This window comes from Shewanella sp. 10N.286.51.B2 (genome assembly GCF_041469265.1).
In the GTDB taxonomy this organism is placed as follows: domain Bacteria; phylum Pseudomonadota; class Gammaproteobacteria; order Enterobacterales; family Shewanellaceae; genus Shewanella.
The window spans coordinates 1-57,671 of record NZ_JBFRKH010000054.1; the positions used below are offsets into that span (position 1 = coordinate 1).

Below are 57,671 nucleotides of genomic sequence, written 5' to 3' on the forward strand. Positions count from 1 at the left end.
AGAATCTGTTACACCCTCTATCTAATACCTTAACAATCAAATTAGCGACCATTATGCTTCCAAAAGTGTTTTGATGCGTTGACCATAATCGCTATCAGCTTTTAAGAAATGCTCAACCATTCTCAATTGCACATCTTCACTTGCTTGGCTCAATGTACCAGCAATGGTTTCAACTAAACGCTGCTTTTCTTCTTCACTAAAGATGCGGTACAAATTACCCGCCTGAGTATAGTCATCTTGGTCATAACGGCTATATCTTGCAGCCTCGCCATCAAGTCTTAGTGGCGGCTCAATAAATTGAGACGGCTCTTGAAGTGCTGCCGGAGCAGTGCTTGGGCCGTAATTGGCACTTGAATCTGCACCTGTTTGACTGCCGTTATATGGGCATTGTGTCCCTGCCATAGCCCCTGCACGTTGATGATGGTTAGCTTTAGCGGCATGAGGACAATTTACCGGTAATTGGTTGTAATTAGTTCCAATACGATAACGCTGAGCATCTGCATAAGAGAACAAGCGTGCTTGCAACATTTTATCAGGTGAAGCGCCGACACCAGGAACCAAGTTACTTGGTGCTAATGCAACTTGCTCAACTTCAGCGAAGTAGTTTTCTGGCATACGATTTAACTCAAGTTCACCAATTTCAATTAATGGGTAATCTGCATGTGGCCATACTTTGGTTAAATCAAACGGGTTAATAGCATAATTATTGGCGTCTGCTTCTGGCATGATCTGTACTTTTACAGCCCACTTAGGGAAGTTACCATCGGCGATAGCTGCAACCATGTCACGTTGCGATGAGTCAGGATCAATACCTTTTAAAATATCCGCTTGCTCTGCAGTTAAGTTCACTACACCTTGCTGTGATTTAAAGTGGAACTTGACCCAGTAACGCTCACCTTTGGCATTCCATAATGAGAAAGTATGTGAACCATAGCCGTGCATTTGACGGTAATTAGCTGGGATACCGCGATCTGACATTAAAATAGTCACTTGATGCATGGCTTCTGGGTTTAATGACCAGAAATCCCACATTGCTTGCGGATCTTTCAAATTAGTCTGCGGGTTACGCTTTTGGGTATGAATAAAGTCAGGGAATTTAATGCCGTCACGTAAGAAGAATGTCGGAGTGTTATTCCCCACAATGTCATGATTACCGCGGGCAGTATAAAAACGTAAACCAAAACCACGAGGATCACGCTCTGCATCGGCGCTACCCATCTCGCCGCCAACAGTTGAGAAGCGAATGAAGGTCTCAGTTTGCTTGCCCACACCATTAAAGTGATCAGCCAAGGTGAAATCACTTAGGTCTTTAGTTAAGGTAAAAGTACCATAAACACCGGTACCTTTTGCATGTACTACTCGCTCAGGAATACGCTCACGGTTAAAGTGGGCTAATTTTTCAATTAAGTGCCAATCTTGTAATAATAATGGACCACGCTCACCTGCTGATAATGAATTTTGGTCATCAGCTATTGGGGCACCATTTTGGCTAGTTAAGTAATTGTTATTATCCATTTGTTACTCCTGATTTGTGACATCTAGCCACTGCTCAATTAAATCAAATACTGTCGCCACGATATTTCTCCTGGCTGCGTTTCATTGAAATCATAATAACCGCAGCGAAAATAAAGTTAAAACGATTAAGATGAATTGCTACAATCTATTTTTACGATTCACTAGCAAAAAAAATGGCGAAGCATTCGCCTCACCATTTAATGATATTTAAATACAATTGAGTCATTACTGATCTCACACCAAATTAAGTGTAAATATTGCATCAATAGTTTACAAGCTGATTACCTGTGCAACTAGAAGGCAACTATATACGTAGATAAAACGACAAATACTCTCCACCAAAGAAAAAGTAAAGGGTTTATTCTGCGCTAGCTTCAGGTTCTTTATACAGTTTTACTAAATAATAAATATCAATCAATACAATAAAAAAATTCACTAATGCCACTGGGATGGCATCTATCGCCAAACCATAGGCGACAAAAAGCGCGGCACCAATAAGGTTCCACCAGCGTAATTTTTTTATATTAGCCATCATTAATGAAATAGCCACCACGGCAGAGGCTAAATAACCCACCCATTCCCATACTGTTGCAGCATCCATTGACGATTCCTTTTAAGGGCTTTTATTCAGTGTAGTTAATAATTCACTGTTAAGTGCTGGCTTTTCTTGCCACAACCGCTGCAGTCATTCGAGAAATACAACACAACTCACCAGCAGAATTATTGATTAGCACTTCCCATACTGAGCTACGTTTACCAATATGCACCGCTCTTGCCGTCGCAATTAACTCACCATTACGTGACGCCTTTACGTGATTGGCATTAATCTCTTGGCCAACACAATAAAAATGCTTAAAGTCGACCACAAAGTTCGCCGCATAACTGGCAACGGTTTCGGCCAGTGCCACATTAGCGCCGCCATGAACTATGCCTAAAGGGTTATGTACTGAAGGGTTAGCTGGCATAGTCGCCACCATATAATCTGCGCCAATTTCAGTGATTTTAATACCAAGGGTTTTCATTAATGTGCCCTTCCCATGGAGCCCACTATCCATTTTAGCGCAATCTTCAAGGGTGACTTCTCTAAACCAAATACTCATTTATCAACTTCCAGTAATACGTAATTAATTCAGTCTACTGCCAAGCTATTTAACTTTAAAGGATTTCCATAAAAAAGGGATGGCAGCTGCCATCCCTTTTTAAACTTCGTTTTAATTTTTTAGGTTAACACTACTAAAAAATAGCTACGATTGGGTCTGAACATAATGTTGTGTCTGTTTCACAGATTTTATAAGTCACCTCTGCTGGTGCATTAGTGAAACGATCTCGGTAACGGCCATCATTCGACGTTGTTGATACCATTACATCATCACGGTAAATATTAACACTTTCACCGTTTGCACCGCTCCATGATAAGTCCACCGCCGCACTACCACGACGTGAAACCATAGTACGTGTAACTGCAGCGTCTATGCTGTAATCAAATACTTCGATATCCATAGCAGTTGTATCAGTTAAACCTTCACTGTCTGTTACCACCAATGTCACAGAGTAAATTCCACCTGCCGCATAAGCGTATGTAGGATTCATATCTGAAGAGGTAGAACCGTCACCAAAGCTCCATTCATAGCTAACAATGTCATCATTAACGTCTGAACTTAAGTCGGTAAAATCAACCGTTAAGCCATCAATAGCATATTCAAAGCCTGCCACTGGTGCTGTAGGACTCGCATCCCCCAGAGCCGATAAAAGTAAGCCCCAATGATTTAATGAGCCACTATCTCCACCCGCTAAATCACTAACCGTTAATGTCCAAGTACCCAATGCTATTTCACCATTGAATTGCTCAGTTGCCCATGTCTGTACAATATCATCAGCACTGCCACCAGTTTGATTGTGCAACATAGCTTCTGTGCCATTTGGTGATGTTAGTGTTACGACTAAATCTCCTATCCATGTATGGGTAATATCAACATTCACATCAAGGCCAAAGATTTGTAATTCATCCCCGATTTCAATGGTGCTGGTGATAGTAGTATTATCCGAAATATCCACAGGAGTATCATTGCTATAACCAAAATCATTCAATCCCGCAGGATAGACTTCTAGGCTAACAGCTTTACTTTTCGAAGTGATGCCGTCATCAGCATGAACGGTAATGACATAATCTCCCCAAATAGCAGACTCAAGCGTCGCAACATCAAGCGTAAAACTGTCACCGACTACTGCAGTGTTAGCAGAAAGACTAATGCCTTCTAATGCTGGTGATACATCAAATGACAGCGCGACTTGATCATCCCAACCAGCAATACTGCCCAGACTAAAGTCATAACTAACGGCACTGCCAGCTTCAACTGATTGTGAAGATGGCGTGACACTTAACGCAAATGATGGATCTGGATCTGCATCTGCCAGTGCGTTTGCGACATTTAAACGTGTTCCAGCCACTGTTAGGCCAGTCAATGCTGCATTAGCATCACCAGAATCCATTAGTAACTGCTTCATAGTGACAGGGTCAATATCAGGTGCTATTGACCACACAAGTGCTGCAGCGCCGGTGATATGTGGTGTAGCCATTGAAGTACCTGAATAGGTACCATAACTATTTCCAGGAAGGGTTGATAAAATCGCAGAACCAGGCGCGCCCATATCGACACTTGTTAATCCCCATTGAGAAAAACTAGACATATCGTCATTGTGATCGGTACTGGCAATCGACAAAACAACATCAGAGTCATAACTTGATGGATAGTGTGGATTTGCATCATTATCAACAGCGCTATTACCTGCTGCTGCAACAAATAAAATTCCTTCATCACCAGCCGATTCAATAGAATCTTTTAATGCTTGGCTAAATCCGCCGCCGCCCCAAGAATTATTGGTCGCTTTAACATCAACACCATGGTTCACTTTTAAATTAGTGAAATAATCAATACAAGCTATCGCAGCTTCTGTAGAGCCTGTTCCACTATCACTTAAAAATTTACAACCAATGATAGTGACATCCCAGTTAACCCCAACAACACCTACGCCATCATTACCTTGTGCGCCAATAGTTCCTGAGACATGGGTACCATGACCATTGCCATCCATTGGATCACCAGTTCCGGTAATAGCGTTAAAGCCGTTAACATCATCAATGACACCATTGTTATCATCATCAATACCATTTCCGGGTATTTCATTAGGGTTAACCCAAAGGTTTGCAACTAGATCTGGATGATTATAATCAACACCAGTATCAATTACGCCAATAACCACATTTTCACTACCTGTAGTAGTGTCCCAAGCGGTAACGGCATCGATATCAGCACCAGAAACACCACCAGTTTGACCGGTATTATTTAAGCCCCATAACTCCACGAAATTTGGATCGTCTGGCATACCAATTGCCGTATAAGTATAATTAGGTTCGGCATATTTTACTGCTGGATGCTTACTAATTAACTTAATTGCACTTTCAACATTACTACCGCTTTTAAGTGATAACTTAGCCAATCGTCCAGATAATAGGTATTTAAACTTATCATCTATACCATCAGCATTTTTATCTGTGACTGTTCCTGCGACTAGATTTTGCGCTGACAACCGTTCAAAGATTGACACATTTTCTTTATAAACAACGAGAATTTCATCTTTTTTATACTTTACACTTTCTTGAGCAATAACAGGGCTTGCGTTTAACGCAAATAGAGATGTTACTGCTAATGCAATTGGGGACATTTTGTTAATCATGATGTGGCTTCCTATCTTCCATTAATAATTCCCGGAACCGGTAATGCAGCACCTGTAGCTTTTCCATTAGCTATTTTTAAAAGCGAGTTGATTTTCCACGAAGTGAAACCCGGAATTTGTTGTTGCCATCAAATTGTTGCCACAAGCTGTATAACAATAAAAGCACTGAAACTTTAATTAGTAAGTAACTACTAGGCTTATTCGACTAGTCAATATTAGTGGTAAGCGAAAATAGCCAAATATAAGCATGATATTCAGTAACTTAAACCTTTGTAGCACTAAAGGTTTAATCTTAATCCCCTAAAAAAACTAACCTTTTATACGATTGAGAAAAATCAATGGGCACCGTAAGTTAATCTTGTAACGCGCTGCATCAGCAGAATCATTTGAAATTCTACCAACCTAAAACCAAACAGTTTTAGGGTTAATAATCATAAACTTAAAAGCAAACCCTGCTCTTAAGTTATTGGTGTTTATTGAGGGTTTATAGTGCTTCAAATACTGTTAGATCTTTAAAAGTTCACGCTGAAGTTACTTCTTGATCGCATATTAGTACTCAGTTACCTAAAGCTAAATTATGCACTTTGGCGACACAATGAGTTAACTAGGAAGCGAAATACTTTATCAAACGATTATTTTCTAATAATCAGATAAATCTATATTTAAACAGGGAGCGTAGAATGAAATCGCAAAAGAAATTATCGTTAGTATCACTTGCTATTGCAGCAAGCTTAGCATTACCCGTTTCAGCAGCAGGACTTTCATTACCAGAGGTGACAGCTGCAGAGAAATCGGCATTCGCTTCGAATACTAACGCAACAGTAACTCAAACGGGCATGGAGCAGGATGCCACAGTAAGCCAAACTGGCACGCGTCATATTTCAACCGTGACACAAATTGGTGATTTACAGTTTGCCGAGGTAACCCAGCAAGGGGACTGGCAAGAATCTTATATTAGCTCTGAAGGTAATGGAAACTCTGTCATTACTAACCAGGTTGATGATTGGCATATTTCAAACGTTGGCATCATAGGTGACCAAAACCAAGTTACTATTCAGCAGGCTGACTTTTATAACACTAGTGACGTATCGCTAACGGGTAATAGTAACACTGCTGATGTTATTCAAGATGGAGCTCAAAACGAAAGTATCATCGAAGTTATTGGTAATGAAAACGCTGCAGAAGTAACCCAGTACGGTGCGATTAACTTAGCGGTATTCGCTGTTGAAGGTAATAGTAATAGTGCAACCATAATGCAAGATGGTGTAAATAACCAAGCAGGTATCGTTTCCGATTCAGGCAGCCTAAATGCTGGCGATGGTAATGAACTATTTGTAAACCAACTTGGTGATAACAACTTTGGTGCTGCTTTAGGTGTATTTGGTGATAATAATACATTCGATTTTAGCCAAACAGGCGATGATAACACTGCTGTAGTAGCAAGCTTATCAGGCTCTTTAAATGATATTACTATCGACCAAACTGGCATTAATAACGGCGCAACAATAGAGTTTTCTTTTGGAGACGATAATGACGTTACTATTAGTCAAGATGGTTTTGGTAACCAAGTGGGCGGCGCTAATATTGCTATTTTAAATGGCTCGCTTAACGATATTGAAGTCGTACAAACTGGTGATGCCAATTTAACTGAGTTTATTGTTTATGGTGATGAGAATGTTATATCTGTAGATCAAAGTGGTGCAGATAACTACACTGCTTTTGTAGCTGATGGCTTCTATAATGAGGTCACTATCACTTCCTCAGGTGAACTTAACTTTGCATATTCAGAAACCGTTGGAGATAACAATACAGTTGATATGAGCCAAACAGGCAATGATAACGAAGCCGTTATTTCAAATGTCGGTTCAAATCAGACTGTTGATATCAGCCAAGAAGGTGATTTTAACTTAACTGATATAGTCGCCTTTGGTGATGACCACTCAATTACCGTTTCTCAGCTAGGCGACGGTAACTGGGTTGGTGGAGATGATGGTTACTTTGCAATTGATGGTACTATGAATACATTAAATGTAACCCAAATTGGTAATGATAATACGGTTACAGGCATGCAAATTGGCACTAATGATATTGCCACTGTAGTCCAAACCGGAAACTTTAATTCTGCAGCAATTTACCAGAATTAATTTATAGAAAATTTTCTTACTGAATATAGGGAGCACATTGCTCCCTATATATTTACTTTAATATCTCCTCCACTGGCAAAGCTTATTGTTTTCATTACGTTAAGCGAATTCTGTGCAATTTTATGACATAAGCTCATAAATTAATTTTACACGATGAAATAATTGCCGAAACAAACAAAAAAACCAGTTACAACTAGCAACTGGCTTAATAACATCTCTAAATTATTTTAAAGCGGGTAAATAACCTAAGTTAAGCGAACTCAAAATGGGCTTGATAAGTTTGTGCCCAACGCAGTAACTCGACCCGATTGCGAGATTGGGTTTTCCTAAAGATGGAAGAGATATGTGCCTTTACCGTGTGCTCACTAATGCAAAGCCTGTGGGCTATTTCTTTATTCCTTGCACCGCTTGAAACTAGCTGAATAATGGTTCTTTCACGATTAGTGAGCATTTGCAGCATTGCGATAGTATCTGGGGGGATTTCTGTATTAGCATCAAGTTTTTGTACTAGTCGGCGGAAAATTTTGCTAATTAGCGGTCGATCATACCAAAGCTCATCAGCTACCATTTTACGTAACCCGGTCAACATTAAATCCATACGTTGGTCGGCATAAAGTAAGCCTCTTACACCTAACAATAGTGCAGACTCCTGATCTAACGAGCCCCGTTCAACTTGATATAAAGCGACAGGGACATGATTAACTAGCCGTGATACCAACAGCGGAATGCCTTTGCTATCCAGCGCGGCCCCCTTTTGGGCGATCAAATAGAAACAATTAGTATTATGTTCTACTTCAAGTTCACTAGGGTGTTTCACTACCCTGGTTTTTAACCCTATCGACTCAGCTAAAATAGCCAAGTTGCAAGGCGCTGCAACCTGGTGTAAGAAGACTAATTCATCAATATTCGAATTCATCACTTTTCTCCCTGAAAAGTATTCTGTATCTCTCGGCTATACGAGTTTCTTCCTGAAACATTGATAACATAATAACAACATAATGCAATAATAGTACATTTTAACTAGCCCATAAGGCATTTTAACTAGTCTATAAAGTATTTCTGCAATACTTAAGTACTCATTAATAGATTAAGTGCTCGCAAACCAAGCCGTTACCAAAAATAAAACAAGTAAAAATAAACTTAACAGTCACAAGATCTATAAATGTAGCTGATTAAAGTGATGCTAACTGCTTATTATGTACCTTTGTGAGCAAGACTAATGCACTAATACCACCTATAAGTGCCATAAACATATCTGACTGTGTATCCCACACATAGCCTTGAGTGCCTAAAAACGCCTCCGCATTCTCACCTGTTGCAGCTGCAACCCACCACTCAATAAGTTCGTAAAAAGCAGAAAATGCCAATACAAAACAAACTGATAGAAACTGACACCAATAGCCCGGTTGTAAGACGTGATTTCTTAGCATCACCTCTCTTGCCAGTATGACCGGAATAAACCCCTGAGCAAGATGGCCGATTTTGTCATAATTATTACGTTCGCTACCCATCACATCAGCCAACCAATCAAACAGTGGTACTTCGGCATAGGTATATTTAGCTCCGACCATGAGCACGCAGCAATGTAACAAAATCAATAAGTAAGCTAAGGGTGTTAGGGGGAATTTATTACGGGTAAAAAATAAGATGGGTAAGGCGATTAATGCTGGCAGTGCTTCTAACCACCAAGTAAACATATCTTTAGGTGAACTCACCGACCAAACGAGCACGACAGCAAAAATAACCACCCATATAACTTTCTTATTCACTATACATTCCCTTTAGATGATATTGTTCTAAACCAAGATCACAGTCTTTAGCCATCTAGCCCTCTACAATGGCAATAAATAATGCTATTTTGGTTGCGCATTAATGTCAGCATAACATAAGCATAACTATTGATAAGAGGGTACCCACACCATGGCAAAACACTCGCTTGACAAGGATAAGATTAAAATCCTGCTGTTGGAGGGCGTCCACCAAACTGCAGTCGATGTACTTAAGCGTGCAGGTTATACCAATATTGAATATCACAAAGCTTCCCTTCCTGAAGACCAGTTGCTGCGCTCAATTAAAGATGCTCACTTTGTCGGCCTGCGCTCGCGCACCCAATTAACCGCTGAAGTGTTGAACCATGCTGAAAAACTAGTCGCGATTGGCTGTTTCTGTATTGGTACTAACCAAGTTGATATTGCCGCTGCTGAGAAGTTAGGCGTACCCGTTTTTAATGCGCCATTCTCAAACACTCGCAGTGTTGCTGAGCTAGTGTTAGGTGAGATCATCATGCTGATGCGCGGTATTCCTCAGCGTAACGCCCTTGCCCACCGTGGCGGTTGGTTAAAAAGTGCCAATGGTAGCTATGAAGTGCGCGGTAAAACCTTAGGGGTCATTGGTTACGGCCATATAGGTACTCAGCTGGGTATTTTGGCTGAAACCCTCGGTATGCGGGTGGTATTTTTCGATATTGAAGACAAGTTGCCACTGGGTAATGCCAGCCAAATCCATTCAATGGAAACACTATTGAATGAAGCAGACGTTATCAGCTTGCATGTACCAGAAACTGCGCAAACTAAAAATATGATTGGTGCGACAGAGTTTGAACAAATGCGTTCAAAAAGCTTTTTTATCAATGCATCACGGGGCACTGTGGTTGATATTGATGCGCTTTCTGATGCCCTAAAGTCAGGCCATATTGCAGGCGCTGCAATTGATGTATTCCCAGTTGAGCCTAAGTCAAATGATGACGAATTTATTAGCCCACTACGTGGACAAGATAACGTCATTATTACCCCGCATATTGGTGGTAGTACTGCTGAAGCTCAAGAAAATATCGGTATTGAAGTCGCGGGTAAGCTGGCTAAATATTCTGATAATGGCTCAACTGTGTCTGCGGTTAACTTCCCTGAAGTGTCATTGCCACAACATAAAGGCACCTCGCGCTTATTGCATGTTCACCACAACCGTCCAGGTGTGTTGATTAAAATTAACCAAGCGTTTTCAGAAAAAGGCATTAACATTGCTGCGCAATATCTACAAACGACTGCAGATATTGGTTACGTGGTCATGGAAGTCAATTCAAACCAAGCCGAACAAGCGCTGGGCGAGTTAAAAGCAATTGAAGGTACTATTCGTACCCGCGTATTGTTTTAATTCAAGCTAAGTCGGTGAACGATTTAACCTTAGGCTTATCTCGCAGTTAAATTGTGAATTAAAGCTATCTTCAATTAATTGAAGATAGCTTTTTCTTTTGAGCCTCACTGAATTCCGTTACACTCAAAGCTTATCTTTGTTGCTCACCTTAGGGATCATTTTATGACACTCGCAACCACACAGCCAAACTGGGATTACTTAACTTCAACGCCCGACTTACTGGTTTCAAACTTAAGCCACTTAGGTTTAATTGAAGTGACCGGTGAGCAAGGTAAAACCTTTATTCACGGCCAAGTCACTACCGATATCGTATCGCTGACAGAAACTCAGTGGCGCTGGGGCGCCCATTGCGATCCTAAGGGTAAGATGATTGCTAGCTTTAGAACCTACACAATTGCTGAAAGCCTTTTTATTTTAATGCCAGCATCAGTATTACCGCTAAGTTTGGCCTCATGGCAGAAATATGCGGTGTTCAGTAAAGCGGAATTAACTGATGTCACTGCTAAGCAAGTTATTTTAGGCTTTGCTGGTACGAAGGCTGCAGAGTTTATTGAGCAGCAATTTGGACGGATTGAACATGAAGTTACTCACGCTGAAGGCGCTATTATTTTAAAAGATGCTGAGCGCTTCATAGTGATTACATCAGCTGAAAAAGCGCAGCAATTAGTCACAGCTTCAAATCAACCACTATCTAGCCACCAAGCTTGGCAAGCATTAGAAATTCAAGCCGGTTACGCCAATATTGACGACAACCACAGCAGTGAGTTTGTACCACAAATGTGTAATATACAGGCGGTAAACGGTATTAGTTTTGAAAAAGGCTGCTACATGGGCCAAGAAACCATTGCCAGAATGAAGTACCGCGGTGGTAATAAACGCGCCCTGTATATTCTATCCGGTAGTGCCTCTGAAACTGTCAGCAGTGAAACTCAAATTGAAATTGCCTCAGAAGATGGCTTTCTTCGAGCGGGTAAAGTTATCGAAGCGGTTGAATTTAATGGCCAAGTGCTATTAACCGCAGTATTGGCTAACGATACGCCAAATGATGCAAAACTAAGAGTAAAAAATGACAACCAAAGTGAGCTAGTGGTGAAGCCGCTACCTTATTCGTTAGAAGATTAACTTAAACGGTTATATGGGTTAAAGCCAACAAAGGCTACTAACCGTAACATTAAATAAAGGCTGATGGATGAGGTTACTTCTCATTCTTCAGCCTTTTTTATTATTTCAAAATCAACATATAAACGGGTTATTTCAATGAAAAGTCGATCTAAGTAATTTTATTTGTCGTATGATGATGTAATTACAAGTAATACCAGAGACGCTAATGACAGCAGTGATCACCCAACTATCGCAAGTATCCAAAGGCTTTAACGATGGCGATAGACTCCATCAGGTGCTTAACTGTGTCGATTTATCCCTGCATCGTGGTGATACCATTGCGCTAACCGGCCCCAGCGGCACGGGCAAAAGCACCCTACTTAATATCATTTCCGGTTTTGAGAAAATTGATTCTGGTCAGTTACAACTCATGAACCAACAAGCAGCGCAGTGGCAAGATAGTCAATGGAGCCAGTTTAGGCGCGCCCAACTTGGTATTGTCTTCCAACAATTCAACTTACTCACCCCGCTTAATGTTATCAATAATATCCGTTTTGTATTACAGCTTAATAATCAAAAGTGGAGTGATTGGGGCGATGAGCTTATTACGCAGCTTGGGATTAGTGACATTTTAACAAGACCTGTTGAAACCTTATCGGGTGGTCAGCAGCAACGCGTTGCCATTGCCAGAGCGTTAATCCACAAACCGGCATTATTACTAGCAGACGAGCCAACCGGTAATTTAGATGAAGCTGCAGGTCAGCAAGTAATGGAGCTAATGTGCCAGCTTACCATGGCTGCAAATACCACGGTGTTGATGGTAACCCACAGTGAAACCTGTGCGGGCTATATGAAACGCAGGTGGCATTTAGAAAAAGGCCATATTCATGAGTAATCAGGCTCAAGACATCACTGTCAAACAATGGCTGTTGTCACTAAAAATCTTCTTTGCCCACTACCGCCATTCGCCATTACAAGCTGGTGCCATTCTTCTCGGTATCCTCCTCGCAGTCACCTTGCTAATAGGCGTCAAGTCTACCAATGAAAATGCAGTAAGAAGTTACAGCGAAGCCACCGAACTATTAAGTCAACGGGCAAGCTTGCTGATCACCCCAGCCGCAGGGCAACAACTCATTAATGAGCAGGTCTATTTCCGATTGCGTCAAAGCGGGATCAGTAATGCTTTAGCTGTGATTAATGGCCTTGCAGTCGACGATAAGGGGCGGCGCTGGCAAATTCAAGGCAGCGATTTATTTGCTGCAGTTAACTTACAAAACCATTCATCTGAAGCTCAAACGAATACCAACAGCAAAACGCCCATTAATATTCCACTGGATAAGCTATTAGCAGGCAGCAATGTGTTGTTAATGAGCCAATCCCTAGCGGATAACATAGCAAAAGACGGGTGGTTTTATTTACAAAACCCACAAGATAAAGCCGCTAACACTATCAAGCTCGAAGTGATCAGTGTCGATGATGATTATGGCTTAGGTAATGCCATTGTCGCTGATATCTCTTTAGCGCAAATCCTATTAGACCAACCCAATAAGCTGTCTTATATTGCTTTGTTTGATCCTGCTGAGCCACTGATTGAGCAAATCAATAGTCAAAATCTATTACAGCAACAGGCGAGTATTACAGAACAAGATCAAGGCCAGGCGCTACAAGAGCTTACCCGTAGTTTTCACTTAAACCTTAACGCCATGAGTATGCTGGCTTTTGTGGTAGGGCTATTTATCGCTTATAACGGCGTGCGCTACAGTTTGATGAAGCGGCAAAAATTATTAGTACAATTACTGCAATTAGGGATTAATAAGCATAATGTGATGCTAGCACTGGTCGCTGAGCTCATTGTGCTGGTGATCATTGGTGCAAGCTTAGGCTTTATTCTGGGGCTGCAACTCAGCGTCTGGCTACAACCTATGGTCGCCATGACACTAGAGCAGCTTTATGGCGCTCGGCTAATGCCCGGCAACTGGCAATGGCAGTGGTTTGCCCAAGCCATAGTGTTAACCTTGTTTGCCGGTTTACTCGCCTGCCTGCCACTGTATCGACAATTAACGCAACAACCCCTCGCCCGAGCTGGCACCAAACATAATCAAGCAAGCAGTTTGCTGGTCACCCAACGCTGGTTGTTTGCCATCGCGATAGTGGCATTAACCATTTGCGCTGCACTGTTTCCGTTTACTGAGCAATATCAATTTAGCCTCGCACTGATGGGGATTGTTATTGTCGCTATCCCACTATTGCTGCCATTAACACTGCATTATGTCAGTAGTAGTTTGGCTAAGTATTTTCCGGCAGGATTATGGCAATACATGATGGCAGAAACCAAAGAGTTAATCGGGCCGTTATCGTTAGCCATGATGGCGATGCTATTGGCGCTAACCGCGAACATTTCGATGAATACCCTAGTGGGCAGTTTTGAAGTTACCTTAAAAACCTGGCTTGAAAGCCGCCTTCATGCAGATTTATACATGCGCCCGTCAAGCGAAAACATCACTGATATTGCGTCTTTCTTAGAGAAGCAGCCTAAGGTCACTGGTATATATTCACAGTGGACAGTAAATAGCAGTTATCAAAATATGCCCGTTGAACTTGTGAGTCGCGATTTGTATTCAACTAAGATTGTCAGTTCGCTAAAACAGCAATCAGATGACTTCTGGGCTGAATTTACTCAGGGTAATCAGTTGATGATAAGTGAGCCCATTGCGATTAAATACAAGTTACAAATTGGCGATAGCTTTACATTGCCAATCATGTCAGCAAAAACGAATCAACACCCCGTGACCATTGGCGCTATCTTCTTTGATTATGGTAACCCTAAGGGTCAGGTCGTAATTGGTAATACACTATGGCAACAATTACAATTGCCTAAACAAGCTAAAAGTATCGCTGCCAGCTATGATGGCGATATAAACGAGCTTGAACAATCACTCGTTAATAGCAAGCTAATTTCAACAGCGCAAATGTATAACCAAGCCAAAATTAAGCAGCAAGCCATAGCCATGTTTAAGCAAACCTTTTCTATCACCATGGTGCTCAATAGCCTCACCTTAATGGTGGCTGCCATTGGATTATTCAGTGCATGCTTAATGCTAACCCAAGCCAGACAAGCACCACTAGCCAAACTATATGCCCTTGGGGTGAGCAAAGCACGCTTGCGATTTATGATGTTCATTCAAATGCAGTTTATTGTATTACTCACCTGTTTAGTGGCGCTGCCAACAGGTGCTGTACTGGGTTACTTACTTATCAACAAAGTCACTTTACAAGCCTTTGGTTGGAGTATTGCCATGCTATGGGATTGGCAAGCTTATGCCCGAGTGGTGTTAATTGCGCTGTCTACCAGCGCCGTTGCCATCGCGATCCCACTTTACTGGCAAACCCGTAAATCACTTATTCATAACCTTCAGCAAGAGGCTTTATAATGTATAACGCCCCGATAACCAGCGCCAACATAAAGCGACAGATTGACCCAGTGCTAAAGCTACGACAGTCAGCTTTTATCGCAATATGGTTACTGTTAGCTTGTCTGAGCCAAATGGGTTGTCAGCCTAATTCAACAGCAGAGTCAGATAACAAAGCCAGTATGGGCAGCCTATTAACGCAAGACGCTGACAGCCTTGAGCAATACGCCAAAGTACTGCCAGATCATCAACTCAATTTCCCGCGAGATCATTTAAGCCATGATAAATTTAGGCAAGAGTGGTGGTATTTAACGGCCAATATGACCACTGAGGCGGGTGAAGAGCTAGGGCTTCAATGGACTCAATTCAGAATTGCGCTGTCTGCTGCTGATACTGCCGCGCCAAACAACTGGGCTACTAATCAAATGTTTATGTCACACGCTGCATTAACCTCAGCATCCAAGCATCAAGCCAAAGAGAAATGGTCTCGCGCCCATCCACAACTGGCCCATGTTAGTCCTAACCCTCTCACCATCGCGTTAGATGATTGGCAGTGGCGCAGTGAAACAAATGCGTTATTTTCGGCAAATTTAACGGTTAACACTGAAAAATTTGGCTACCAATTATCATTAACCAGTAACGCGCCAATGAACCTACAAGGCGATAACGGCTACAGTATTAAAAGCCCTAACGGCGAAGTTGCTTCTTACTATTACAGCCAGCCTTTTATTGATTTAACAGGTTCTATTAACCGTGATGGTAAAACTGAAATAGTCACAGGAAAGGCTTGGCTTGATAGGGAGTGGAGCTCGCAATTCCTTACTAAAAGCCAGCAAGGCTGGGACTGGTTTTCTATTCGCCTAGATGATGGCTCTGCGCTAATGCTTTTTCAACTAAGAAACAGTAATAGTGAGGCCTTTTTTAGTGCCCGCAGAATGTTTTTCGACGGTAACGGCAGAAATATTAATAGTAAGTCACACCCAAACGACATAAAAGTTACCCCGCTTAGCTGGCAACAAACTGACAGTGGTCGCTATCCAATTAGTTGGCAGGTTAGCATTACTAGCGAAGATATTGATGTCACCGTTAAAGCACTTAACCCCAACAGTGATATGCCACTGACAATCTCTTATTGGGAAGGCCCGATCAGCGTATCAGGCAGTCATTCTGGTAATGGATATATGGAGCTAACGGGCTATTAGCACCATTGATGTTCAAAGTCAATTTTGCCTCTTCCTCGCTTTTTAAAGCCTATAGAAGCTGCTACTTCTATAGGACGGATTTTTCTATATCTGTCCTATACTTTTACCATTAACTATCAATAATCCGTAAGAATTAAATTTACATTTGCTAATTAAGTAATTGAGCAAATTGAAAAACGTGCTTTAGATCACACTTACTAGTGTGATCTACAGCAATAAACAGCCCGTATACTCAGTCTGGGGTATACCCATGAAAAATGCGCGGTTTAGACTCAATGATAGTTAAGTTTTTTGTTAATAAAAACCTTGGTAAATAAAAACAAAGATAGTTTTAAAAATACTGTCTACATACATTTAAGAGTGAGGAAACACCATGAGCATAAGCCGTCGCGAGTTTCTAAAAGCCAATGCAGCTACCGCAGCCGCTTCGGCAGTTGGACTTGCTTTACCAATAAAAATGGTTCAAGCAGAAGAGCAGTCTGCAGAAATAAAATGGGACAAAGCCCCTTGTCGTTTCTGTGGTGTGGGTTGTAGTGTTTTAGTGGGTACCAAAGGTGGCAAAGTTGTTGCGACTCAGGGCGACCCAGAAAGCCCTGTCAACAAAGGTCTTAACTGTGTTAAGGGCTACTTCCTCTCTAAAATTATGTACGGCAAAGACCGCCTTACGTCGCCATTATTAAGAATGAAAGATGGCAAGTATGACAAAGAAGGTGAATTTACCCCAGTAAGCTGGGATGTTGCCCTTGATACCATGGCTGACAAGTGGAAAGCCAGTATTGCCAAAAAAGGCCCTACATCGGTAGGTATGTTTGGCTCGGGCCAATGGACTATCTGGGAAGGCTACGCGGCATCTAAATTACACAAAGCGGGCTTCCTTACCAACAACATCGATCCTAATGCCCGTCACTGTATGGCATCTGCGGTAGGTGGATTCATGCGTACCTTTGGTATTGATGAGCCAATGGGTAGCTATGATGACTTCGAAGCTGCAGATCACTTCGTGCTTTGGGGCGCCAATATGGCAGAAATGCACCCTATTCTATGGTCACGCTTAACTGACCGTCGTTTAAGCCATGAAGGCAGTAAAGTCCATGTGTTATCGACATTTGAAAACCGCAGCTTCGAACTTGCCGACAACCCTATGGTATTTAAGCCGCAATCTGACTTAGTTATCTTGAACTTCATTGCCAATTATATCATCCAAAACGATGCGGTTAATAAAGACTTCGTCAGCAAGCATACTAACTTTGCAGAAGGTGTGACTGATATCGGTTACGGTCTTCGCCCTGAGCATCCTCTAGAGCAGAAAGCGAAAAACCCAGGTAACGGCAAATCTAAGCCTATCTCTTTTGAAGAATACGCAAAATTTGTCAGTACTTATACTGCTGAATACGCATCTGAAATGAGTGGCGTACCAGTTGAAAACCTTATCGAAATGGCAAAAGCGTATGCTGATCCTAACATCAAGATCATGAGCTTATGGACTATGGGTATTAACCAACATACTCGTGGTGTGTGGGCAAACAACATGCTTTATAACATTCACTTGTTAACAGGTAAAATTGCCACGCCAGGTAACAGCCCGTTCTCATTAACAGGTCAACCTTCAGCTTGTGGTACAGCACGTGAAGTGGGTACTTTCTCGCATCGTTTGCCTGCAGACATGGTTGTAGCAAACCCTAAACATCGCGCAATCACTGAAAAGTTATGGCAGCTACCTGAAGGCACGATTCCGCCAAAACCTGGCTACCATGCTGTACTTCAAAGCCGTATGCTGAAAGATGGCAAACTAAACTGTTACTGGACTATGTGCACCAATAACATGCAAGCAGGTCCAAACATTAACGATGAAATTTACCCAGGTTTCCGCAACCCAGAAAACTTCATTGTGGTATCAGACCCATACCCAACAGTGACAGCAACAGCTGCTGACTTGATTCTTCCTACTGCGATGTGGGTAGAAAAAGAAGGTGCTTACGGTAACGCTGAGCGCCGTACTCATATGTGGCATCAACAAGTTAAAGCCCCTGAAGGCGCTAAGTCTGACTTATGGCAGCTTGTTGAGTTCTCTAAGCGCTTCAAAGTTTCTGAAGTTTGGCCTGCAGAGTTAATTGCTAAAAAGCCTGAGTATGCAGAAAAAACCTTATATGACATCTTATTTGCTAACGGTGTCGTTGATAAATTCCCGTCATCAGAGTGTAAAGGTGACTACAACGATGAAAACGATGCATTCGGCTTCTACCTGCAAAAAGGGTTATTTGAAGAGTATGCTCAATTTGGTCGTGGACACGGTCATGATTTAGATGCATTTGACAACTATCATGAAAACCGCGGTAAACGTTGGCCTGTAGTCAATGGTACCGAGACGGTTCGTCGTTTCGTTGAAGGAAGCGACCCTTACGTTAAAGCTGGTGAAGGTTATAACTTCTACGGTAAACCTGATGGACGCGCGGTTATTTTTGCACTGCCATTTGAGCCCGCTGCTGAAGAGCCAAATGAAGAGTTTGACCTATGGATGTCTACAGGTCGCGTACTTGAGCATTGGCATACAGCAAGTATGACAGCTCGTGTACCAGAGCTGCATAAGTCTTACCCTGATGCACAGGTATTCATGCACCCTAAAGACGCGAGTAGTCGTGGCCTGAAAAATGGTGATGAAGTGAAAGTGATTTCTCCACGTGGTGAAGTGAAAACGCGTGTTGAAACTAAAGGCCGTAACAAGCCACCTGTCGGCGTGGTGTTTATGCCATTCTTTGATGCTAGACAGCTGGTCAACAAATTATTACTTGATGCTACTGATCCGTTATCGAAAGAAACAGATTTCAAGAAGTGTCCAGTGAAGATTGTTAAAGCCTAATTTGACTTACAGTGATGCTGAAAACAAATTTAGCATCACTGAATCACTATTTATCTCTATCCATTTAATCAAAAAATAATGGATATGAAGGAGTGTAAACCATGAAGAAATTACTTAGCCTTGCTGCGATAGTGCTCAGTCTTAGCGCATGCTCAGGTCAACAAGCAGCAGAAACTGCTGCACCAGTAAATGTAAAATCACTAGCTGGTGATGTACAGATTACTGACACCATTCCTGCAGATGCAAAAGCGACTTACCCAAGCCGCGGAACTGCGATTGAAAGAACATTTGTGCATCAACCACCTATGATCCCCCATAGAGATAGTTATCCTATCACTATGAAAAAGAATGGTTGTTTAACGTGTCACAGTACTGAAAAGGCAGCGCGCATGAAAGCCACGCCAATCGACAAGTCACACGTAAAAGCCGATGGAAAATTTGACGATAAATATTATTTTTGTGTTCAGTGCCATGTTGCACAAGCAGATAATAAAGAAGCATTAGTTGAGAATTACCACACAAACTAAGCTTCTACATCCAGCTTGATATCGATGTAAAATAAAAATGCCACTGGATCTCAGTGGCATTTTAGTTTGTCGCTAACATGACAACATTAGCTAAGGCTCAAAGTCTAAAGCCTTTACGGCGTCACAATATTAAACCAGAAGTTATATTCATCAAGCATGCCTAAAAACGCAGTGAATAAGCTTTCATCGCCACTAATTTTTACATCGCCTTTTTTAATGGCCTCATCAAAGGTTATCTCTTTTAGCTGGATGCTATTCATGGTTTCCATGCTCATAACTAAGCCGACATCCGGGTCTTCAACTTGATTTGAGCTGTGGTGTAATACCGCATTCTCAACTGTTAAGCTGTAACCCTTTTTAAGATCAGTGAAATCAATATTGATATCAAACTGTTTACCCGCCGCTTTGGCAGAATCCAATCTTACCGCTAAATAATCAAACAGCAATTCAGGTGTCATCGCGCGAATAGTATCAGGTGTTGCGGTTTGAGTTCCCCCTGCCGACGGAATACCATTTCGCAGCTCATAAGCACCTTGTAAATATACTGAACGCCAAGGCCCTGACTCAGCTTGATAACCTAATTGCTCAAAGGCATCGGCCAATAACTCTTTAGCCTCAGTAGATTGAGGGTTAGCAAAAACAGCATGTTTCATCACCTCAGCAACCCAACGATATTCACCATCAGCGAAAGAGTTTTTGGCTTTTTTAACCACTTCAGCTTCACCACCCATGTACTGCATATACTTTTTAGCGACCATTTCTGGCGGTAAGTTATCAAGGTTAGATGGATTACCGTTATACCAACCCATATAACGTTGATAAACAGCGCGACTATTGTGTTTCAGCGTGCCGTAATAGCCTCTGGTAGCCCAGTTCTGCTCTAATTCAGGTGGCAGTGTGATCATTTCAGAAATTTCTTCACCTGTGTAACCTTGGTTCATCAGTCTAACTGATTGGTCATGGGTGAATTTGTAGATATCACGCTGCTTTTTGAAATAAGGAATAATGTTGTCACTGTCCCATAGAGGCCAATGATGGCTTTGGAACTTAACTTTTGCTTCTTGGCCCCACAGGCTAATAGTCTCGTCAAGGAAACTGGCCCAAATCAGCGCATCTCGCACTTGCGCCCCACGAAGGGTTAAGATGTTATGCATGGTATTAGTCGTGTTTTCCGCCATCCACAAGGCTTTATATTGTGGAAACCAAGTGTTCATCTCAGCTGGTGCTTCAGTGCCGGGGGTTAACTGAAACTCCATTTCAACACCATCAATAGTTAATTTAGTCCCCGTCTGTTTGATTTCCTTATTAGGCACTAATAAACCCGCAAGCCCGGTCGATACTGTCATACCTAGACCGCCATTTACACCGCCCTGGGCATTTCTAGGCAGTAATGCGCCGTACATAAATACCGCACGGCGACCCATGGCATTACCGGCAATGACATTTTCTGACACCGCATGCTCAGTGAAATGCTCCGGCGCTATCACCTGCACTTTACCGCTGGCGACATCTTCAGCTGTGGCTAAGCCGGTTGCACCGCCATAATGGTCAATATGGCTATGACTATAAACAATCGCCACCACTGGACGCTCTCCAATATGCTTATTAATTAAGTCTAATGAGGCTTTAGCTGTTTCAGGGGAGATTAATGGGTCAAATACAATCCAGCCCTTGTCGCCTTTAATGAAAGTGATGTTACTTAAGTCAAATCCACGTACTTGGTAAATATTATCAGTCACTTCAAATAAACCATGATGAAGTACCAATTGGCTATTACGCCATAAACTGGGGTTGACCGTATCTGGGGAGGCTTTGTCATCACTAATATAAGTTTTGTATTGCTCTAAATCCCATACCACATTGCCATTGGCATCTTTAATGGTCACCACATCAGGCTTAGCAATAAAACCCCGTTTAGCATTGTCAAAATCTTGCTTGTCGTTAAAGGGAAGCGCCTTTAGCACTGCGGCATTGGCTTTTTGAGTATGTTCAGTAGCAGGTTTAGATTGAGTAGCGGCGACACTATTAAAACACACCGCGACAGAAAAAGCCGCGGCAAGCAGATAAAGCGGTTTCATATAAGCTCCTTTTAAACACGATTAAATACTTAATTCGTTATCCTAGGAGTAAAGTTAGCTGCTTATTTAACCAAGCGCTAGCGCTATTAGTTTTATATTTATTAATAATTTTTATTTTTTATCCTCAAATTTAAAGCATAAAAAAACCGCTGTAAGCATTAGCTTGCAGCGGTTTTTATTAAAGCTTAAACGCTAGAATTACTTCTTAGCAGCAGCTTCACGTTCTTTAACGTCAGCAATTACTTTTTCAGCAACACTGTTAGGACATGGGTTGTAGTGAGCGAATTCCATAGAGAATTGGCCACGACCTGATGTCATAGTACGTAGTGAACCGATGTAACCGAACATTTCTGATAACGGTACGTCAGCTTTAATACGAACGCCAGTAACACCAGCCATTTGGTCTTTAATCATGCCACGACGACGGTTAAGGTCACCAATAACATCACCAACGTTGTCATCTGGGCTGAATACGTCAACGTTCATGATAGGCTCAAGAAGTTGTGCGCCAGCTTTAGGCATAGATTGACGGAATGCGCCTTTAGCAGCGATTTCGAACGCGATAGCTGACGAATCAACTGCGTGGAAAGCACCATCTGTAAGTTCTAGTTCAACGTCTAACACCGGGAAACCAGCAACAGTACCGGTATTCATCATGCTAGCAAAGCCCTTCTCAACTGCAGGCCAGAATTCCTTAGGAACGTTACCACCAACAACTGAAGACTTGAAAGTAAAGCCAGTATTTTGCTCGCCAGGACGGATAACATAGTCAATTTTACCAAACTGACCAGAACCACCAGACTGTTTCTTATGCGTGTAGCTATCTTCTGTAACCTTAGTGATAGTTTCACGGTAAGCAACTTGAGGTTCACCAACGATTAAGTCAACACCGTAAGTACGCTTAAGGATGTCTACTTTAATGTCTAAGTGAAGCTCACCCATACCTTTAAGGATGGTTTCGCCTGAGTCTTCGTCAGTTTCTACGCGGAAAGATGGATCTTCTGCAATCATTTTACCGATAGCGATACCCATTTTCTCACTGCCGCCTTTATCTTTTGGCGCTACAGCGATAGAGATAACTGGCTCTGGGAATACCATTGCTTCAAGAGTACAAGGATGTTTAACATCACATAAAGTGTGACCAGTTTGAACATTCTTCATACCAACGATAGCGATAATGTCACCAGCTTGCGCTGAATCTAATTCGTTACGCTCATCAGCTTGCATTTCAACCATACGACCAACACGCTCAGTTTTACCTGTAAACGAGTTAAGGATGGTGTCACCTTTGTTGATCTTACCAGAGTAGATACGTACGAAGGTTAGTGCACCAAAACGGTCATCCATGATTTTGAATGCTAACGCTTTGAATGGCTCGTCAACTGAAACTAAAGCGTGTTCGCCAGTTTCGTTACCTTCTTCATCAGTAAGAGGTTGTGGGTCAACTTCAACTGGGTTAGGTAGGTAGTCAACAACAGCATCAAGAAGAAGCTGCATACCTTTGTTCTTGAACGCAGAACCACAGTATGTAGGGAAGAATGACATATCACGGGTACCCTGACGGATACAACGCTTGATTTCTTCCATAGATGGCTCTTCGCCTTCCATGTAAGCTTCCATTAGGTCATCGTCTTGCTCTACAGCAGTTTCGATTAGCATTTCACGGTATTCTTCTACCATGTCTACCATGTCAGCTGGAACGTCTTCGATTTTGTAGTTCTCAGCTTCGCCAGTTTCGTCCCATACCCAAGCTTTACGAGTTAGTAGGTCAACAACACCACTAAACTCATCTTCGATACCAATAGGAAGAACCATAACTAGTGGGTTAGCAGCTAGAACATCTTTAGTTTGCTTAACAACACGTAAGAAATCAGCACCCATACGGTCTAATTTGTTTACGAAGATGATACGAGCAACTTCTGATTCGTTAGCATAACGCCAGTTAGTTTCTGACTGAGGCTCAACACCACCAGATCCACAGAATACACCAACACCGCCATCAAGCACTTTTAGTGAACGATAAACTTCAACAGTGAAGTCAACGTGACCAGGAGTGTCAATAACGTTAAAACGGTGGTCATTCCAGAAACAGCTTACTGCTGCTGACTGAATAGTAATACCGCGCTCAGCTTCCTGTTCCATGAAGTCAGTAGTAGATTCACCATCATGAACTTCACCGATCTTATGGATCTTACCGGTTAGCTTTAGGATACGCTCGGTGGTCGTGGTTTTACCCGCGTCAACGTGAGCGAAGATACCAATGTTTCTGTATTTGGATAATTCGGTCATGATTCAACTTTAATGATTAGTTAAGAGGTAGACGGAGCGTGTAAAAACTTAGACACACCGCACATCAGGTTATTTAAGGCGCATATTGTAAGTTGGAACCTGCAATAGCGCAAATAGGACTTGCAATTTTTATCGCATTTTACATAAATAAATTCGATAAAAATACACATTTCTTATATAAAACAGAGAAATAAAACTTATCGTTTATTTTTCGAACAATAGTGTTTTTTTACTTCTAAGCTGTTTAAATTGACCTTAGGTTACTACAACAAGGTTAATATTGACTTAATAGCCTTCATTTAGGTGAATTTAAGTTGTTCTTCGTCGACTGATGCAAAAGTATTTAATTCGCTGTCGGACATAAAAAAATCCCTAAAAAAGCTTTAGGGATTTTTGTGTCATCAAGCAATCAAGCGTTAAGCTTATTCGCTATCAAGGGGCAAAATCACAAACAGTAAGTCACCTTGAGAAACTTGCTGACCATTACCGTTTAGAATGCGCTCAATGCGATACTTTTTATCTTCAGGGTACAGCACTGCATTTTGACGGTTAAAGCCGGCTAAGCTTACTTGAGAGAACATCTTCATCGCTTCAGTTAGCGCTAATGTTTGCTCTACTGTGACTATGTCACCTTCTTTAACAAAGTCAGGCTCACCCGGTGCTGGTGAGGTATAGAAAATACCAGCTCCTTGGGCTAACACTTTAAGCTCGTTACTTTCAGCAACCCGTAAAGACTCGGTATCTAAACCAACAGTTTCGGCCGCCGCTTCCATTTCAGCAATCAAGGCAGGTACATCTAACTCAGCCATCAAGCGTGGTAGATAGTTAGTATCGTAAACACCTTGATTGAAGGTCGCATCCTTAAGGATAAGCTTCAATAATGGAATGTTAGTGGCAATACCTTTGATGTAAGCTTCATCTAAGTAAGCAGACATCTTAGTGATCACATCTTCACGAGACTCACCGCGAATAATAATTTGCGCGATTAAGCTGTCGTAATATGGCGATACTTCTTTACCCGTTTCAGCAATTGAGATGATTTCAACATCGTCTCTTTCAGGCATGAAGCACTCACTGATCTTGCCAGGGTTTGGCAACAACTGCAGTACACCATCACTATCAAGGGCTGCTTTTTCAGCAGTAATACGCACTTCCATGGCGTAACCTTGTTCAACTGGCTCTAGATCTTCAATTGAGCGACCCGCAGCAATATCAAACTGGGCACTAACAATATCGATTCCTGAGGTTGCTTCAGTCACTGGATGCTCAACTTGCAGACGGGTATTCATTTCCATGAAGTACACTTCGTTAGCATCAAGGTTGTAGATAAACTCAACCGTACCCGCACCCATGTAATCAGTGGCGTCACCTAATGCACGAGTGTATTCAAGTACCCGTTGCTTAAGCTCTTCAGGCAACATGGTTGAACCCGATTCTTCAATCACTTTTTGGTTATTACGTTGCACTGAACAGTCACGAATACCCAACACTTTGGTGTTACCAAACTTATCACGCAGTAACTGCACTTCGATATGACGCAATGAGGTGACGTATTTCTCAAGGTAAAGGTCACCGTTACCAAATGCTGCAGCCGCTTCAGTTGAAGTCTTTTGGAACAAACCAATCATGTCCTCAGCTTTAGTTACCACTTGGATGCCTTTACCACCACCACCTTGTACCGCTTTAAGCAATACAGGGTAACCAATTTCAAGCGCTACGTTTACCGCTTGCTCGGCGTTGGTCAAAATACCGTGGCTACCCGGCACAACAGGCACGTTTTGGCCTTGTGAGGTTTTAATCGCGTTTGATTTGTTACCCATAGTCGTCATCGAATGCACGCTTGGGCCAACAAAGTTTACGCCATTGTTAACACATAAAGCAGCAAATTGCGGGCTTTCTGACAAGAAGCCAATACCAGGGTGAAGCGCATCAACGTTTTCGTAATCTGCCACTTTCAGGACAGAGTAGGCATTTAAGTAACTCTCATCAGAGGTGTTACCACCAATACAAACCAGCTTATCGTTCACTTTAAGCATGTCTGCAGGCACTGAGGTCATATCAGGATCTGATGCCACCAAAACAACATTAATTTTGTTGTCATGGGCTTTACGGATCAACTTAACCGCAGTACAACCACGTGCATGGATAAGCACTTTATCAATCGGCTTCATTAACGCACGAGGATCGTCTTGAACAATCTTCTCTTCAATGGCTTTAACTTCAGGCACTAAGGTTGATACCGCTTTAGCAATGATCTCTTGGGCATGCAATGTTGGCAGTGGCATTAACGGATCAATACTTGATAATTGGCTATCAAGAGTATCGGTGAATGGGTTATGCACTAAGCCCGTCATCGCACCCGGTACTTTAGATAAGTAGTTAGATAGCGTTGCTGTTGATGGCAAGTATGCAGGCACCACCATTTGACCAGCAAATGGCATATTAGTGCCTGATAGGTAATAAGTTTGCACTAACGGATGGGTCACAAAACTTGCCTGTGCGCCACCGGTACAATCACCAAAACCAAACATCAATACCGGTAATTCATTATCACGTACAAAACGGGTGATACGGTCATTAACCACAGCCATTGAGAATAGTGCCGCTGCACCTTCTTTGGTTTGCATACCACCAGAACTGATAAAACAAACCACTGGCAATTTACGCTTAGCACATTCAATTAATAGCGCGCTGAACTTCTCAGCACTGGCCATATCAAACGCACCAGCCTGGAAGGCAATGTTTGATACCGCAACACCGACACGCAGTGTTTGACCGTTATTATCAAAGTCAGCTAAACCGGTAATTAAACCACATGGGCGAATGCCTTTGTCTAATGCATCTTCAATAGATAAACGGAAACCTGGGAAGTTGAGCAAGTTGGCAGACATCTTATCGCCATTAAGCTCTTCAAATTCGGTGAAGAACTTACCAATAATATTTTCCCAACCCATTTTCCCTTGGCGCTTTTCATCACGAAGGACTTTTTGGATCAGTAGATCTTGGTAGCCCATGGTGAGGCGGTTCCAGAAATCTTTACGACGACCAATACGCACAGGGTTGATAGCACCTGTGTACTTAGATTGATCTTCTTCACTGTCGAAATACTCTGGCAATAAACGCTCAAAGAAGTAGGTTAAGATAACAAATAAACTGTCGTTTAATTGCGGGAAACCGACACTCTTCCATTGCTCTACACGGGTTAACAGTTCTGCACGGTTAGATTGCGCCATGAAGAATTTAAGCCATTTATAGAACTTGCTCTTATCGTTGGCTTCATCATTATTTGATAACGCAGTATCGATGGCGTTATGCAATAACTTATCAACTGATTCACGTGACAAGCTCTTAGACATCATCGCTTCTTTGGAAATCGACGCTAAGTTAACCACCACATTGTCATATAGTGCATTAAAGATTAATACGTTATGACATTGCCAAATGAAGTCTTCACGCAACTCATCATTGACCACAATATCAAGTACAGTCAGTTGATTCAGCTCAGGCCAAGGCGCTTGAGTAGTAGATGATGGCAATGATTCAAGGTGCTTAATTAAGCCTTTGAAGTTGTTAGCTGAGTTACCTTTCCAGCGATGATACAAAGACCAGCCGATGTTAAAGAGCAATGCCTTACGGGCTTTCTTATAGTTCTCTTTCGGCTCACCTAAGATGAAACGAGTGATCACGTTACGTTCAGCTGAAATCTCGCTACGTTTGGCATCAAAAGTGCCCCAAAGCTTATTCAACTCTTCGTCGTAAACTAATTTATCAGGCGTCGCTAACCAAGATTGAAATACACTGTCTTGCTCTTGCTGAATACGCGCCAGTAAATCACCTTCAGGTACACTCACTTTCGACAAACGGCCATACTGTTCAACCGAAATTGAATGAATACGACTGCGCACAGTGAGATAACGCAAATAACGATAGGCACTACCAAACACATTGTGGTGCATGGTTGGACTGTTCGCCACAGCTAAGCCTTGGTTATTTTCTAAGGCTGAAAGGTTTTTAGAGGGGTCTAAATAGCGCGCTAAACTACGATCATAATGCTCTCGTAAATCGTCAGATTCACGTACAAAAGTGATGGCTGCATTTTCTACCGCTTCAATACCACTGATAATCGCGCGGCGCAGGTTATGCTGACGCTCGTCTTTATCATAAGGAGAAAAATCAACTATACCGTCAATACAACCAGCAGAAAGCAACTCTTCTGGTGATACCCCCACAGACTTAGCACATTCTTGCCATGACAAGTTGTACTTGCGGGCAATGCTTTGTAAGCCTTGCGGTTGAATAGTGTTAAAAATACCGTCACGTAATGACAATAAGATGTTTGCCGCCGCTAATGGAATCGCGCCACCAGAGTAACCTGCGCCGATCACGATACCGACAGTTGGGACGTCAACATTGGCACTTTCTGCAATGGCTTTTGAAATGGTATGGGCTTGGTTTTGGCTGTTAGCCACTTCCCCCGCATCGGCGCCAGGAGTATCAATTAAGTAAACGATTGGCATTGATAACTCAGCAAAGTGACGGATCGCTTTACATGCAGCTAAATGATGCTCAGGCATCCACGCACCGTTTGCCGAGGTTCTTTCTTGGGCGATAAAAGCAATGCGGCGAGTACGTGAACCGAAATTTAATTCAATTTCAGCACTGTAAAAAGAACCTAAGTGAAACTCAGTGATCAACTTACCTTTTAGATCAGCGATAACACGTTTTGCACTTGGGCGGTTTTTATCTAAAGTCGGTTGAATAACTTTAGCCACATAACTATCGACATCTAAGGTCGACAGTTCTTTTAAATTTGCTTGGATCGCATCTTCAGATAACAATCCTTTGATTTCTTCAGCTAAAGTTTGCTTACTGTGAGCTGGAAATAATGAAAAATCTTTAGCTAAATGCTCCGCTTTAAGAAAGAGCGGGTCAGCCGATTGTGCCGATGTCTTGTGTACGGGCTGCTTTTTGCTAGTCATCCTTAGATCCTCTGCTTATATAGCCTCTAAAATTTTTAGTCGGTAAATATAACTTTGTTCCCTGTACAATTACCATTAAACTATTGGGGACGCTTTGTTCCATTTTTGAGACAGTGAGGCTAAGGTGCCTGATTTAAACGGTATGATGCTGTTTGCAGCAGTAGTTAGAGCAAAAGGATTCTCCCAGGCGGCCAGAGATATTGGCCAGCCAAAATCAACCATAAGTCGTAAAGTCGCTCAGCTAGAAGAGCAACTTGGTGTACGCTTGCTGCAACGTGATACCCGTAATTTAAGTCTGACTCAAATTGGTGCTTTGTTTTATCAACATTGTGATTCTATCCGCCAAGAAATTGAAGCCGCCAAAGCCATTATCGAAAATACCCATAGCGATATCTCCGGTTCATTGCGGATTGCCATTCCGGTGTCATTCTCTCAAGACGTCATTGCCACCCTTTGCAGTAGCTTCATGCGCCTTTATCCCAACATCGAGCTCGACGTTCAATTCACCGACAGTAATGTTGGCTTAGTCGGCGAAGGTTATGATATTGCCATAAAATATGGCCCATTAGAATCTTCTGACTTAGTGGCGCGGTTATTGTTTGAACGCCAACCTATATTAGTTGCAAGCCCTGGATATCTCAAAAAATCAGGCACACCAGCAACCCCTCAAGAGCTGGCCCAGCACAGTGGCATATTATTAGGCACCAGCATGTCGGCGCCTATTTGGCCGGTAGGTAAAGGCAATCGCAAAACCATGGCCACCTTTAAACGCAAGGTCAGGGTCAATAGTGCCAGTATGGTCAAACGCCTCGCTCAAGATGATTTTGGTATCGCCATGCTATCCAATAATAGCTGTAAGCAAGAACTGGCAGCAGGCAGTTTAGTGCCATTACTGCAAGAGTGGCCTATGGAACCCTTCAAAGTGTACGGGGTGTATTCAAGTAGACGGCAATTAGCCAGTAATATTAGCGCCTTTTTAGATTTTTTCGCGAAACGATATGGTAGCCAAGAGTCATTACAATCTATAATGAATTAGTGCTAAAGCCGTGTTAAATTAAACTCATAAAAATAAAACATCCTAAAGGAATAGTCATGTTCAAGCCCTTGTTTGCCCCCTTATTTAACCGTACTGCTTTGGCAGCTTTTACTGCCTTATTGCTAACTTCAGCCCCTACTGTTGCCCAAGGCTTCAGCATACAACGAGACGTTGAAGAGTTACGTTTACCCACAGCCCTGAGCTCAATGCCTGCCGTGGTTAATCAATATGAACACTTTAATAGCAGCTTAGGTAACAAGCTGGTTAACTCAACTGATGAGCTAGTCATTACCCAAATGGTCGCAGCCCAAGGCACCCAACTATGGCAGCAAGCGGTAGCCGATGTTCAGTCAGGCAAACACGATGATCGCGGCCTATATTGGAGTCGCCTTGCTATGCGAGAGACCTTAAAAACCGCCCATGCGGGTTATAATATTGTCCCTTGGCAGCGTGACATCTTGATTAAAGCGTTTGAGAAGTCTTCAAGAGGCTTAAGCGACATTCAGTTTTTACCCGAAAGCCAAATTAAAATTCTCGTCACAGGTTTTGACCCATTCTTTTTAGATAAGCATATTGATCAAAGTAACCCATCAGGATTAACAGCCTTGGCTTTAGATGGCGTCACTTTTAATGTTAATGGCAAACAAGCTCAAATCGAAACTGTGATGATCCCGGTGCGTTTTGCCGACTTTGATAACGGCATGATCGAATCACTATTAACGCCTATGTATCGTGATAATAGTGTTGATATGATTTTTACTGTCAGTATGGGGCGTGATAATTTTGATTTAGAGCGCTTCCCCGCAAGAGGTCGCAGCGCAGCAGCACCTGACAATTTGAACGTTTATACTGGTGCAAATAAAACCACCCCAATGGCTCCACTTTTTAATGGCGGTAACTTAAACGGTCCCGAGTTTGTGGAGTTTTCACTGCCTGTCTCTGCCATGAAGCAAGCCCAAGGTGACTGGAGCATCAATGACAATCATCAAGTGACCAGCATTAGCAGAGGTCAATTTGATGCTAAGTCCATTTACGAACTGGCTAACGAGCAATCGGTAGAAGGCTCTGGCGGCGGTTATTTATCTAATGAGATTTCATATCGCAGTATTTTATTAAAGCAACAATTTAACCGTACTTTACCGGTTGGCCATATTCATACTCCCAGAGTCGCAGGTTTTGATGCAGAAATGGAATGGAAAATGGTGCAGCAAATCCGCGAAATGATAAAACTTGCTGCGGGTTCGCTTTAGCATTAGTTTTATGCCCTGCTGATAATGCTATTATAGCCTTATCAGCAGGCGATTTCGCCTACAGCAACTTACAACTCTTTACGATTAGCTTATTATGTTCAAATCTATTTTCGCACGCCGAACATCAACCCCCATAGCAAATACCTGTACTAAACATCTTGCTTCAGAGGCTCGTATTCCATTACCGAAAACCGAAGCCCAACAGCAAGTATTATTGAAAATAGAATCCGACTATCAATTGGCCGAGCAGCAACTGCAGCGAAAATTTCCCCGTCCGAGCATTCTATTTAGCTTAAGAGGCAAAAGCGCTGGCACTGCGCATCTACAATTGAATAAACTGCGCTTTAACCCAGTGTTACTAGAAGAGAATGTCGATGCATTTGTAACCCAAGTGGTGCCCCATGAAGTTAGTCATTTATTGTGCTTTCAACTGTTTGGCAAAGTGAAGCCCCACGGTAAAGAGTGGCAACAGTTAATGAACGGCATTTATCAAATACCTGCAGACACCACCCATCAATTGGACACTAAATCCGTTGCAGGTAAACAGTTTCAGTATCATTGTCAGTGCGGCCCGGTCATGCTCAGTATTCGCCGCCACAACAAAGTCACTCGCAATCAAACTCAATACCGTTGTATCCGCTGTTCACAGGTACTAACAGCCAAAACATAGCCGTAAATAATTTTACTTTATCCTAATATTTATCATTCACTTATAGTGATATTTGCCATTGTTAGCATTGAAATAACACAATTGATTGCATCCCCAGTTTCAATCCCTTACCATCCTTCGCAAATATCAGGCTATACCACCCGTATAACGCCTGTGCCGTATATAAAAATCAGGGTCTTTTGTGCAACAGTATTTAAAACATATTTTACAGCCTCTGTGGCTGTTAGTGCTTTTCACCGCTATCATTTTAACGTCATCAAATTTACACGCAGCTGAACACCCGAAAAGTTTTCGAAGTGCTAAAAAAATTGCTCAGCAGATTTATAGTAGCTCGCTCCCCATGAGCAGTTTTTATTGTGGCTGCGACATTAAGGTGGTCGGTAAGCAGTGGAAACCCGATTTAGAAAGCTGTGGTTATCAGGTTAGGAAACAAATCCCTAGAGCTAACAGAATTGAATGGGAACATGTAGTTTCTGCTTGGGAGTTTGGCCATCAGGAACAATGCTGGCAAGATGGTGGCAGAAAAAATTGCGGCAGAGTTAGCCCAGAATTTAAGAAAATGGAAGCCGACTTACACAACCTCACTCCAACCGTGGGTGAAGTCAACGGCGACAGAAGCAATTACCGTTTTAGTCAGTGGAATGCAAAGTCTACCCTATATGGCCAATGTGATATGGTAGTCGACTTTAAGGGCCGAAAGGTGCAACCACCTGAGCAAAGCCGCGGCGCTATTGCCAGAACCTATTTTTACATGCAAGACACTTATGGGTTGTCGATTTCATCTAGCCAACAACGCTTGTTTGAAGTTTGGAACAGCTATTACCCTGTCAACGAAACAGAATGCCTGCGGGATCGTTTAATTGCAGAAAAACAGGGTAACCATAATAAAATTGTCTTAAAACAATGCCAAACCCTCAGCCTCATTGATTAAGGATTGTTATTTATGCGAGTTCCAAGAATTTATCAGCCCGTCAATGAGCTAGCGCTCAACCAACAAGTAAAGCTTGATGAAGACGGTGCAGCCCACATTGGCCGAGTGCTGCGTATGACACAAGGTGAGCAAATCAGTTTATTCAGCGGTGATGGTTATGACTATTTAGCCAATATCATCAGCGCCAATAAAAAGAATGTCACTGTGGAAATCATTACAAAAACGGCAAATGATTCAGAGTCACCGTTAGATTTACATTTAGGCCAGGTTATTTCTCGTGGTGACCGCATGGACTTTACTATTCAAAAGTCTGTTGAATTGGGTGTCAGCACCATAACCCCGCTATTTTCAGATCGCTGTGGAGTCAAACTTAATGGCGAACGGCTCGATAAAAAAATCGCTCAATGGCAAAAAATTGTCATTAGTGCTTGCGAGCAATCAGGGCGAAGTGTGGTCCCTGTTGTGCGCCCAGCCATGACCTTAAGTCAGTGGTGCGCTGAGCAAACCGATGCGCTAAAGTTGAACCTACACCCAAGAGCGGCACATGGTATTAATGGTCTGTCATTGGATGAGAGTAAAGATAGCCATAAAGTTCGTTTGCTAATTGGTCCTGAAGGCGGTTTATCAGAAGAAGAGATCGCCATGACAGAAACCCAACAATTTACCGATGTATTGCTCGGTCCAAGAGTATTACGAACAGAAACCGCTTCGCTAACGGCTATCACCGCCTTGCAACTTAGGTTTGGTGATATTGGTTAATCAATGATGCATGCATTGAGAATATAAGGATAAAAGTATGATTAAGCTCGGCATAGTAATGGATCCAATTAGTGAGATTAACATTAAAAAAGATTCTAGTTTCGCCATGTTAATGGCAGCGCAAGCTCGCGGTTATCAGTTGTTTTATATGGAAATGAATGATCTTGCTATGGTTAATGGCGAGGCTACTGCCACCATGCGTTCATTGACTGTTGCAGCAAATTCTGAAAAATGGTTTGAATTAGGCGACAGTATTGATACGCCACTGGCTGACCTTGATGTCATCTTAATGCGTAAAGACCCACCATTTGATACTGAGTTTATCTATGCAACTTATATGCTTGAGCGCGCTGAAGAGCAAGGTACACTGATCGTTAATAAGCCACAAAGTTTACGTGATGCCAATGAAAAGCTGTTTACTGCGTGGTTCTCAGAATTCACCCCAGAAACCATAGTCACCAGAGATGAGCAACGCATCCGCGCTTTCCATAAAGCCAAAGGCGATATCATTTTAAAACCACTTGATGGTATGGGTGGCAGTTCAATTTTCCGCGTTAAGAAAGATGATCCTAACTTAGGCGTTATTATTGAAACCTTAACCAATGAAGGTCAGCAATACGCCATGGCACAAGCCTTTATTCCAGATATTACTTCTGGTGATAAGCGCATTTTAGTGGTCGATGGCCAGCCAGTGCCCTTCTCACTGGCACGCATTCCACAAAAAGGCGAAACCCGTGGCAATTTAGCCGCTGGCGGCCGTGGTGTGGCGCAGCCGTTATCGGAATCTGATTGGCATATTGCTAACACTATCGGACCTGAGCTTAAAAAGCGTGGGCTTATCTTTGTTGGTCTTGACGTGATTGGCGACAAGCTAACTGAAATTAACGTCACCAGCCCAACTTGTATCAAAGAAATTGAAGCCGCATTTGATGTGGATATTACTGGGATGTTGATGGACTCAATTGAAGCGCGTATCAATAAAAAAGCATAAATCAAAAGGATAGCAGCAGTGGAGATCATTGCTGCTGATATTGTCGAACACATTTGGGACTACACATGCATTTAAGACGTACGCTAGGCTTACTGCTTAGCTTAACCCTGTGGTTTTCTAATACCACTGTTGCCAATGAACTTATCGCTGAAGCCGCCATTAATACTGATACTGCTAGCCAAACTCAAGCTGAAGCTGCTGTTACTTCCGAAGCCATTTCGGAAAAAGCAGCAATTGAACAGGTTGTAATTGATGACCCCGTAATCGTCGCGCCAATTACAGCACTAAAAAGCACTAACAAAGCTTCAACTACAGCAGCTAAACCTAAAAACATGGTCATCATGGTGGGAGATGGCATGGGCCCAGCTTACACCAGCGCCTACCGCTACTTTAAAGACAACCCCAATACCCAAGAAATCGAGCAAACCGTATTCGATCGGCTGTTAGTGGGCATGGCAAGTACCTACCCTGCTCGCAGTAGCGGTTATGTGACTGACTCTGCCGCCTCGGCAACCGCGTTAGCCACAGGATTTAAAACCTATAATGGCGCGATTTCAGTCGATGAAAATAAACGCCCACTGACCACCATTATGGAACTTGCCAAAGCGGCAGGCTTATCCACGGGTGTCGCGGTATCAAGTCAGGTGAACCACGCTACTCCTGCGGCGTTTTTAACGCACAATGAGCACCGCAAAAACTATAAAGCCATCGCACAATCATATTTAAACACCGATGCTGATGTCATTTTAGGCGGCGGCCAACAGTATTTTTCAGCTGAACTGTTGCTGCAATTTAAAGAAAAAGGCTATCAACACATTACCGAGTTTGAGCAACTTGATAGTATCACTGAGCCAAAAGTACTGGGTTTATTTGCCCCAGTGCAACTGCCATGGGTCATTGATGATAAGCAAGGCCATAAACTTAGCAGCTTAACGAAAAAGGCCTTAGAGCTATTAGCTCAAAACGACCAAGGCTTTGTGTTACTGGTTGAAGGCAGCCTGATAGATTGGGCTGGACATGATAATGATATCGCCTCAGTGATGGGCGAAATGGATGAATTTGCCAATGCCATTGAAGTGGTTGAGCAATTTGTTCGTCAACGTAAAGACACCTTGATGGTGGTTACCGCCGATCACAACACCGGCGGACTTTCTATTGGTACTAATGGTGAGTATGAGTGGCAGCCACAACTCATTCACGCCATCAATGCCTCACCAACGAATATTGCTCAGCAGTTAATTGCTACTGATGACTGGCAAACTAAGTTTAATCAACTGATTGGCTTTGACGCCAGCCAAGAAGAATTGACTCAATTAAGTAACGCCCGTATGCAGGGTGAAAAGCAGCTTACTGCCACTATATTAACAATCATTGATGCCCGCACTAATACCGGCTGGACCACACTGGGTCACACTGGATTAGACGTGCAGGTTTTTGCCGCAGGTCCAGGAGAAAGACTGTTCAGTGGCCATCAAAACAACACTGATATTGCCACTAAGATGATGAGTTTATTACCCCAAAGCCAAACTGTTATTATCAGTAATTAATTACTGATGAAGAAAGCTTAAAGGGTGACAATTTTGTCACCCTTTTTATTGCCGGTATTTGCTATAATCGACAGATTATTTTTTCAAAGGTTAATCTCGTGCTTACTAACGCTTCTCAAGTCATTTTAAGAAATGCTGAATTCATTGAAAACCAAGATGTTTTAATTCTAAATCATGAAGCTGATACCTTGGCGGCTGAGTTGCTTAACAGCGCTGCATCTGTGACGAGCTTAGCATTAGACTTTAACCATTATTTATTATTGCCGCAAAAACAACAAAAAGGCTTAAGCAGTCACTTTGGTCATCAGCTGCCAACTACCGATGCAGAAAAACGCTTTGATGTCGCTATTATCTATTTCCCAAAAGCTAAGCCCCTAGCGCCTTATTTATTTAACCTCGCCGCCAAGCATTTAAAGCAGGGCGGACACCTAATTGTCGTAGGCGAAAATAAAGGTGGGGTTAAATCGTTAGCAAAGTTACTACCTGAGTATTTCTCAACCCCAAGTAAGCGCGATAATGCCCGCCATTGTTTATTATTTGTCAGTGAGTTAATCGCCCAAGCACCTGTATTTGACCTTAATAATTGGGTCAGCCAATACTCATTATCAACCCCTCAAGGGGAGATCACCATTTGTAATCTTGTGGGCGTGTTTAGCGAAAAGCGTCTCGATCAAGGTACAGAATTATTGCTATCGCATTTGCCGACATTAGAAAAACGCGTATTGGACTTTGGCTGTGGTGCTGGGGTTATTAGCGCGGCCTTACTAAAAGCAAACCCAAGTTTATCCGTTGAGTGTATTGATATTAATGCCATGGCTTTAAAAGCCTGTGAACTCACCCTTGCCGCAAATGGCATGCAAGCAAAAGTGTATCCCTCTGATGGCTTTAACCAAATTAGCGGTCAATTTAATGGCATCATTGCTAACCCACCATTTCATGATGGCTTAGCCGCAACCACCCAAATTGCCAAAGACTTTGTTAAATCAAGTGCATCAAGCCTTGCCAAAGGCGGCGTCTGGCAAATTGTCGCTAACCGAAACTTGCCGTATGCCGACACCATAGCCGCTGAATTTGGCCAAGTAAATGTGCCAGCAGAAAACAATAAATATAAATTATATCAATTTAATAAATAACAAAAATGGCTCCACGGCTATGGAGTTCACAAATTATTTGATTTAGTTATAAAACAACCAATTACTGACTAGTTTTTATCCCTAAAAAACGCTACATTTTGTTAGCTAATAATAAACGTCATCTAAGGCGTATCGTTCTACCCATTGGGCAGCCTAATAAGCTCAAATGTAGAACGTAAAAATAAGGGATTTTATGCTAGCATCAGATTTAGCGGTTTTTAATGTTGATCAAACTCAAGTTGAGCTTCGCGTTACGCCTAGCCGTCACGGCCCCATCACTGAAGATGATATAACCCAGTTACTTAATCAGCCTGAATTTGCCATGCTGCGACCCTTAGAGCAAAACATTGCTAAGGCGACCGCTGAAGTAAATAGTCACTGCAGTGTCGATAGCGGTAAACACGAATTATTTTTTATTATTGCTGAGCGCCTTGATGGTAAAGTCATCATCGAGATCAGCGAAGATAAAATGTCAGCCTCAATGAGCTTGGTGTCTGCCTATGGCGGCCAAGACCCAACACTGCCAACCATTTTAAATGCGCTTAAATTCCATAAGGTTAAAATGGGCTTAAGCAAACCCAACATCCTATCGCTACTACAACAATTAGACACCTTACCGCCAGGTGAGCAATGTCGCTCGCTGATCGCCCACGGTAAACAGCCCCAAAAAGGCACCAATGCCAGCCTAGCAAGGCAAGTGCCATTAGCCCGCGAGCGCTTATTGCAACCCCAAGAGCGAGAAGATGGATCGGTGGATATGCGCGATTTGGGCGCCATGATCATGGTAAAACCAAACGATGTATTAATGATTAAAACCCCTGCTACAGATGGTGTTGCAGGTTATAACGTCAATGGTGATGTTTTGCCGCAAATCCCCGGCAAAGACATGATTATGCAGCCAGGTAATGGCACTCAACTGGCCGTCAATGATCCTAACTTATTAATTGCGACAGTTTCAGGTCAGCCAGTTGAAACCCGCCTTGGCATGCAAGTGGATGATGTACTACAAATTAAAGACGTTGATGTCAATTTTGGCCATGTGAACTTTGAAGGCAGCGTGTTAATTAGCGGTGATGTCCATGAAGGCATGCAAGTGAAAAGTAGCGGCGATATTACCGTCATGGGGTTTGTGGACTCAGCAACACTGGATGCCAAAGGCGATATCATTGTCAGTAAAGGCATCATTGGTCGCCAAATTAAAGAGCATCAACTTAGCACCACAATTAATGCCCAAGGACAAATTTGCGCACAATTCGTGCAATACTCAAGCCTTAATGCTGACAATGATATCTTAGTGACCAAGCAATTACTTCATAGTCACGCATGTTCAAACGGTGTCATCACAGTGAGTGATCCTAGCGGCAGACGAGGCGATCTGGTTGGTGGCAAGGCGAGCGCTAGCAAAGGCATTCATGCGGTGGCAATTGGCGCTACAGCAGGCACTAAAACCGCATTATTTTGCGCCATGGATCAAGCTCAAATTCGCGCAGAAGTCAAAACTACCCATGATAAAATCAAACAGCTTGTCATTGCAGGCCTTGATATTGAAGCTAGATTACGCAAGCTGCCACCTAAAAGCGAATGGCAAACCGATGCAGGCATGATAGAGCAAGTAAAAATGATGCTGGATGAAAAGAAACAACTCGCCAGCAATCGTGCGCAGTTAGAAGCGCAGTTCAAGCAATTACAGCAAGATGCCGATGGCTACTATAATAAGCATTTTATTCAGGCCAAAAAGCATATCTTTACCAACGTTAAAATTAATATTGGCCCGTCTAAAAATACAACCCAACGGGAGCACGGCCCTTGCCTCGTCATGAATAAGCAAAATGAAATTAGTTTTGATTATGGCAACCGATAGTTGCACTATGTAACGGGTACATACTTCAAGCGGCAATAGTGTGGCCTTAAATCATTGAGTTTATCAATGGTTACTCAGTGTCACCGCCTACAGGTTTTATCATGCAAAGTATTTGTTGGCCCGCAGTCATCAAGCAGCAAAGCTGTGACGAGCTTATTTATCTAGCTAGTGATAGAGACTGGCTAGAGTTTTGCTACTTAACTCCTCATATTGCAGGTACCTGCGATAAGTTACTCGACAGTGAAGGCAATACTTTCGATATTTCCATCAACTCAGCAACAGATACCAGCCAACCTATAACCGTAGCCGCATTGCCTCAATTAGCATTAAGCACTCAGGCTATCGACTTAATGACTTTCATTCATTATGTACGCCAACATGCCCAGCTAAATGGTCATTGCTGCAGCGCAAAGCTTATTTTCAGTACTATTAGACAAGGAATTGAAACGGTTGAATTTCTTGAGTCTGAATTTTCTTGAGTCAGCCTCACGACTCAGGCAAAATGCTGTTCCACATTTTATCCCGTAATACGAGTATCAAGCATGGAACTGTTAAACATAGAATGCCTAGGAAAACGCCTACGATTAGAGGGCTCCATGGCTGGCTGGCAACAGCTCTATTGGGATAATCAACTGGTTTCGCAAAAGTCGGCTTCTGCTGATAATCAAAGCTTTACTATCCACGAATTTGAGTTGTCTAGACCGAGTTCACTAGCAGAACCCAGTCATGATGATGTCATCACCCAAACCAACCGCCAAGTCATGAAAGTGCGCTTAGAGTCTGATGTGCAGTGGCAACCATTTATCATCAACTATACGGTTTTGGTGGACAATAACACCATTGCCGATGGCCAGCGTAACAGCAAGGACATAGAACGACAAATCCCTGAAGTGGCCCCAGTTAAACAACAAAAATTCAGTTTTGTTGGCTTAGCCTCTCTAGGTTTTAAGTTACTTAAAAGCGCCAAAGTGATTAAAGCCATGCTCGCTGCAGCCAGTGTGGCGGCCTACTCTTGGCTATTTTCAATTGAGTTTGCATTAGCCTTGATTGCCTGTTTGGTTATCCATGAATATGGTCATATCAAAGCAATGAAACACTTTGGCATGAAAACCAAAGGGATTTATTTGATCCCATTTATGGGCGGCCTTGCTGTTAGTGACGAGCGTATTAATACCCGTTGGCAGAACGTGGTGATCTCTATTATGGGGCCGACTTTTGGCCTGTTTATGTCCATCGGCTGTATGCTGGCTTATTGGCTGACGGGTAATATCTTTTTTGCCGGACTGGCCAGCTTTAACGCCCTATTAAACCTCTTTAATTTATTGCCGATACTGCCTTTAGATGGTGGTCATATTTTAAAAAGTATCACCTTTTCGATGAATAGCATGGTGGGTCTAATCGCCTGTATCGCAGGCGCAGCCGCTGGGGTATTCATTAGCTACAGCCTTGGACTGGCATTACTGGGCTTCTTATTATTAATTGGCAGTCTTGAGATTGTATTTGAATGGAAAAGCCGTCATCAAAGTCATTTATTGCCCCTTGACCGTTATGGGCAAATCTTCTCGACCTTGTGGTACTTCATTACGGTTGGCTTACTGATTGCTATTATTTGGTATTTTGCTGCATCTGGCGATGAAATGCTGTCGATGCCATTAGAAATATTAAGAAGCTAGTCAAATAAATAGCAGTGCTTAACATCAACTAAGCTAGCAAGAACTAAGCCTGAGAGAACTAAGTCCGTAAAAACTAAGCCCGTAAAAACTAGCTACGGGCTTAACTTGCTGAAAAAACGAAATTAACTTATCTATTTAGCTTATGGAATTTCAAATACCTTAGTCATGACTTTATACAGCTCAGTGCCTTGATGGACTGAAGCTGAAGCAAAATGCAGCACTGGCACGCAATCTATCGGCAAACTCACCGAAGTGACGGCATTATCACTGCCGTACTGATCTAACCTTAATAAGGTCACTAAAGGCTCGCCAGCAGCTAACGGCTCACCAACCGCTGCGCAGTATTCCACTAAACCCGCTTTAGGGGCATGAAACTTTTTATAATCCTTTAAGTAACAGCCCCAGCGTTTCATGCTGGCAGGAGCAACATGCTCTTTGATCACTCCCCGATGGCTCAAATAGGCCAAAATACCTAGGGCATCATTTTTAGCATCTGCCATATCAATACGTTCTTGGCTTGCTAGCTCTAAGGTAAAAGCCGCCACAGGCACATCGAATATGCGCCCTTTTAACGCTGCATATTCAGTTAATTGCCACCATGGACAAAAAACCGCTTCATCCATGGCGCCGCCAAATTCATTGGGGATAATTAACGATAAGGGGATCGAGAAAAACGCGGCTGCGGCTGCATCATACTCAGGGCAATAAAGGTGCTTTGCAGATTTAGGCCCGGTATGTAAATCAAGCACGATATCAGCGCCATGGGCCATATGTTGTAATGTCACCGCTAAGCGATGCCCGGTACTAATACCCCAAAGGTTGGCTAAACGTTGCTGGCAATTATTGACTAAGGTTTGCCTAAAAGCACTAAACAAGTCCTTGTCGGCAAAGTGTTGATGCTCAGTGAACCAGCTCGCAATATCAAGTGACTGATCATAATACTCTCGGTTCCAATTCACCCCAGTGATAGGATCAAATCGCCCTAAGGTAAACTCGCCACTTTTTTGATTAATGCCTAAAGGGTTGGCTAATGGCACGCAGTGAATATCGCCTAATACAGTGTAGTCTTGCAGTAAAGTCATCAGCTGATGTATCACCGCATTACCCTGCACTTCAGCCCCATGAACATTGGCCTGAATATAAACACTGGGCGCGGCGTCATCTGAGCCTTTAAAGCTAAACAGTGGCGCCGTTAACGCTTGGCCTGTGGCAAGCTCTCCCACTTCAACCCGAGACATGGTGGCTGAATAATCGTTAGCCTGTTCTGTAATTGAATTCACTGATGTCATACCTGCCACGTTAGCAATTATTCAAATAAGTTTTGGTGCAGAGAGTTAACCACATCTGCGGCTTCAGATTCAGCGACGAGAACACATAAGTTATGTGGGCTAGCCCCTTGGCAAATCATGCGCACATTATGCTGTTCAAGTACCCCAAAAACTCGGCTGCAAATACCTGCTGTTGACGCTATTTGATTACCAATAATCGCCACTAAAGCTAATTTATCTTCCACTCTTACACGGCAATTTTGTGATAGTTCTTGCAGTAATGACTCGCTTAATAACCCCTGCCCGCTGGAGTCAGAACCGGTTTTATCAAGCGTTAGTGACACATTAACTTCTGAGGTGGTAATCAAATCAACTGAAATTTTATGCTTAGCAAGCGTGGCAAAGGTGTGCGCTAAAAAGCCCTGAGCATGGAGCATTTGTAAGCTATGCAGGTTTAATAAAGTTTGATCGCGTCTTAGAGCCACAGCTCGATAAACCGGGGCATCTTCTACTTGATGACGGATCCAAGTTCCACCTTGTTCAGGTGCTTTACTGGAACCAACAAACACCTGAATTTGTTGACGCACGGCCGGTAAAATCGTCGCAGGGTGTAATACTTTAGCGCCAAAGGTAGCCATCTCAGCCGCTTCATTAAAGCTAATTTCAGCGATAGGTCTCGCATTAGGCGCTAAACGTGGGTCAGTGGTATAAATTCCGGCCACATCAGTCCAAATCTCTACCGCATCTGCTTTTAAGGCTTCAGCTAATAACGCAGCTGAATAATCACTGCCGCCACGGCCTAAGGTGGTGGTGTTGCCTGCTTCATCAGCGCCAATAAAACCTTGAGTCACGATCACTTGCTGAGCCAATAACGGCTGTAAATGCTCCGCGCCTAGGAGCGCAATTTGCTCAATTTGCGGCTCTGCTTTACCAAAATGGCTATCGGTTCTTAATACTTGGCGCACATCAAATGAACTTGATGGCGTGCCTTTTTGGCGAATAACCGCAGAGAACAATAATGATGAACATTGCTCACCCATGGATAACAGCTCATCAATGATGGCTTTGCTTCTATCGAGCACTAACTTATCACTAAGCACTGCCATTCTGCTTAATAGCTTATCAATCGTAGCAGCTACATCTTGTGGACGCGCCAGCTTATCAACAATGTCATATTGAATTTTAGCAATTTGAGTGACTAAACTTAAGCGGCGTTGGTCGTTTACATTGGCTTGAGTTAACTCAACCAGTAAATTAGTGACACCGCTAGAAGCACTAACAACAACGACGCGGGTATTGGCATTGGCTAAAATAATGTCCGCACAGCGGTTCATGGCGTCAAAATCAGCAACTGAGGTGCCACCGAACTTAGCAACAACTAAACTCATGCTGATACCTCCACGACATTCGCAGACGAACTTTTACTAGACAAAGTTTTAGTAGACAAAGTTTTAACAGACAAACTTTGACTAAACATACTTTCAGTAGACATGGACTGAGTAGACATAAACTGAGTACACAGTATTGGAACAACTTGAAATTTAATACGTAAAAACATGATTACACTCCGAACTTACTTCGTTCGAAGAGCCTGGTGCAGTGATAACGCACCCTTAAAGAAGGGAAACAGCAATCTTTCACCAGAAGCTCTCCACCAAAAAATAGGTGACAATCGCTAGGATTCAACCTAAACGACCGATACCGAATGCCAACCAAACATACCAGTACCTCGGCGCTAATCTCCCTCATAAGCTGTCATAGGAATTGGTTTTCCTCGAACTTACTACCTAGCTAACGCTCCTCTTCTGTTTCTTCCCACAGGAAGAGCATGAAAATACCAATAAATAACAACTCAAGTCAATTGGGATATGCCATAAAGTCGTCAAATAACACAATACGTAAATAGAGACACTGAGCTCAAAATAGTATCATGTAAGCTGTTATTTATAATTTGAAACAAAAAAGTGATATAAAACAATAGTGATTAAAAAATAAAAAGTAATAACCTCAATGTAAACTCGAGGTTATTGAGTTAAAACCTTCAACTAAACTGCACAATTAAGCTTCAATATTAACAATCAAGTTTCAACAGTATATAAATAGCCATTGCCCTAATAAAAATATAAAAATAACAATAAAAAAAGGCACTTAACTAAGTACCTATAGAAGGAGTTACTGATATTAAACATCCTCGATAACTGATACAAATGTCACTTAATCGCCGATCATGTTATTCATCGTGCAAATCAGGTAATTCATTAACTAAAACCGTTCGTGGGCCAAACTCGCCAATTAACACTTCCTTGTCAGGTGCTTCACCACAGGCAAGTAATGACAACACCCCATTATCAACATAGTAAATAGCGAGCTGTTTAAACTCTCGGCCTAACGCTAACGCTTGGTCTTTTTCTATAAAGACTGCCCAACTTTTTTCCATATGAGATAAGTCTGGCGCCGCGCCAATTAAGCAACGATAGGGGCTATTAAATTGCTGAATTTTCCGTTGAAGTCGCCTATCTAACAAACGGTTTTGACACGGATTCAATTGGCTGCCTAAGGGATTATGGGCGGTGACAATGGCGAAGGGGACAGCGTAAGAAAGGCGCTGAGTAAGTAGAAATTGGGTCCCTTGATACTTAAACCAAAGGTTATCTATTGAATTATTCATCATTTATTTTTCTCAATTTAGACCAATTCAGTGTAGCAAACCAAGACTTGGACCAACACCCTGTGTGATGTAAGTCACAAGAACAATAATTATATTTAACCTAAAAATCATAAGCTTACCCAAAAAAGCATTTTTGTAACAAATCTTCCCCGTAAATTTGTTAACATTTCATTTGTTAACAAATGCCTAAAACGAGTACAATATCTCACACTAGCTAGATTTTGCTACATAACGCTAAGTTGTGACACAAGCGACTACATTTACTGAAATTAAATCTTGGTAAAGTGTTCAAGCTTTTAAAATGTGTTCTACATTTTAAAAGACTGAATATAAATGTAGGACAAAATTAGGTTGCGAAGGAACTTTAATCAGCAATTTAATCTCTTAGTTTATATGAATCATCGGTTTTACAGATATTTTGACAGGTTGTGAGCTTACTCAAGCTCAGCATACGATCTGAATATTGATTTTTTATGATCAAAATTTACGTCACGTATAACTCTTTTATAGAAGTGCGATAAATATTAGTGCCTTAAACTGGTTTATATATTGTAGTTAGTCATGAAGCGTGTTTTGTTCAGGGCAGACATAGATAAACACCTATCGTGAATTTATAAATTATCGGCGTTTTCTTAGCTATATAACGCCACAGCCCTAGTGCAACATGACTAGAATCGAATTGTTTTTAATTTAGGTAAATGACATGCAAAACCCACACATTCTTATTGTTGAAGATGAAGCTGTAACCCGTAATACTCTACGTAGTATTTTTGAAGCCGAAGGGTATGTAGTAACTGAAGCAAACGATGGCGCAGAAATGCATAAAGCCATGCAGGATAATAAGATTAATCTTGTTGTTATGGATATCAACCTTCCTGGTAAAAACGGTTTATTATTAGCCCGTGAACTTCGTGAAATTAATAACATTGGCCTTATTTTCCTTACTGGCCGTGATAACGAAGTTGATAAGATCCTTGGTTTAGAAATTGGCGCTGATGACTACATCACTAAGCCATTTAACCCACGTGAATTAACTATCCGTGCTCGTAACCTATTAACTCGTGTAAACAGCGCTGGCGCTGAAACCGAAGAAAAAGGTTCAGTTGAGTTTTACCGTTTCAACGGTTGGAGCTTAGAAATCAACAGCCGTTCTTTAGTTAGCCCACAAGGTGAGTCTTACAAATTACCTCGCAGTGAATTCCGTGCGATGCTTCACTTTGTAGAAAACCCAGGCAAAATCTTAACTCGTGCAGACTTGTTAATGAAAATGACTGGCCGTGAGCTTAAGCCACATGACCGTACTGTTGACGTGACTATCCGTCGTATCCGTAAGCACTTCGAAAGTTTACCAGATACGCCAGAAATCATCGCAACTATCCACGGTGAAGGTTACCGTTTTTGTGGTAACTTAGAAGATTAATTTCGTCTGCAATTAATGTGCTTATTTGATTAAGCTCATTGGGTAGCAAATGAAAATAAAAGCCAAGTCAGTGACTTGGCTTTTTTATGGGCTATTAAAAATGAACTATCCCTCATGGACGATAACAAGTGATCTATAACTAATGGGCTATTATTGCCAACCCATTACCTATTACCCATTTGCTATAAACAGCGCTACTTAAGCTCGCGTTCTAAAAAGGCAGCTAAGGATTTATACAAATGATTCCTCACCTTTTCACCGCGCATAGAATGCTTTGAGCCAGGGTAGTCTATCATTTGAAATAACTTGCCTTCATCTTGCAGCGCTTTATATACGCGGGTGCTATTTTCAAACAACACATTATCGTCAGCCATACCGTGATACATCAGCAAACCAGACTGATAATTTTCCACATAAGGGGTAATGCTGCTGGCATCGTAACCTTGTTTATTCTTAGCAGGGTGACCCATATAGCGCTCGGTATAATGGGTGTCATACAAACGCCAATCGGTCACGGGCGCACCTGAAATTGCCGCTTTGAAATAATCAGGGGCTTTAAACTGGCTCATTAACGCCATATAGCCGCCATAACTATGACCATAAATAGCGATATTATCGCCATCAATAAATGGCAGACTTCTTAAGTAATCTACGCCCACTTTTTGATCGTTAACTTCTGCATCACCCATATTCTGGTAAATAACGTATTCAAACTTAGTACCACGATGGGCTGAGCCGCGGTTGTCTAATTGAAATACAGCAAAGCCTTGTTGTAATAGATATTGGGTAAAGTAATCCGCTTCACTCCAGCTATTAACCACTAATTGCGCATGTGGCCCACCGTATACTCGAACAACTACTGGGTATTTTTTGCTGGCATCAAAATCAGTGGGTTTAAATAATCGGTACTGCAGATTTTGGCCATCTTCAGCCTTTAATTGGCCAAAATCTGGTATTTGCCATAAACCCGCAACGTCATACAAAGGATGGGTTTGGTTAATTTCATTTTGTTCTACCCACATTAAATGCTCGCCAGTGTCATTGTGCAAACTCACCTGTGGCGGCTGAATTAAACTATTGAAGTAATCTAAATAAATTGGTTTTTTATCAGCAAAGACTGCTGAGTGCATCCCGGCTTTAGTTGATAGTTTTTCAATCTTGTCACTGGTTAATGACACTCTATATAAATGGCGTTCAACAACTGTGTCTTTTCGGCCTGAAAAATACACCCAGCCCGCCTGCTCATCCACAAACTCAAGATCATCAACCGCCCACAGCCCTGTGGTTAATTGCTTTATTTGTTTACCCGACAGGTCAAATAAATAAAGGTGCTTAAAACCATCACGCTCTGAGGCCCAAATAAACGCTTGTTGTTGCTTTAAGAAATGTAAGTCATCGTTAAGGTTTACCCATGCTTGGCTGCGCTCTTTGACAACCGTGTTAGCTTTAACGTCTGAACCAGGTTTTGAACCAAGGTTAATGATGCGTAAGTCCAATGCCTGCTGATCGCGGCTTTGCCATTGAAATGATAACTGCTTGCTATCTGGCAGCCATTTTACTCGCGGTAAATACATATCCTTCTCTTTACCTAAATCAATCCACTGCACTGCTTTACTCGCCAGCTCAATCACGCCAAGTTCAATCTCAACATTGGCTTTACCCGCATAAGGATAACGCTGCTCAGTCAGTTTTATACCGTCAGCATAAATCTCATTACGGGTGACTAATTCAACACCTGACTCATCAATACGAGTAAAGGCGATAGCTGATTCATCTGGCGACCACCAGTAACCTGTCATTCGGCCCATTTCTTCTTGGGCGACAAACTCTGCCATGCCGTTTTTAATCGGCCCTTTACCATCAAACGTCAGCTGAGTTAGCTTTTCTGTTGCCAGCTCCAGTACAAAAATATTTTGCTCGCGCACAAATGACACATAACGGCCTTTAGGGGACAAACGCGCATCAGTGACAAAGCCTTCACCGGTATTTAATGCCTGCGCCTTTTGATCCGCCAAGGTATAAAAATACAGCTTGCCTGCAGCTGGAATTAATAACGCTTGGCCATCATCAGCCCAAAAGTACTCCATGATCCCTTGACCATAAATACGTTGACGTTCGCGGCGGGCTTTTTCTTCATCAGATAATTCGCCCCCAGCCAGCTTATCGGCATTAAGCAACATACTGCGCTTTGCAGTGCTGATATCCATTTGCCATAAGTCATAAAAATGCTGGTTATCTTCACGGCTAGCAAGATACGTCACTCGGCTACCATCGGGAGACAGTTTTAATCCCCGAGGGCTAGCGCCGGCCAAGGCTGGTGATGCATGAATTCTTTCTATGGTCAGTGGAGTGGTATTGCCGGATATTTTCATGGTAGAGGCCATTGCATGATCTGAAATAAGAGCGCCAGTAAACACTAGCGGAATTGCCGACAGCATCAACGCCGCGGTCGATTTCCATTTTTTAGTCATTATCAATCCTTGGGAAGCCATAAATTTATATTTATCGTTATTATTATTTTCGCTGCCAATATTAATTTAACCAAAAATCAACTGAAAGCATTATTTACCAGCGAGTTTATAACAAATCTACTGCAAGTCATATATTGCTCATCTTTTTCACGCTGTAATATGGACAAATCTGAGGTATTATCCTTGATAATAAAATAAAACATTAACCACTGGTTACCGACCTTAACCTCTACTGTCTTAGGAACAAGCATGCAAACTTTGACACAAACCCTGACCAACCAAGCAGTATCAGCTTCGCTTTCACAATTAGTACTTAGCCTTGCCGATTGCTCAAAAGCAATTAGTAAAGCAGTGCAACATGGTGCATTAGCTGGTGTTTTGGGCGCTACTGAACAAGAAAATGTTCAAGGCGAAACCCAAAAGAAACTCGACGTGATTACCAATGACATGCTCAAAGATGCACTTAAAGCTGAAGGCAATGTTCGCGGTCTTGCATCTGAAGAAGAAGATTATGTTGTTGAAGTCAATCAAGACGGCGAATACTTAGTTTGTTTTGATCCTCTAGACGGTTCATCAAATATCGATATCAACTCACTGGTAGGGACGATTTTCTCAGTGCTACCTGCTGGCGAAGGCGAGTTTAACGAGCAAAGCTTTTTACAAAGTGGCCGCAAACAAGTTGCCGCAGGTTATGTGCTTTACGGCCCATCAACCATGATGGCGCTCACCACAGGTCAAGGTACTCAACTTTATACCTTAGATCCTGACACTAACGAGTTCCTGCTCACCACAGCAGAAGTGAGTATCAGTAAAGATACCGCTGAATTTGCGATCAATATGTCCAATCAGCGCTTTTGGGAAGCACCAATGCAAACTTACATTGCTGACTTAGTATTAGGCACTATTGGGCCCCGTGAAAAGTCATTCAATATGCGCTGGATTGCTGCAATGGTGGGTGATGTTCACCGCGTATTATGTCGTGGCGGTATCTTTGCTTACCCAACCGATAATAAGAACCCTGAAAAGCCGTACAAGCTGCGTTTAATGTATGAAGCCAACCCTATGGCTTTATTGGTTGAACAAGCCGGTGGTAAAGCATCTACAGGCTATGGTGATATCCTAGATATCGAACCAACAGCTATCCATCAACGTGTTGCTGTTATTCTTGGTAGCGCCAACGAAGTGGATACTTGCTTAAGCTACCATGATGTTGATTACAGCCAAGAGCCGACAATTGATTAATTGCGCTTTTAGCTACTATTAAAAAACCGCCTGCTGGCGGTTTTTTTGATCTTGCTAGCTATTAGTGATTAGTAATGATTGAGCTAATAGATAACTAAGTTTTAAAAACAACATGGCCTGCAATTGCAGGCTATGTAATGTTAGCGCTTTAGCTACGATTAAATAGCGAGCTTATGCCTCAGCATTAAGCTGATGTGGTTTTTCCGTTTGATCCACTATAGTTAATACCGCAGTATCACCCACTACGTTACAAGATGTCAGTACCATATCAATAATACGATCAAGTGCTGCCACAATGGCAAAGGCTTCGACTGGTAAACCTAATTGGTAGATAAGCACACCAATCATCACCATGCCGCCGCCGGGTACGCCACCAGCGCCCACTGACAATAAAAACACACTAAATAACAATGCTGGAATTTGCTCTGCTGTAATTGGCATACCAAAAGCATTGGCCACAAAGAAAATCGCGATAGTAATGTAAATTGACACTCCGCCCATGTTCATCGTTGCCCCGAGTGGCACCCCGAATCCAGCGACAGCGCGGCTAACAGCTAACTTATCGGTTAAGGTACGCATGGTCACAGGGATGGTCGCATTTGAACTGGCGGTAGAAAGCGAGAATAAAATCTGCTCTTTGGTTTTTTCACGAAAGCTCGAGGCTGATACCGGGGTGAAAATCGACACTGCTGTAGGGTAAACCACAAAAATCCATAACAACAGCAATGCTAAGATGATAACCAGGTATTCAACCACGCTGACAAAAATAGCCGGCTCAAGGGTTGCCGCTAATTTAAACATCAAGGCAAACACACCAATTGGCGCAAGGCTCATTACCACAGTGATTAAGCGCATCATGATTTTATTGGCTGTTTGAAAACCTTGCACTGCGCCGCTAACGCTCTCACCCATTGATTTAATCACGCCGCCTAACAGCAAGGCCATGAAAATAACTTGCAGCATATTACCTGAAGTAAATGCGGCAAATGGGTTATTAGGCACTATGCTAACAATCAGCTGCATTAAGTTAGGTAACTCAGTTGCAGTAATGCTCACGCCGCCATCGCTAGACATATCAACGCCTTTACCTGGCTCCAGTAACATGGCGACTAAAAATGCCGCTGTGATAGCCACCAAGGTATTAATAATATAAAAGCTAAAGGTTTTACCGCCCAAACGGCCAAAGCTCTTTAAATCTTGCAGTTCACACACGCCGCAAACAATACTGACAAATACCAGTGGCACCACTAGCATCATGATCATATTAACGAACATGGTACCAATACCGCTGGCAGCATTGACTAAGGTGCCTGAGAAGAAGCTGACATCATTGAGGGCAAATTGGACAATACTGCCCAATATTAGTCCAAAGAATAATCCGATAAAAATGCGGCTTGATAATGATTTGGTCATATCGCGAACGTTCCTAATAAAAGTCAAATTAACGCTGATTTCGCTGTTGTAACGACTTACACAGGCTCAATACTGAGGTTAATTCGACTGAAAATTTGTTTTAATTATTTTTAACGACAAGGATACTGGGACAAGAAGCAATTTAATTCAATGCTATCGTTCAATTAGTTTGAGCGGCCACTGAGCAGCAGCATTTACAACTACCACCAAACTGTTGAATTAAAACAACTTAAACTAAAACAGTTGAATTATAAATATTTTTAGCAGGATTCAAGACTAAAAAACACAACACTAACAGTATTATACACTACCGCAAGAGCACTAATAAGTTGAGAAAACTACAACTCTGACGACAATTTAAGCTAATAACTAGCGTTTTATAAAAGCGCAACATTTGCTTCTATTTATCCCATGCTGGCAGCATTAACCAGTGCCCAACAAAGATAACATTAATGCAAACAAGACGCTTAATTACCACAACATTACAGCTTGTTCTATTATCGGTTAATGCAGCTTTGAAGCTCGGGCTGTAGCGCTAATGAAATGACATAAAAAAGCTGCTTGGTTGGCACCAAACAGCTTTTTTGTAAATCAGTTCTGGGATGATTCACTTATCAAGTTTAAGCCAGCCATAACTCCACATCATGGATCATAAAGTTACCGTTATAAACAGGATCAGGATGGCCTATGGGCTCAAGTTCAAAATAGGCTTTGTGCTCATCGGGCAAACCTTCGTAGCCGCCAATCACTTGATAAAGCCAATTCTCAGATGCCCAGTGCAACTTATGCTCTTCTAAGTATTCCAGTGCTGATTGACGAACTCCTGAATCAATCACGGCGCAGAAGTATTCATCTACCGCTAGCTTTAGTGGATTATCAGGAATATCAAAATCCTCCACCGCAGTCATGGTCATGGACACATCGTGCTCACGCACTTTTGCCGGCAATAAGTCGCGGCTAATGGTTTTAATTCTCGCCACCGTATCGAGCAAGATAAGCTCATGGCTGGCGTTATTAACGTCGACACTGGCAGGCTTAATGATGGCTTCAGCGCAGTTAAACAATTTCGGCACAAACTTATGCGCCACATGATCATCAGGTTGATAATCAGGATGCAAATCTGTGTGCAGTAAAAAGCCTTTTAATAATCGAGTACGCCCCTGAATTTGACGAAAACGCCCCAGTAGCTCTAGCAAGCGCCCTTGCACTGCACTAATTTCTTGAATGCACTGACTTAAGGTTTCTTGCAGATTGGTCACCAGTAAGCGTCTTAGCTCGCGAATATCACCGGCGGTATCACTAAGCTCACTAAACTGGAACATTTCTAAGCCGTTGAGTAATTCAGACACCTGACTTTGGGCTAATTCATTTTCACGAATTTTGGCACTAATACTACCAACATAACCAAACTCATTATTAATACGGCCCCACAATACCCGAATGGAGTAGCGCAGGCTGTCGGTAAAGCTGTAAACGTGCTCGTTTAAGTCAGCTAAATACGCCTCTGCTGCGCCATAATCAATATTGTGCCTTGCTTCTTTGTAATGATCAGCCAGTGTTTTAATGGTGCTAAACGCCGAGCCGACATTGGCATCAATTTGCCGATTACGCTCATCACTTAAAGCTTCTTCAAGTAACGCCCGTACCGAGCGTTTTAAGCGCAGTTCTTCATCGGGCTCTGGGCGCCATAAAATGCCACTTTTTCTGAGTTTCTCAATCACTGCGGCGTCATGGGTTTGCTCATTCACTGAGCCAGCAAGATAGGCATCCATAACCACATCAGAATGGCGACTCAGCTGTTTTAGTAGCTTAACCCCCGCTTGATGTAAATTATTGCTCATAATAAATCCTTTTGGGTGGCCGTTTCAGCTTGCGCTTCAAGGCTTAACCCTTCAGTTTCATCAATAAAGCGAATCACTTCGTACAAATAATCAAGCTTGCCGGTGGCAATATAAATTTGTTTCTCGCTATTAGGTTTTACCAAATAACCCAACTCCACTAAGCGCTTAAACACCAATTTAATTTGGTTGTCGGCATTGCTACTGGTTGAGCCAAATAAGCGATATTGGCTCAACTTAGCGAGCTGCTCCATAAACGCTGGCGTATCTTCAATACGCGCTTGCAGCTCAGTTAAGCGTATTGGCGCACCTTCACTTAAAGGCGCATCTTGGCCGCTACTTTCTTGTACTAGCACCAACCATTCCACCAGCGGAATAAGCGCCGAGCAAATATCTTTAAACTGGCTAGAAATCACTTTACGTTCTTGCTCACCCAGTTGCTGATAGCCGCAAAAGAACACATCACCTTCTGCTGCAGAAGAAATCGTGCGGTTGATTTGATTTAAATACTGCTCCACTTTATCAAAGGTGGCACTGCTTTTCAGGGCGCGCCAGCCATCTTCATTGGTGGTGCGACAAATAAACTCACCACGAAGCAGTTGCTCAATCAGCATGCCAGTGCCAACCAGTGTTGTTTCGGTACTTGCCGTAACCTCAGACATTAAATAGCCTCCTTATTGGCATGTTGACTTAAGCGTGCAGCCAATGGGTTGGCTTTAGGTTTCACCACTTGTAATTTACGGGTTTGCTTATTGATAATGTAGCGATTAGCAAACAAGTTCAGCACTTCAGATTCTGGGTTAGGAAACGCCCCTAATACGCTGATATTGTTATTAACGCAGGCATCAAATATCTTCTTCACGTTGGTGTGGTGCAAGGTGCCCAACTCATCAATAGGCCAATGAATAGTGACATCGGCTTTACCCCGTAATAGGCGAGTAAAGGCCAGTAAGAACTTACATAAAATCAGATAAGCCATACCATGACTTGAAGATTCATTAAGCTGTCTATCGGTGCGAATAATTAAGTCGCTGTTGCCTTCTTTTAAGCGCAGCTCAATTTCCAGCAGTTTAGCAATGCCGCCACTTAACGCCGAGCGACCAATAATATCTAAGGCGCGGCGCATACTTGAGGTGTAATGCTCATCAGGCAGCTCACTAAAGCCATCGGCTTTCCACTGTTTAAAGGCTTTAACAAACACTTCAAGCTCAGGCCAAAACTCAAGTTCGCTAATGCGAGAACGAATCTTAACCGCGGATTCAGATACCCCATCAAGAAACAACTCTTCACCCACTTCGCGAGTAATACGCGCGCTTTGGGAGGCGATACGTCTGTCGATGTCTGCTAATACATCGTAATAAGCGGTTAAGTCGATACCAAAAATACGCCCTTGCTCGCGAATGGCCATCAAGGATTGCGGCACCATCACATTCAATAACTGTTCAAGTTGTGGAACCAACTTGCGATAATCCAGTAGGCGGATACCTTTATCATTGCTAAAGCTTGATTCATCTCGGGCACGTTCCCAAAACTCAGCTAAGCTCGAGCCTGACTTACTGGCAATAACCGAATCAAAATGCTCAACGTATTGTTTTACTGAGCCCAGTAAATAATCACGCTGTAGTAATAATTCTTCACCTTGTCTTAAGCGCTCACCAATGCCACCAGCGGCTTCATCTTTAGTTGGCGGCAATTTAAGCTCAGCCAGTTTTCGCATCACAGCCCGCAGCTTGGTGAGATTTTCAGAAGCCTCAACTTGCGCAGCATCCGAGGCTTTTTTCAAGCTTTCAAAGTGTTGTTTACGCTGCTTAACGTCAGTGGTTTTATTGGCAAGCTGCTGTTCTAACTCAAGGGCTGCTTGCTTAACTTTGGATAAATCGGTTTGCAATTTCGGCTTGGCAATTAGCCAGGCATTTTGATACCAATGCTCATATCGCAAGACATCACTGCGACGCTTTTCCGCATTACTGATTTGGGTTTCAAGATCCCGAATTTGCCCTTTTAATGCCACGATAGCCGCTTCATCAACCCCGCGAGATTTAAGCTCGTTTTTGTACCATGATTCACAGGCTTTTTGCTCTTGCTTAGCATTACTACGGCGAGTGTCGATATTGGCTTTAATTTGCCCTAGCTGATTATCTAGCGCACCGACCACATCTTGCCAATAGGCATTTTTTTCCATGCGGGCTTCAAGGGCTTGCTCTTTTTGCTCACTAAGCCACTCTAGGTGCTTATTGTGCTGCTGCTTGAGCTCGTTTTCTAATTGAATCAGACGCTTGCTGGCATGGGCTTTACGCTCGGATAACGCTTGATTGATTTGCTCTTGTGAGCTGCGCTTTTCATCAAATAAACGCCGCACATCTTCACGGCTGTTTTTATAAGCAGTGCGAGCAAAAGTCAGCTCTTTATTAAGCGTGTCTAATTGATCGTTAATGGCTACCAGTTGATCTTCGTTTTCCGACTTTAACTCTTCAGCTTGAGCTAAGGCTTCTTCAGCTTTAGCTAAGCGCAGGCGTAAATCTTGCTCTGAGGCAGCATAATCAGGCACATCAATGGCTTTAAGATCTAAGCCAATACCAAATAATACCTCGCCATTACTGTCTGCAACATGGGGATGGAGATCGGTGCGGTGTAATAGTTCAGGGGCAATAACCTTACCAAAGCTTTGCTCCCAACCTGAGGACTCTTTACGCAAAAACTCTAATAGAGTGTGTGATTGTGGAAATAACACCCCTTTGACATCATCAACATCAGCTAAGCGCTCATTCACTCTCACACTGGCGATTCGAAGTGCCTCAGAGACTTGATCGCGTTTGGCGCGCAGTTTTCTTTCTTCTATTGATAAGCGATCGACTTTCTGATTACAGCTTTCTTGTTCTTCATCAGCGCGGCTAATGCGCTCATCAAACACTGCTAAGCTCATTTTCTCTTCTTCGGTGTAGCTGACACCGTCGATTTGATGTTTCAGCTCACCTTGGCTGAGCTTGAGTTTAAATTCTTGCTCTGCAAACTGCGCTTTACCGGCATCGGTTTTTTCACGCCATAAGCTGTCGAGTTGAGTTAAATCATCGTTAGCAGATTCACGCTGGGCATCACGGGTTTCACGAATGCTATCTTGCTCTTGATGCAGTGACTCAAGCTCTCGGTGTAACTGCTCAGCAATTTTACTACGGCGGGTACTGTAAGCCGCTTCAATGTCTTGGTGCTTTTCAGTTTGTAACTTATGACGCTCTGATAAGTTTTCTAAATCACTGCGCCAATTATCTAAACTGTCTAAGTCGGCTTTAGCTTGTTCAATATTGGCATTTAAAAAGCCTTCATATTGATCTTCAATGCCATCAAGCTCAGCTTCATATTTGCGGATATCACCTTGGGCGAATGACAATTCTTGGCTGATCTCATCGCGGGCTTCTTTCCATTCTTCGTCCAGAAGGCGCAGTTGTAAACTGGTCTCTTTAGACTGATTTTCACTGCGCTCTTGGCGCTGTGCTTCAAAGGTTTCATCGGCGCGATAGCCTTTAGCTAAACTGCCTAGTCGAAGCTCGGCGCTCAGTAACTGATTAAACTCTTGTTCTAGCTTTTCAAATTCAGGGCGAATTTGCTCAAAACCTTGAACTAACTGACTTTCACGGATCCAGCTTTCTACTCGCTGTGGGTTTAAGCGTGAGGTTGGCGGGTTAACACCATCTTCTTCTAAAATGGCGGCTACCATCGACTTAACGGTTTCCATTTTGCCTTCTTTAGAATGCACCGCTTTGGCCAGTTTCTCGATATGACGTAGCGAGTATTCGCTATCACATAATGAAAACTGATGGGCATAATTACGCAACTCGCTTTTATTACCACCCGTAGACAACAAACTGCGGTCATGCTGAATAATCGCGCGGTATTCACGAGTGTTAAGCAAGTTAGTATGCGGCACCGACTGGCGCTTCATAACATGGCGTAATTCCGCCATGTTATGACAAATTATGGTGTCGCCATTACGGTTTTTAACGTAATCATCAAGCTCGAAACCTTTGGCAATAAAGCGGTAATTCACCCCTTTACCGTCACCGGCGGATGCCATTAGCGCTTGATAAAGCTGGCCGTCACTCTTTTGATATTCATAGATGATGTAACTTGAATCATGGGGAAGATACCAACGCTCAAAACTATCACGGGTTGAAGGCACGACTCGGCTAGGGTACTCACCATAAAACACTGGGACTAATCGCTGCAGTGTGGTTTTACCTGAAGCATTGGTACCACAAATGTTGGTGTGTCCATCTAGCTGCAGTTCCACCACACCAGGAAGGTGAGTATTAATTAACACTATTCTGATCAAGCTTGGCATTGGCATCCTTTTGCGTACTTTCCGCAACGGCTAAAAACAAGATTTTAGGGAATTTATTTTAATGAGCTATAAGTTAAATCAAAGCGCTGAATGAAGCAATTTAGCTGATAACAAAGCGTGAAATAATAACCGATAAAGGCTGCTTTACTCGCCTAACAAAGCAGCAAACGGCCAGTA

General features: G+C 42.6%; 38 protein-coding genes and 1 riboswitch. Of the genes, 21 read left to right on the forward strand and 17 right to left on the reverse strand.

Annotation, left to right across the window (positions count from 1 at the left end):
* Window positions 1–51: 51 nt before the first annotated feature.
* The 4 genes from katB to AB4140_RS14445 form a co-directional block, all read right to left on the reverse strand.
* Window positions 52–1,515: a catalase KatB gene (gene katB / locus AB4140_RS14430; RefSeq protein ID WP_372001481.1), complete on the reverse strand. Its 1,464-nt coding sequence runs from the start codon at window positions 1,513–1,515 to the stop codon at window positions 52–54.
* Between the two features lie 358 nt (window positions 1,516–1,873).
* Window positions 1,874–2,116 carry a YgjV family protein gene (locus AB4140_RS14435; RefSeq protein WP_102519414.1) on the reverse strand — a complete coding sequence of 81 codons (243 nt, stop codon included), beginning with the start codon at window positions 2,114–2,116 and terminating at the stop codon, window positions 1,874–1,876.
* Between the two features lie 49 nt (window positions 2,117–2,165).
* Window positions 2,166–2,615 carry a PaaI family thioesterase gene (locus AB4140_RS14440; protein WP_372001483.1) on the reverse strand — a complete coding sequence of 150 codons (450 nt, stop codon included), beginning with the start codon at window positions 2,613–2,615 and terminating at the stop codon, window positions 2,166–2,168.
* Between the two features lie 133 nt (window positions 2,616–2,748).
* Window positions 2,749–5,250 carry a S8 family serine peptidase gene (locus tag AB4140_RS14445; protein WP_102519416.1) on the reverse strand — a complete coding sequence of 834 codons (2,502 nt, stop codon included), beginning with the start codon at window positions 5,248–5,250 and terminating at the stop codon, window positions 2,749–2,751.
* Window positions 5,251–5,930: 680 nt separating this feature from the next.
* On the opposite strand from AB4140_RS14445, the gene AB4140_RS14450 reads away from it, so the two are divergent.
* Window positions 5,931–7,394 (forward strand): curlin, encoded by a 1,464-nt coding sequence (locus AB4140_RS14450; RefSeq protein ID WP_102519417.1) that lies wholly within the window; start codon window positions 5,931–5,933, stop codon window positions 7,392–7,394.
* A 250-nt stretch (window positions 7,395–7,644) separates the two neighbouring features.
* Here the strand turns inward: AB4140_RS14450 and AB4140_RS14455 are convergent, their stop codons facing one another.
* Together AB4140_RS14455 and AB4140_RS14460 are read right to left on the reverse strand one after the other, a co-directional pair.
* Window positions 7,645–8,310 carry a response regulator transcription factor gene (locus tag AB4140_RS14455; protein ID WP_102436757.1) on the reverse strand — a complete coding sequence of 222 codons (666 nt, stop codon included), beginning with the start codon at window positions 8,308–8,310 and terminating at the stop codon, window positions 7,645–7,647.
* Between the two features lie 256 nt (window positions 8,311–8,566).
* On the reverse strand, window positions 8,567–9,163 hold the full coding sequence (locus tag AB4140_RS14460) for a DUF2238 domain-containing protein (protein WP_102436755.1): 597 nt from the start codon (window positions 9,161–9,163) through the stop codon (window positions 8,567–8,569).
* Between the two features lie 151 nt (window positions 9,164–9,314).
* On the opposite strand from AB4140_RS14460, the gene serA reads away from it, so the two are divergent.
* From serA to AB4140_RS14495, 7 genes are all read left to right on the forward strand, one after another.
* Window positions 9,315–10,544: a phosphoglycerate dehydrogenase gene (gene serA / locus AB4140_RS14465; protein ID WP_102436753.1), complete on the forward strand. Its 1,230-nt coding sequence runs from the start codon at window positions 9,315–9,317 to the stop codon at window positions 10,542–10,544.
* A 162-nt stretch (window positions 10,545–10,706) separates the two neighbouring features.
* Window positions 10,707–11,666, forward strand: coding sequence for a tRNA-modifying protein YgfZ (ygfZ, locus tag AB4140_RS14470; RefSeq protein WP_102475336.1), 960 nt, complete (start codon window positions 10,707–10,709; stop codon window positions 11,664–11,666).
* A 205-nt stretch (window positions 11,667–11,871) separates the two neighbouring features.
* Complete coding sequence (locus AB4140_RS14475; RefSeq protein ID WP_372001485.1) at window positions 11,872–12,540, forward strand: ABC transporter ATP-binding protein; 669 nt, start codon at window positions 11,872–11,874, stop codon at window positions 12,538–12,540.
* A complete protein-coding gene (locus AB4140_RS14480; protein ID WP_102436747.1) occupies window positions 12,533–15,076 on the forward strand; it encodes an ABC transporter permease in 2,544 nt (847 codons plus the stop codon). The genes AB4140_RS14475 and AB4140_RS14480 overlap by 8 nt, the downstream gene beginning before the upstream one ends.
* Window positions 15,076–16,257 (forward strand): lipocalin-like domain-containing protein, encoded by a 1,182-nt coding sequence (locus AB4140_RS14485; protein ID WP_372001487.1) that lies wholly within the window; start codon window positions 15,076–15,078, stop codon window positions 16,255–16,257. The genes AB4140_RS14480 and AB4140_RS14485 overlap by 1 nt, the downstream gene beginning before the upstream one ends.
* Window positions 16,258–16,630: 373 nt before the next feature.
* Complete coding sequence (gene napA, locus AB4140_RS14490; protein ID WP_102436745.1) at window positions 16,631–19,114, forward strand: nitrate reductase catalytic subunit NapA; 2,484 nt, start codon at window positions 16,631–16,633, stop codon at window positions 19,112–19,114.
* 101 nt (window positions 19,115–19,215) lie between these two features.
* Window positions 19,216–19,641 carry a nitrate reductase cytochrome c-type subunit gene (locus AB4140_RS14495; protein WP_102436743.1) on the forward strand — a complete coding sequence of 142 codons (426 nt, stop codon included), beginning with the start codon at window positions 19,216–19,218 and terminating at the stop codon, window positions 19,639–19,641.
* 113 nt (window positions 19,642–19,754) lie between these two features.
* On the opposite strand, the gene AB4140_RS14500 is transcribed toward AB4140_RS14495, so the two are convergent.
* The 3 genes from AB4140_RS14500 to AB4140_RS14510 all read right to left on the reverse strand — a co-directional run bounded on the left by AB4140_RS14500 (window position 19,755) and on the right by AB4140_RS14510 (window position 28,987).
* Window positions 19,755–21,719: an alkyl/aryl-sulfatase gene (locus AB4140_RS14500; protein ID WP_372001489.1), complete on the reverse strand. Its 1,965-nt coding sequence runs from the start codon at window positions 21,717–21,719 to the stop codon at window positions 19,755–19,757.
* A gap of 198 nt (window positions 21,720–21,917) precedes the next feature.
* Window positions 21,918–24,008 (reverse strand): elongation factor G, encoded by a 2,091-nt coding sequence (gene fusA / locus AB4140_RS14505; protein WP_102436739.1) that lies wholly within the window; start codon window positions 24,006–24,008, stop codon window positions 21,918–21,920.
* 422 nt (window positions 24,009–24,430) lie between these two features.
* Entirely contained in the window at window positions 24,431–28,987 is a 4,557-nt protein-coding gene (locus AB4140_RS14510; RefSeq protein WP_372001491.1) for a biotin carboxylase N-terminal domain-containing protein, read from the reverse strand.
* A gap of 124 nt (window positions 28,988–29,111) precedes the next feature.
* Here AB4140_RS14510 and AB4140_RS14515 point away from each other — a divergent pair, with 124 nt between their 5' ends.
* From AB4140_RS14515 to AB4140_RS14565, 11 genes are all read left to right on the forward strand, one after another.
* On the forward strand, window positions 29,112–30,023 hold the full coding sequence (locus AB4140_RS14515) for a LysR family transcriptional regulator (protein WP_102436735.1): 912 nt from the start codon (window positions 29,112–29,114) through the stop codon (window positions 30,021–30,023).
* Between the two features lie 56 nt (window positions 30,024–30,079).
* Window positions 30,080–31,273: a hypothetical protein gene (locus tag AB4140_RS14520; protein WP_303410248.1), complete on the forward strand. Its 1,194-nt coding sequence runs from the start codon at window positions 30,080–30,082 to the stop codon at window positions 31,271–31,273.
* A 94-nt stretch (window positions 31,274–31,367) separates the two neighbouring features.
* Window positions 31,368–31,943, forward strand: coding sequence for a SprT family zinc-dependent metalloprotease (locus AB4140_RS14525; RefSeq protein WP_102436731.1), 576 nt, complete (start codon window positions 31,368–31,370; stop codon window positions 31,941–31,943).
* A 214-nt stretch (window positions 31,944–32,157) separates the two neighbouring features.
* Window positions 32,158–32,874: an endonuclease gene (locus tag AB4140_RS14530; RefSeq protein WP_198589380.1), complete on the forward strand. Its 717-nt coding sequence runs from the start codon at window positions 32,158–32,160 to the stop codon at window positions 32,872–32,874.
* A 12-nt stretch (window positions 32,875–32,886) separates the two neighbouring features.
* Window positions 32,887–33,633 (forward strand): 16S rRNA (uracil(1498)-N(3))-methyltransferase, encoded by a 747-nt coding sequence (rsmE, locus tag AB4140_RS14535; RefSeq protein ID WP_102475341.1) that lies wholly within the window; start codon window positions 32,887–32,889, stop codon window positions 33,631–33,633.
* A 37-nt stretch (window positions 33,634–33,670) separates the two neighbouring features.
* Window positions 33,671–34,624, forward strand: a complete 954-nt coding sequence (gene gshB, locus AB4140_RS14540; RefSeq protein ID WP_102436726.1) for a glutathione synthase — start codon at window positions 33,671–33,673, stop codon at window positions 34,622–34,624.
* Window positions 34,625–34,689: 65 nt separating this feature from the next.
* Window positions 34,690–36,171, forward strand: coding sequence for an alkaline phosphatase (locus tag AB4140_RS14545; protein ID WP_241903467.1), 1,482 nt, complete (start codon window positions 34,690–34,692; stop codon window positions 36,169–36,171).
* Between the two features lie 98 nt (window positions 36,172–36,269).
* The gene (locus AB4140_RS14550) at window positions 36,270–37,304 is read left to right on the forward strand and encodes a methyltransferase (protein ID WP_102436724.1); all 1,035 of its coding nucleotides are present in this window, start codon (window positions 36,270–36,272) and stop codon (window positions 37,302–37,304) included.
* A 193-nt stretch (window positions 37,305–37,497) separates the two neighbouring features.
* Window positions 37,498–39,165: a DUF342 domain-containing protein gene (locus AB4140_RS14555; RefSeq protein WP_372001494.1), complete on the forward strand. Its 1,668-nt coding sequence runs from the start codon at window positions 37,498–37,500 to the stop codon at window positions 39,163–39,165.
* Window positions 39,166–39,266: 101 nt separating this feature from the next.
* The gene (locus AB4140_RS14560; RefSeq protein WP_133149772.1) at window positions 39,267–39,644 is read left to right on the forward strand and encodes a DUF4144 family protein; all 378 of its coding nucleotides are present in this window, start codon (window positions 39,267–39,269) and stop codon (window positions 39,642–39,644) included.
* Window positions 39,645–39,707: 63 nt separating this feature from the next.
* Window positions 39,708–40,838, forward strand: a complete 1,131-nt coding sequence (locus tag AB4140_RS14565; RefSeq protein ID WP_372001496.1) for a site-2 protease family protein — start codon at window positions 39,708–39,710, stop codon at window positions 40,836–40,838.
* A 140-nt stretch (window positions 40,839–40,978) separates the two neighbouring features.
* Here the strand turns inward: AB4140_RS14565 and AB4140_RS14570 are convergent, their stop codons facing one another.
* From AB4140_RS14570 to AB4140_RS14580, 3 genes are all read right to left on the reverse strand, one after another.
* Window positions 40,979–42,127: a succinylglutamate desuccinylase/aspartoacylase family protein gene (locus AB4140_RS14570; RefSeq protein ID WP_102436716.1), complete on the reverse strand. Its 1,149-nt coding sequence runs from the start codon at window positions 42,125–42,127 to the stop codon at window positions 40,979–40,981.
* Between the two features lie 17 nt (window positions 42,128–42,144).
* Window positions 42,145–43,494 carry a lysine-sensitive aspartokinase 3 gene (gene lysC / locus AB4140_RS14575; RefSeq protein ID WP_102436714.1) on the reverse strand — a complete coding sequence of 450 codons (1,350 nt, stop codon included), beginning with the start codon at window positions 43,492–43,494 and terminating at the stop codon, window positions 42,145–42,147.
* A 248-nt stretch (window positions 43,495–43,742) separates the two neighbouring features.
* Window positions 43,743–43,919, reverse strand: a riboswitch (Lysine riboswitch).
* 417 nt (window positions 43,920–44,336) lie between these two features.
* Entirely contained in the window at window positions 44,337–44,774 is a 438-nt protein-coding gene (locus tag AB4140_RS14580) for a DUF3293 domain-containing protein (RefSeq protein WP_102436771.1), read from the reverse strand.
* A 703-nt stretch (window positions 44,775–45,477) separates the two neighbouring features.
* Between AB4140_RS14580 and arcA the strand changes: the two genes are divergently transcribed.
* Window positions 45,478–46,194 carry a two-component system response regulator ArcA gene (arcA, locus tag AB4140_RS14585; protein WP_076540527.1) on the forward strand — a complete coding sequence of 239 codons (717 nt, stop codon included), beginning with the start codon at window positions 45,478–45,480 and terminating at the stop codon, window positions 46,192–46,194.
* A gap of 194 nt (window positions 46,195–46,388) precedes the next feature.
* On the opposite strand, the gene AB4140_RS14590 is transcribed toward arcA, so the two are convergent.
* Window positions 46,389–48,665 (reverse strand): S9 family peptidase, encoded by a 2,277-nt coding sequence (locus AB4140_RS14590; RefSeq protein WP_303446521.1) that lies wholly within the window; start codon window positions 48,663–48,665, stop codon window positions 46,389–46,391.
* A 249-nt stretch (window positions 48,666–48,914) separates the two neighbouring features.
* On the opposite strand from AB4140_RS14590, the gene AB4140_RS14595 reads away from it, so the two are divergent.
* Window positions 48,915–49,907 carry a class 1 fructose-bisphosphatase gene (locus tag AB4140_RS14595; protein WP_102436710.1) on the forward strand — a complete coding sequence of 331 codons (993 nt, stop codon included), beginning with the start codon at window positions 48,915–48,917 and terminating at the stop codon, window positions 49,905–49,907.
* Between the two features lie 171 nt (window positions 49,908–50,078).
* Here the strand turns inward: AB4140_RS14595 and AB4140_RS14600 are convergent, their stop codons facing one another.
* The 4 genes from AB4140_RS14600 to AB4140_RS14615 form a co-directional block, all read right to left on the reverse strand.
* On the reverse strand, window positions 50,079–51,320 hold the full coding sequence (locus tag AB4140_RS14600) for a dicarboxylate/amino acid:cation symporter (protein ID WP_102436708.1): 1,242 nt from the start codon (window positions 51,318–51,320) through the stop codon (window positions 50,079–50,081).
* Window positions 51,321–51,940: 620 nt separating this feature from the next.
* Window positions 51,941–53,161, reverse strand: a complete 1,221-nt coding sequence (locus AB4140_RS14605) for a phosphoenolpyruvate carboxylase (RefSeq protein WP_102436706.1) — start codon at window positions 53,159–53,161, stop codon at window positions 51,941–51,943.
* A complete protein-coding gene (locus AB4140_RS14610) occupies window positions 53,158–53,820 on the reverse strand; it encodes a condensin complex protein MksE (RefSeq protein ID WP_076540535.1) in 663 nt (220 codons plus the stop codon). The genes AB4140_RS14605 and AB4140_RS14610 overlap by 4 nt, the downstream gene beginning before the upstream one ends.
* Window positions 53,820–57,494: an ATP-binding protein gene (locus AB4140_RS14615; RefSeq protein ID WP_372001499.1), complete on the reverse strand. Its 3,675-nt coding sequence runs from the start codon at window positions 57,492–57,494 to the stop codon at window positions 53,820–53,822. Before AB4140_RS14615 ends, AB4140_RS14610 begins: the two co-directional genes overlap by 1 nt.
* Window positions 57,495–57,671 lie beyond the last annotated feature (177 nt).

Excerpts from the sequence above, each read along its gene's own strand:
- katB (WP_372001481.1), bottom strand. The coding sequence starts at position 1,515 with ATGGATAATAACAATTACTTAACTAGCCAAAATGGTGCCCCAATAGCT.
- AB4140_RS14435 (WP_102519414.1), bottom strand. The coding sequence starts at position 2,116 with ATGGATGCTGCAACAGTATGGGAATGGGTGGGTTATTTAGCCTCTGCC.
- AB4140_RS14440 (WP_372001483.1), bottom strand. The coding sequence starts at position 2,615 with ATGAGTATTTGGTTTAGAGAAGTCACCCTTGAAGATTGCGCTAAAATG.
- AB4140_RS14445 (WP_102519416.1), bottom strand. The coding sequence starts at position 5,250 with ATGATTAACAAAATGTCCCCAATTGCATTAGCAGTAACATCTCTATTT.
- AB4140_RS14450 (WP_102519417.1), top strand. The coding sequence starts at position 5,931 with ATGAAATCGCAAAAGAAATTATCGTTAGTATCACTTGCTATTGCAGCA.
- AB4140_RS14455 (WP_102436757.1), bottom strand. The coding sequence starts at position 8,310 with ATGAATTCGAATATTGATGAATTAGTCTTCTTACACCAGGTTGCAGCG.
- serA (WP_102436753.1), top strand. The coding sequence starts at position 9,315 with ATGGCAAAACACTCGCTTGACAAGGATAAGATTAAAATCCTGCTGTTG.
- ygfZ (WP_102475336.1), top strand. The coding sequence starts at position 10,707 with ATGACACTCGCAACCACACAGCCAAACTGGGATTACTTAACTTCAACG.
- AB4140_RS14475 (WP_372001485.1), top strand. The coding sequence starts at position 11,872 with ATGACAGCAGTGATCACCCAACTATCGCAAGTATCCAAAGGCTTTAAC.
- AB4140_RS14480 (WP_102436747.1), top strand. The coding sequence starts at position 12,533 with ATGAGTAATCAGGCTCAAGACATCACTGTCAAACAATGGCTGTTGTCA.
- AB4140_RS14485 (WP_372001487.1), top strand. The coding sequence starts at position 15,076 with ATGTATAACGCCCCGATAACCAGCGCCAACATAAAGCGACAGATTGAC.
- napA (WP_102436745.1), top strand. The coding sequence starts at position 16,631 with ATGAGCATAAGCCGTCGCGAGTTTCTAAAAGCCAATGCAGCTACCGCA.
- AB4140_RS14495 (WP_102436743.1), top strand. The coding sequence starts at position 19,216 with ATGAAGAAATTACTTAGCCTTGCTGCGATAGTGCTCAGTCTTAGCGCA.
- AB4140_RS14500 (WP_372001489.1), bottom strand. The coding sequence starts at position 21,719 with ATGAAACCGCTTTATCTGCTTGCCGCGGCTTTTTCTGTCGCGGTGTGT.
- fusA (WP_102436739.1), bottom strand. The coding sequence starts at position 24,008 with ATGACCGAATTATCCAAATACAGAAACATTGGTATCTTCGCTCACGTT.
- AB4140_RS14510 (WP_372001491.1), bottom strand. The coding sequence starts at position 28,987 with ATGACTAGCAAAAAGCAGCCCGTACACAAGACATCGGCACAATCGGCT.
- AB4140_RS14520 (WP_303410248.1), top strand. The coding sequence starts at position 30,080 with ATGTTCAAGCCCTTGTTTGCCCCCTTATTTAACCGTACTGCTTTGGCA.
- AB4140_RS14525 (WP_102436731.1), top strand. The coding sequence starts at position 31,368 with ATGTTCAAATCTATTTTCGCACGCCGAACATCAACCCCCATAGCAAAT.
- rsmE (WP_102475341.1), top strand. The coding sequence starts at position 32,887 with ATGCGAGTTCCAAGAATTTATCAGCCCGTCAATGAGCTAGCGCTCAAC.
- gshB (WP_102436726.1), top strand. The coding sequence starts at position 33,671 with ATGATTAAGCTCGGCATAGTAATGGATCCAATTAGTGAGATTAACATT.
- AB4140_RS14545 (WP_241903467.1), top strand. The coding sequence starts at position 34,690 with ATGCATTTAAGACGTACGCTAGGCTTACTGCTTAGCTTAACCCTGTGG.
- AB4140_RS14555 (WP_372001494.1), top strand. The coding sequence starts at position 37,498 with ATGCTAGCATCAGATTTAGCGGTTTTTAATGTTGATCAAACTCAAGTT.
- AB4140_RS14560 (WP_133149772.1), top strand. The coding sequence starts at position 39,267 with ATGCAAAGTATTTGTTGGCCCGCAGTCATCAAGCAGCAAAGCTGTGAC.
- AB4140_RS14565 (WP_372001496.1), top strand. The coding sequence starts at position 39,708 with ATGGAACTGTTAAACATAGAATGCCTAGGAAAACGCCTACGATTAGAG.
- AB4140_RS14570 (WP_102436716.1), bottom strand. The coding sequence starts at position 42,127 with ATGACATCAGTGAATTCAATTACAGAACAGGCTAACGATTATTCAGCC.
- lysC (WP_102436714.1), bottom strand. The coding sequence starts at position 43,494 with ATGAGTTTAGTTGTTGCTAAGTTCGGTGGCACCTCAGTTGCTGATTTT.
- AB4140_RS14580 (WP_102436771.1), bottom strand. The coding sequence starts at position 44,774 with ATGAATAATTCAATAGATAACCTTTGGTTTAAGTATCAAGGGACCCAA.
- arcA (WP_076540527.1), top strand. The coding sequence starts at position 45,478 with ATGCAAAACCCACACATTCTTATTGTTGAAGATGAAGCTGTAACCCGT.
- AB4140_RS14590 (WP_303446521.1), bottom strand. The coding sequence starts at position 48,665 with ATGACTAAAAAATGGAAATCGACCGCGGCGTTGATGCTGTCGGCAATT.
- AB4140_RS14595 (WP_102436710.1), top strand. The coding sequence starts at position 48,915 with ATGCAAACTTTGACACAAACCCTGACCAACCAAGCAGTATCAGCTTCG.
- AB4140_RS14600 (WP_102436708.1), bottom strand. The coding sequence starts at position 51,320 with ATGACCAAATCATTATCAAGCCGCATTTTTATCGGATTATTCTTTGGA.
- AB4140_RS14605 (WP_102436706.1), bottom strand. The coding sequence starts at position 53,161 with ATGAGCAATAATTTACATCAAGCGGGGGTTAAGCTACTAAAACAGCTG.
- AB4140_RS14610 (WP_076540535.1), bottom strand. The coding sequence starts at position 53,820 with ATGTCTGAGGTTACGGCAAGTACCGAAACAACACTGGTTGGCACTGGC.
- AB4140_RS14615 (WP_372001499.1), bottom strand. The coding sequence starts at position 57,494 with ATGCCAAGCTTGATCAGAATAGTGTTAATTAATACTCACCTTCCTGGT.